The organism is Sorangium sp. So ce367, assembly GCF_051520455.1.
Lineage (GTDB): Bacteria > Myxococcota_A > Polyangia > Polyangiales > Polyangiaceae > Sorangium > Sorangium cellulosum_B.
The window spans coordinates 9,689,274-9,745,729 of record NZ_CP150334.1; the positions used below are offsets into that span (position 1 = coordinate 9,689,274).

Annotated in this window: 51 protein-coding genes (2 of these 51 cut by a window edge); 33 read left to right on the plus strand and 18 right to left on the minus strand. The window is 72.3% G+C overall.

The features are described from left to right. From WME97_RS36695 to WME97_RS36715, 5 genes are all read right to left on the minus strand, one after another. Positions 1-735 carry the 5' portion of a serine/threonine protein kinase gene (locus WME97_RS36695; RefSeq protein ID WP_437544703.1) on the minus strand. Its footprint begins 897 nt before the window's first position, so only the first 735 of its 1,632 coding nucleotides appear in the window; its start codon is at positions 733-735; the stop codon falls past the left edge of the window. Between the two features lie 195 nt (positions 736-930). Further along, positions 931-2,532, minus strand: a complete 1,602-nt coding sequence (locus tag WME97_RS36700; RefSeq protein ID WP_437544705.1) for a DUF2254 family protein — start codon at positions 2,530-2,532, stop codon at positions 931-933. Between the two features lie 166 nt (positions 2,533-2,698). Next, positions 2,699-3,805, minus strand: a complete 1,107-nt coding sequence (locus tag WME97_RS36705) for a hypothetical protein (protein ID WP_437544707.1) — start codon at positions 3,803-3,805, stop codon at positions 2,699-2,701. A 223-nt stretch (positions 3,806-4,028) separates the two neighbouring features. Continuing rightward, positions 4,029-4,364 (minus strand): hypothetical protein, encoded by a 336-nt coding sequence (locus tag WME97_RS36710; RefSeq protein WP_437544709.1) that lies wholly within the window; start codon positions 4,362-4,364, stop codon positions 4,029-4,031. Next, entirely contained in the window at positions 4,361-4,849 is a 489-nt protein-coding gene (locus tag WME97_RS36715) for a hypothetical protein (RefSeq protein ID WP_437544711.1), read from the minus strand. The genes WME97_RS36710 and WME97_RS36715 overlap by 4 nt, the downstream gene beginning before the upstream one ends. Positions 4,850-5,256: 407 nt before the next feature. Here WME97_RS36715 and WME97_RS36720 point away from each other — a divergent pair, with 407 nt between their 5' ends. The 3 genes from WME97_RS36720 to WME97_RS36730 all read left to right on the plus strand — a co-directional run bounded on the left by WME97_RS36720 (position 5,257) and on the right by WME97_RS36730 (position 8,481). Then, positions 5,257-5,955, plus strand: coding sequence for a tetratricopeptide repeat protein (locus tag WME97_RS36720; RefSeq protein WP_437544713.1), 699 nt, complete (start codon positions 5,257-5,259; stop codon positions 5,953-5,955). A 64-nt stretch (positions 5,956-6,019) separates the two neighbouring features. After that, a complete protein-coding gene (locus WME97_RS36725; protein WP_437544715.1) occupies positions 6,020-7,435 on the plus strand; it encodes a protein-disulfide reductase DsbD family protein in 1,416 nt (471 codons plus the stop codon). 116 nt (positions 7,436-7,551) lie between these two features. Continuing rightward, on the plus strand, positions 7,552-8,481 hold the full coding sequence (locus WME97_RS36730) for a hypothetical protein (protein WP_437544717.1): 930 nt from the start codon (positions 7,552-7,554) through the stop codon (positions 8,479-8,481). Positions 8,482-8,525: 44 nt separating this feature from the next. Here the strand turns inward: WME97_RS36730 and WME97_RS36735 are convergent, their stop codons facing one another. From WME97_RS36735 to ribF, 3 genes are all read right to left on the minus strand, one after another. Beyond that, on the minus strand, positions 8,526-9,503 hold the full coding sequence (locus WME97_RS36735; protein ID WP_437544719.1) for a hypothetical protein: 978 nt from the start codon (positions 9,501-9,503) through the stop codon (positions 8,526-8,528). Positions 9,504-9,587: 84 nt separating this feature from the next. After that, on the minus strand, positions 9,588-11,690 hold the full coding sequence (locus WME97_RS36740; protein ID WP_437544721.1) for a hypothetical protein: 2,103 nt from the start codon (positions 11,688-11,690) through the stop codon (positions 9,588-9,590). Between the two features lie 31 nt (positions 11,691-11,721). Next, complete coding sequence (gene ribF / locus WME97_RS36745; protein WP_437544723.1) at positions 11,722-12,723, minus strand: riboflavin biosynthesis protein RibF; 1,002 nt, start codon at positions 12,721-12,723, stop codon at positions 11,722-11,724. Between the two features lie 185 nt (positions 12,724-12,908). Between ribF and WME97_RS36750 the strand changes: the two genes are divergently transcribed. From WME97_RS36750 to rplI, 6 genes are all read left to right on the plus strand, one after another. Beyond that, complete coding sequence (locus WME97_RS36750) at positions 12,909-13,853, plus strand: ribose-phosphate pyrophosphokinase (protein WP_437544725.1); 945 nt, start codon at positions 12,909-12,911, stop codon at positions 13,851-13,853. A gap of 214 nt (positions 13,854-14,067) precedes the next feature. Continuing rightward, positions 14,068-14,763, plus strand: a complete 696-nt coding sequence (locus WME97_RS36755; RefSeq protein ID WP_437544727.1) for a 50S ribosomal protein L25/general stress protein Ctc — start codon at positions 14,068-14,070, stop codon at positions 14,761-14,763. A 133-nt stretch (positions 14,764-14,896) separates the two neighbouring features. Beyond that, positions 14,897-15,568 (plus strand): aminoacyl-tRNA hydrolase, encoded by a 672-nt coding sequence (pth, locus tag WME97_RS36760; RefSeq protein WP_012239544.1) that lies wholly within the window; start codon positions 14,897-14,899, stop codon positions 15,566-15,568. A gap of 108 nt (positions 15,569-15,676) precedes the next feature. Then, positions 15,677-16,216, plus strand: a complete 540-nt coding sequence (gene rpsF / locus WME97_RS36765) for a 30S ribosomal protein S6 (RefSeq protein ID WP_437544729.1) — start codon at positions 15,677-15,679, stop codon at positions 16,214-16,216. Between the two features lie 3 nt (positions 16,217-16,219). After that, entirely contained in the window at positions 16,220-16,540 is a 321-nt protein-coding gene (gene rpsR / locus WME97_RS36770; protein ID WP_012239546.1) for a 30S ribosomal protein S18, read from the plus strand. A gap of 10 nt (positions 16,541-16,550) precedes the next feature. After that, on the plus strand, positions 16,551-17,003 hold the full coding sequence (gene rplI / locus WME97_RS36775; protein WP_437544731.1) for a 50S ribosomal protein L9: 453 nt from the start codon (positions 16,551-16,553) through the stop codon (positions 17,001-17,003). 133 nt (positions 17,004-17,136) lie between these two features. Here rplI and WME97_RS36780 read toward each other — a convergent pair whose 3' ends face one another. Then, complete coding sequence (locus tag WME97_RS36780; protein ID WP_437544733.1) at positions 17,137-18,063, minus strand: PfkB family carbohydrate kinase; 927 nt, start codon at positions 18,061-18,063, stop codon at positions 17,137-17,139. Positions 18,064-18,571: 508 nt separating this feature from the next. Between WME97_RS36780 and dnaB the strand changes: the two genes are divergently transcribed. The 6 genes from dnaB to WME97_RS36810 all read left to right on the plus strand — a co-directional run bounded on the left by dnaB (position 18,572) and on the right by WME97_RS36810 (position 28,834). Further along, positions 18,572-20,074 carry a replicative DNA helicase gene (gene dnaB / locus WME97_RS36785; RefSeq protein ID WP_437544735.1) on the plus strand — a complete coding sequence of 501 codons (1,503 nt, stop codon included), beginning with the start codon at positions 18,572-18,574 and terminating at the stop codon, positions 20,072-20,074. 15 nt (positions 20,075-20,089) lie between these two features. Then, positions 20,090-20,518 carry a hypothetical protein gene (locus WME97_RS36790; protein WP_437544737.1) on the plus strand — a complete coding sequence of 143 codons (429 nt, stop codon included), beginning with the start codon at positions 20,090-20,092 and terminating at the stop codon, positions 20,516-20,518. Positions 20,519-20,562: 44 nt separating this feature from the next. Further along, positions 20,563-23,361: a CehA/McbA family metallohydrolase gene (locus WME97_RS36795; protein WP_437544739.1), complete on the plus strand. Its 2,799-nt coding sequence runs from the start codon at positions 20,563-20,565 to the stop codon at positions 23,359-23,361. A 623-nt stretch (positions 23,362-23,984) separates the two neighbouring features. Then, positions 23,985-24,974: an L-threonylcarbamoyladenylate synthase gene (locus WME97_RS36800; protein WP_437544741.1), complete on the plus strand. Its 990-nt coding sequence runs from the start codon at positions 23,985-23,987 to the stop codon at positions 24,972-24,974. A 331-nt stretch (positions 24,975-25,305) separates the two neighbouring features. Continuing rightward, complete coding sequence (locus tag WME97_RS36805; protein WP_437544743.1) at positions 25,306-26,502, plus strand: YcbK family protein; 1,197 nt, start codon at positions 25,306-25,308, stop codon at positions 26,500-26,502. A gap of 274 nt (positions 26,503-26,776) precedes the next feature. Further along, the gene (locus WME97_RS36810) at positions 26,777-28,834 is read left to right on the plus strand and encodes a PrkA family serine protein kinase (protein WP_272104360.1); all 2,058 of its coding nucleotides are present in this window, start codon (positions 26,777-26,779) and stop codon (positions 28,832-28,834) included. A 91-nt stretch (positions 28,835-28,925) separates the two neighbouring features. Here the strand turns inward: WME97_RS36810 and WME97_RS36815 are convergent, their stop codons facing one another. Next, positions 28,926-29,243 carry a hypothetical protein gene (locus WME97_RS36815; RefSeq protein ID WP_437544745.1) on the minus strand — a complete coding sequence of 106 codons (318 nt, stop codon included), beginning with the start codon at positions 29,241-29,243 and terminating at the stop codon, positions 28,926-28,928. 33 nt (positions 29,244-29,276) lie between these two features. Next, positions 29,277-30,032 carry a PP2C family protein-serine/threonine phosphatase gene (locus WME97_RS36820; RefSeq protein WP_272104357.1) on the minus strand — a complete coding sequence of 252 codons (756 nt, stop codon included), beginning with the start codon at positions 30,030-30,032 and terminating at the stop codon, positions 29,277-29,279. Between the two features lie 133 nt (positions 30,033-30,165). Here WME97_RS36820 and WME97_RS36825 point away from each other — a divergent pair, with 133 nt between their 5' ends. After that, positions 30,166-31,347 carry an FIST signal transduction protein gene (locus WME97_RS36825; RefSeq protein ID WP_437544747.1) on the plus strand — a complete coding sequence of 394 codons (1,182 nt, stop codon included), beginning with the start codon at positions 30,166-30,168 and terminating at the stop codon, positions 31,345-31,347. Positions 31,348-31,405: 58 nt separating this feature from the next. On the opposite strand, the gene WME97_RS36830 is transcribed toward WME97_RS36825, so the two are convergent. Further along, entirely contained in the window at positions 31,406-33,805 is a 2,400-nt protein-coding gene (locus WME97_RS36830; protein WP_437544749.1) for a protein kinase domain-containing protein, read from the minus strand. 115 nt (positions 33,806-33,920) lie between these two features. Between WME97_RS36830 and WME97_RS36835 the strand changes: the two genes are divergently transcribed. From WME97_RS36835 to WME97_RS36860, 6 genes are all read left to right on the plus strand, one after another. Next, entirely contained in the window at positions 33,921-34,964 is a 1,044-nt protein-coding gene (locus WME97_RS36835) for an ABC transporter ATP-binding protein (RefSeq protein ID WP_437544752.1), read from the plus strand. Next, on the plus strand, positions 34,961-35,767 hold the full coding sequence (locus WME97_RS36840) for an ABC transporter permease (protein ID WP_437544753.1): 807 nt from the start codon (positions 34,961-34,963) through the stop codon (positions 35,765-35,767). The genes WME97_RS36835 and WME97_RS36840 overlap by 4 nt, the downstream gene beginning before the upstream one ends. A gap of 5 nt (positions 35,768-35,772) precedes the next feature. Continuing rightward, positions 35,773-36,558 (plus strand): ABC transporter permease, encoded by a 786-nt coding sequence (locus tag WME97_RS36845; protein ID WP_437544755.1) that lies wholly within the window; start codon positions 35,773-35,775, stop codon positions 36,556-36,558. Between the two features lie 115 nt (positions 36,559-36,673). Further along, positions 36,674-38,581 carry a PAS domain-containing protein gene (locus tag WME97_RS36850; RefSeq protein ID WP_437544757.1) on the plus strand — a complete coding sequence of 636 codons (1,908 nt, stop codon included), beginning with the start codon at positions 36,674-36,676 and terminating at the stop codon, positions 38,579-38,581. 68 nt (positions 38,582-38,649) lie between these two features. Beyond that, entirely contained in the window at positions 38,650-39,819 is a 1,170-nt protein-coding gene (locus WME97_RS36855) for a prohibitin family protein (protein WP_437544759.1), read from the plus strand. A 152-nt stretch (positions 39,820-39,971) separates the two neighbouring features. Continuing rightward, positions 39,972-40,562 carry a Uma2 family endonuclease gene (locus tag WME97_RS36860; RefSeq protein WP_437544761.1) on the plus strand — a complete coding sequence of 197 codons (591 nt, stop codon included), beginning with the start codon at positions 39,972-39,974 and terminating at the stop codon, positions 40,560-40,562. A gap of 51 nt (positions 40,563-40,613) precedes the next feature. Here the strand turns inward: WME97_RS36860 and WME97_RS36865 are convergent, their stop codons facing one another. Together WME97_RS36865 and WME97_RS36870 are read right to left on the minus strand one after the other, a co-directional pair. Continuing rightward, positions 40,614-41,444, minus strand: coding sequence for an EI24 domain-containing protein (locus WME97_RS36865; RefSeq protein WP_437544763.1), 831 nt, complete (start codon positions 41,442-41,444; stop codon positions 40,614-40,616). 137 nt (positions 41,445-41,581) lie between these two features. Next, complete coding sequence (locus tag WME97_RS36870; protein ID WP_437544764.1) at positions 41,582-42,547, minus strand: hydrogen peroxide-inducible genes activator; 966 nt, start codon at positions 42,545-42,547, stop codon at positions 41,582-41,584. 133 nt (positions 42,548-42,680) lie between these two features. On the opposite strand from WME97_RS36870, the gene ahpC reads away from it, so the two are divergent. Then, the gene (ahpC, locus tag WME97_RS36875; protein WP_012239567.1) at positions 42,681-43,244 is read left to right on the plus strand and encodes an alkyl hydroperoxide reductase subunit C; all 564 of its coding nucleotides are present in this window, start codon (positions 42,681-42,683) and stop codon (positions 43,242-43,244) included. Positions 43,245-43,327: 83 nt separating this feature from the next. Beyond that, positions 43,328-44,890, plus strand: a complete 1,563-nt coding sequence (gene ahpF, locus WME97_RS36880) for an alkyl hydroperoxide reductase subunit F (RefSeq protein ID WP_437544765.1) — start codon at positions 43,328-43,330, stop codon at positions 44,888-44,890. A gap of 41 nt (positions 44,891-44,931) precedes the next feature. Here ahpF and WME97_RS36885 read toward each other — a convergent pair whose 3' ends face one another. After that, a complete protein-coding gene (locus WME97_RS36885; RefSeq protein ID WP_437544766.1) occupies positions 44,932-45,834 on the minus strand; it encodes a LysR family transcriptional regulator in 903 nt (300 codons plus the stop codon). A gap of 147 nt (positions 45,835-45,981) precedes the next feature. Here WME97_RS36885 and WME97_RS36890 point away from each other — a divergent pair, with 147 nt between their 5' ends. From WME97_RS36890 to WME97_RS36910, 5 genes are all read left to right on the plus strand, one after another. Beyond that, positions 45,982-46,605, plus strand: a complete 624-nt coding sequence (locus WME97_RS36890) for a glutathione S-transferase family protein (protein ID WP_437544767.1) — start codon at positions 45,982-45,984, stop codon at positions 46,603-46,605. Then, on the plus strand, positions 46,602-47,603 hold the full coding sequence (locus WME97_RS36895) for a flavin-nucleotide-binding protein (protein WP_437544768.1): 1,002 nt from the start codon (positions 46,602-46,604) through the stop codon (positions 47,601-47,603). The genes WME97_RS36890 and WME97_RS36895 overlap by 4 nt, the downstream gene beginning before the upstream one ends. A 131-nt stretch (positions 47,604-47,734) precedes the next feature. Beyond that, positions 47,735-49,210: an ATP-binding protein gene (locus tag WME97_RS36900; protein ID WP_437544769.1), complete on the plus strand. Its 1,476-nt coding sequence runs from the start codon at positions 47,735-47,737 to the stop codon at positions 49,208-49,210. Continuing rightward, entirely contained in the window at positions 49,207-49,338 is a 132-nt protein-coding gene (locus WME97_RS36905; protein ID WP_437544770.1) for a hypothetical protein, read from the plus strand. The genes WME97_RS36900 and WME97_RS36905 overlap by 4 nt, the downstream gene beginning before the upstream one ends. A gap of 2 nt (positions 49,339-49,340) precedes the next feature. Continuing rightward, positions 49,341-50,723: a sigma-54-dependent transcriptional regulator gene (locus tag WME97_RS36910; protein ID WP_437544771.1), complete on the plus strand. Its 1,383-nt coding sequence runs from the start codon at positions 49,341-49,343 to the stop codon at positions 50,721-50,723. Between the two features lie 209 nt (positions 50,724-50,932). On the opposite strand, the gene WME97_RS36915 is transcribed toward WME97_RS36910, so the two are convergent. Next, a complete protein-coding gene (locus WME97_RS36915; RefSeq protein WP_437544772.1) occupies positions 50,933-51,205 on the minus strand; it encodes a DUF1720 domain-containing protein in 273 nt (90 codons plus the stop codon). Positions 51,206-51,231: 26 nt separating this feature from the next. Between WME97_RS36915 and WME97_RS36920 the strand changes: the two genes are divergently transcribed. Continuing rightward, the gene (locus WME97_RS36920) at positions 51,232-51,702 is read left to right on the plus strand and encodes a response regulator (protein WP_437544773.1); all 471 of its coding nucleotides are present in this window, start codon (positions 51,232-51,234) and stop codon (positions 51,700-51,702) included. Between the two features lie 186 nt (positions 51,703-51,888). Here WME97_RS36920 and WME97_RS36925 read toward each other — a convergent pair whose 3' ends face one another. Beyond that, positions 51,889-52,914, minus strand: a complete 1,026-nt coding sequence (locus WME97_RS36925) for a Rieske 2Fe-2S domain-containing protein (RefSeq protein WP_437544774.1) — start codon at positions 52,912-52,914, stop codon at positions 51,889-51,891. 77 nt (positions 52,915-52,991) lie between these two features. On the opposite strand from WME97_RS36925, the gene WME97_RS36930 reads away from it, so the two are divergent. After that, positions 52,992-54,035 (plus strand): AraC family transcriptional regulator, encoded by a 1,044-nt coding sequence (locus tag WME97_RS36930; protein ID WP_437544775.1) that lies wholly within the window; start codon positions 52,992-52,994, stop codon positions 54,033-54,035. A 78-nt stretch (positions 54,036-54,113) separates the two neighbouring features. Here the strand turns inward: WME97_RS36930 and WME97_RS36935 are convergent, their stop codons facing one another. Continuing rightward, positions 54,114-55,304, minus strand: coding sequence for a hypothetical protein (locus WME97_RS36935; RefSeq protein ID WP_437544776.1), 1,191 nt, complete (start codon positions 55,302-55,304; stop codon positions 54,114-54,116). A gap of 437 nt (positions 55,305-55,741) precedes the next feature. Between WME97_RS36935 and WME97_RS36940 the strand changes: the two genes are divergently transcribed. Beyond that, positions 55,742-56,299 (plus strand): CAP domain-containing protein, encoded by a 558-nt coding sequence (locus tag WME97_RS36940; protein ID WP_437555565.1) that lies wholly within the window; start codon positions 55,742-55,744, stop codon positions 56,297-56,299. Positions 56,300-56,381: 82 nt separating this feature from the next. Next, positions 56,382-56,456 carry the 5' portion of an acyl-CoA dehydrogenase family protein gene (locus tag WME97_RS36945; protein WP_437544777.1) on the plus strand. The gene runs 1,065 nt beyond the window's last position, so 75 of the gene's 1,140 nt are visible here — the first part of the coding sequence; the start codon lies at positions 56,382-56,384; its stop codon lies beyond the right edge, outside the window.

Genomic DNA, 56,456 nt, shown 5'->3' on the forward strand with positions numbered 1-56,456 from the left:
GCCCATGATCAGCTGCCTCTGCGTCTCGGCCTTGCGCACCCGGCTGCCGAGCAGCGCCTCCAGGAGCGTGATTCCCAGGGAGAACACGTCCGCGCGCCCGTCGAACGGCTCCCCGCGCGCCTGCTCCGGAGGCATGTACGGGAGCTTCCCCTTGAACACGCTGCTCTCGGACTGCTCGTCCGCGAGGCCCGGTATCCGCGCGACGCCGAAGTCGGTCAGGCAGACGCGGCCGTCCCGCCCGATCAGGATGTTGGACGGCGAGACGTCGCGGTGGACGACCGCGTAGCTCTGCCCTTCGTCCTCGCACAGGCCGTGCACCGCCTCGAGCGCCCTCGCCATCTCCCGGCCGATGTAGGCCACGGCGCGCGGCGAGAACGCGCCCACCTTCCTGAGCACGCGATCGAGGGCAGGGCCGTCGATGTAGTCGAGCGCGAGGTACACCGAGCCCTCGAACTCCCCGAACTCGACGAGCCGGACGACGTTCGGGTGATCGAGCCGCGCGATCACCAGGGCCTCGGCGAAGAACGACTCCCTCGCGCTCTCGCCGAGCCCTGGCCTCGGGACCAGCCGCTTCAGCGCGACGTGGCGCCGGAGGTCGGGAGGCCCCTCCTCGGCGAGCCACACCTCCCCCATCCCGCCCTTGCCCAGCATCCGGATGAGCCGGTACTTGCCGGCGAACAGCTCCGGCGGCGGATCGGACTCGGCGTTCTTGCGACGCGGGCGGGAGGCGGGCATCTCGTTGTGTGCAGCGCTCGATCTCGACTCCGTCGAGGCTAGCCCTCCTGCTCGGGGTGGAGAGGGTGCACGCAAGGCATGCCCGATCCTACCGCCGCCCGCGCGCCGCAGGAATCACCGCGTCGATGCCCGGCGCAGATACAGCCTGCGTGGACTGGGTCCCGCCTCACCGAGAGGGCGCCGCTCACGCCTCGCTCACTCCTGCGTGTGCTCCTCGCGGATCGGCTCCCGCATGGTCGTCGCCGGGAACCACTCGAAGAAGCGGTGGATGAGCTGGCGCCGCTCGGGCTCGATGTACTCGAACACGGCGCCCCGGTCGTTGATCTCCCAGAACTCGTTGCTCGTCACGGCCAGGAGCTCGGCGCGGATGGAGCGCAGCCTGTCGGGCCGCTCGTCGCGCATGTCGCGGTAGATCTTCCGCGCGAGCGCCTCCTCACCCTTCTGCAGGTAGTACGTGGCGAGCTTGACCTGCGCCTTGCGGACGCCGCGGAGCGACGGCTCCTGCTGATCGAGCTCCGCTTCCTTGTCCACCTCGAGGAAGAGCTGGAGCAGCTCGTCCCGGGCAGGTGCGTGCAGGTCGTACGCGCGCTCGTTGACCACGCAGAGATCGAACGCGACGGTCTCGGTGAGGAACGCGAGCCCCATCGCGTGCGCCGTCTGCGCGTAGTACTTGAAATGACGCGCGATCTCGAGGACCTGATCCCCCCACCCCGCCTTGAGCAGCTCCTCCGCGAGGTAGCGGTACTGGTTCAGGTTGTTGTAGGCCGCGGCGATGTCCTTCGCGTTGAGCGACCTGCGCATGTAGGTGTTGAAGAACTTCACGACGACCGCGACGGCCGCCCGGTCTCCAGCGGCGATGGCGGTCTGCCCGATGTAGCGCGTGTCGATGGCGATGCGCGTGATGAGGTCGGGCATCGCCGTGAGCGCCTCGCGATAGACCATCAAGAACTGGCGGAGCGCCTTGTACTCGAGCCAGGTCCGCGCGGTCGACAGCTTGCCGAGCGCCTCGGCGTTCATGCTCACGAAGTCGGTGTCCTTCGCGAGGCGATCGCGGATCTGGAACCAGCGCGGATCGAGCGTCGCCTTGTGGGGCAGGTACGCGACGACGAGCTCCGAGAGCGAGTCGATCGTCTTCGACGCGATCCCCTTGTCCTTCTGGTCGATCGCGTTGAGCGCCACGTCGGCGAGCTGCTCCAGCGACGAGAGCGCCGTCACCCGCCGCTCGTCGACCTCGGCCTCGTCCTCTCCGCCCGCGGGGCGCAGCGCCTGCTCGACGCCGCTCGTCTTGATCCGCCGGACCACGTTGTCGGGCTCGACGAAGTCGAACACGTACCCGAAGTAGGGCGCCATCATGAGCAGGCTCGCGGTGAGCAGCCCCATCGTGACGACGACGCCGTACGTGGGGACGAAGGCGTCCTCGGTCGAGCCGCCCCCGCCGACGCGGATCGAGAAGTTGACCCACAGCGAGAACACCGCGCTGACGACGAAGAAGCCCATCACGAGCATGTTCGTCCGGTCGCGGAAGAACATCTCGGTGATCCGCGGCGTGTAACGGTTCGCGGCGAGCTGCACGATGATGGACGCGACCGTGATGACGATGCCGAGGATGGCGGCGATGACCTCGCCGATGCCGCCCATGATGTGCTCGGCGTCGCTCGGCGACATGCGCGCGAACACCTCCCAGAGCGAGAGGTGCGCGTTCTCGTGTCGCGCGACGTCGAGCAGGTGGACGACGGCGAGGGTCGCGACGCTGACGCCCAGGAGATAGGACATCGGCCGCAGCCAGATGCGGGCCACGGTCGCGCCCCTGCGACGCTGTCGTTCGGCGTCGTCTGCGGTCCGATCGGGTCTCATCAGGTGACCGCCGCTCGGTCGACCTGCTTGCCGATCCGCCTGCCCACCCGCTCCACGCTGCCCCCCACGCACCTGCTCCACGCGTCCGCCACGCCAGGCGGCGGCCCGGCTATTTCTTCTCCGGGGGGCTGTCGAGATCTTCCGCGAGGTAGCTGAGGATCACCTCGTCGAGCGACTTCTCGCTGATCAGGTCCTCACCGAAGATCGAGGCGCCCTCCGCCGGCCGGTTCGTCGCGAAGATGCTGGCCGGGCGCGAGGCCGCGTAGCGGCCGGAGCCAGGGCCGCCCGAGAAATGCTCGACCGCGACCTGGGGCGCGGGCGGCGCGACGGGCTGCTCGGGGTGGACATTGCTGTAGACCCCGGCGCCGGAGGCCGCGGACTCCGCCCGCCGCCCGATCACCGACGCAGGCGGCGGCGGGAGGTCCTGGATCTGCTGAAAGAACGGCGTCTGTGCCTCGGCTGCGGCGCGCTCCAGCGCGTCGAGATCGAGATCGATGGACGGTTGTTCGGGCTTGATCTCGGCGGGCGACGCCGGGCGTACAGCCCTGCCGGCGAGCGGGCTGGCCGCGCGCCCGCCGCCGAGCGCCTGGAGCGCGACGGGATCGAGCTCGAGCCGGGGGCGCCCGCTGCCCGAAGCGGGCGCCGGCTCGGCCGCCGGGGCGCGCGGCGCCGTGGCGAGGGGCGCGGCCGCTGGCCTTGCGGGCTGCGCGGCGGGCCTGGGCGCCGGCGTCGGCGCGGGTGCCGGCTTCGGGCGCGGCGACGCCTCGGGCACGACGGGCGGCGTGAGGGGCCGGGACGGCGGGGGCGGCTTCGGCGCGCCCGTCACCTCGGGCGACGACGGCGACGACGCCCGCGCGGGCTTGCTCGCCTCCGGATGCGACGGGGCGGGGGCGGGGCCTGCGGACACGGCGCCTGCGGACACGGGCGGGGCGGCGGTGTCGTCGAAGAGGTAGTCGAAGTGGCCGTCGCGCAGGGCGATGAACATCGCCTTGTGCTGCTCCTTCATGAGGCCGCGAACCGTCTCCGCGAGCGAGGCCTGACCGACGTGCTCCGCGTACGAGGTCTTCGTGGTCTTGAGGATGCGCCCGCCGTCGGCGAAGAGGTGCGTGATGATGTGAGGATGGCGAATGCCCGAGTCCTCAGTCTGTATGTGGAACAACCGCCCCTTGTGCCGGACGTTGTTGTTGAAGCCGAGCAAGGGCGACGGGGCTTTCACGACAGGCAATCCGAGGGTGGGGAGGTGAGGAGATCGCGCCAGCGGGGAGCGCTCGCCACGGCCGAGACTATCACAGCGCGGCGCGCCCGGAACGATTCGCAGCGCGCCGGCGTCCCTTCACGTTCCTCCGCCGCTCTTCCGCCTTCCTCCGCCGCTCCTTCACCGTCTCCGCGGTAGGGGAGCATGTCGGGGCTGGTCCTCCGCGGACCGCGCGCGGGTCGCGTCAGGGCAGACAGCGCTCCAGGTCGTCCGCAGTTCCCGCCTGGAGGGCGCACGCCACCTCCGCCTGCGTGAGGTCGGCCTCGCAGCGGACGAAGCCGCGCTCCCCGGCGGCCGCGCGCGCCATCGCGGTCCTCTCGGCCACCTGGGACGCAGCGGGCTCGGGGTTGGCCGCGCGCAGGACGAGCTCGACGTACCGATCGAGGAGCGTGGCGCACGCCTCGGCGGACGGGCGTGGAGCAACGCGGCGGAGCGCGGCGCGCCCCACAAGGATACCGAGCACCAGCAGGACGATCGCCAGGGTTGCCAGGACGTCGGCGCGGGTCGCGGGGCGCGTCACTCCAGACACGTATCGACCTGCTCCGGGGTCGTTGCTTGCCGGACGCACACCATCGCAGCGTCGGTGATGCGGCGCCCGACGCACCTGTCGATGAGCTCCTTGCCGCGGGCGTCCCGCACCGCCGCCGTGCGCTCCTCGACGAGCTTCGGGTCGATGACGTTCTGCGCCCGGAGCTCGATCTCGGCGCTCCTCCGGAAGATGGCCTCGCACTCGTCGCGGCTGGCCGGGTGCCCGCACCCGGCCAGGAGCGGCAGGCCGGCGAGCAAGGCCAAGCATGGCGCGAGCCTGAGGACCCGACCCAGGTTGAGGACCCGACCCAGGTTGAGGATCCGACCCAGGTTGAGGATCCGACCCAGGTTGAGGACCCGACCCAGGTTGAGGTTGAGGACCCGACCCAGGTTGAGGATCCGACCCAGGTTGCCGGAGACCGTGGAGACGGAATACCGCCTCGTTTGAAGGGAAGTTGAGCCAGGACGGCGACGCATGGCCGCGACGATGGCGCCACGCTCGATGGGGCGCAACAAGGTCCAGCCGAAGCCGACAGCCCGTACTGGCGCACGGCCAACCCCAGCCGGCACCCCGCCGTCGTCCACGACCGGCCACCTGCCAGCCATGTGGCCCGAGTCAAGATGGAATCGTCGCGTATTGCTGGAACGCGTGTGCAGGTCTGTTAGGATTGCTTTCTGTGCGCAAGGCGAGCGAGCACGGTGACAGCGTGGGCGGCGCTCGATCCGTCCGTACGGGCCCCGGGGGTACGCGGCGACGCACGAAAGCGACGGCGCAGTCCGTTGCGGGCAGTGGGAATGACGCTGGCCCCAATCCTCCACGAGAGAAACGGCCGAGCAAGGCGCCGCGACGGCGCGCGCCCGCGGCGGCGCTGACCGCGGAGGAGATGTTGCGGCGCGCGCTGGGCGCGGCGACCCCGCGGTCGCGCGCCCTCTGGGCGCGGCGGGGCCTGTCGCTCCGGGGGCCGCTCGACAGGACGACGCAGGCCATGCTGCTGCGGCAGCTCTACCTCGCGTATTTCGAGACACGCCGCTTCGAGCGGGCAGCCGAGGTGGCGGAGCAGATCCTGGCGCTCGACGTGCTGAGCGATGTCGCCCACCAGGACGCGGCGCGCGCGAAGCAGGCCCTCGGGGACATCGAGGGGGCCGTCGGGCACCTCCGGCTGGCGGCGCGCACGGGGCCGGCGAGCCGGAGGGCGTTCCACTGGTGGACGCTGGGCAGCGTGTATCACCTGGCACGCCGGTACGACGAGGCCATCGGCGCGCTCACGCGCGCGGCGCGCTGGGGCACGCGGGACAAGCCGCTCTACCAGGGGCACCTCGCCGTCGTGCAGTGCGAGAGCGGCCAGCCGGTGGAGGGGCTCGGCGCGCTGATCGATCGGCTCTCGGAGGTGCCGGCGGGCCAGGGTTATGGCCGGTTCGTGCTCGGGCAGATGGCCTACTTCGACCAGCGCTGGGACGAGGCCAAGAAATACCTGGAAGCCTTCGTCCAGCGGAGCACCTCGGGGAGGGCCGCGGTCGCGATCGCGCTCGGCGCGGAGATCGAGGCGGCGCGCCGGACGCTCGCGTCCCTCGCGGAACGCTGATGCCGGCCTGAACGGACGGCGGCCTGCCGCACGACCCCGATCGCTTTGCTATAGAACCTTCGTGATGACCGCTTCGACTCGTTTCAAGGCAAGCGCCGGCGCCGCGCCGGCGGGTGTCCGACGCGGCGCGCGCGGCGCGCTCGGACGCGCGCTCCCGGCGCTGGCCGCGCTCTCCGCGCTCGCGTCCCCGGCGATCGCGCTGGCCGGCGATGAGCGCGATCTCTTCACCCGCGGTCTGGAGGCCGGCCCGCTCTTCGCCGCGCTCGCCGCGCTCGGGGGCGGGCTGCTCACGTGCCTGACCCCCTGCGTGTACCCGATGATCGCCATCACGGTGAGCATCTTCGGGGCGCGGGAGGCGAAGTCCCGGCGCGAGGCGATGCTGCTCTCGACGAGCTTCGTGCTCGGGATCGTCGTGCTCTTCACGACGATGCTCGTGGCCGCGGCGCTCACGGGCAGCCTGTTCGGCGGCGTGCTCTCGAACAGGTGGGTCATCGTCGGCATCGCGGCGGTGTTCATCGCGCTCTCGCTGTCCATGTTCGGCGCGTTCGAGATGACGCTGCCGGACACCCTGATGCAGCGGCTCTCGCAGGTCGGGGGCATCGGCTACGGCGGCGCCTTCCTGCTCGGTCTCGTGAGCGGCCTCGTCGCCGCGCCGTGCACCGGGCCCGTCCTCACGGGCATCATCCTCTGGATCGGGAAGACCCAGAACGTCGGCCTCGGCGCGCTGGTCGGCGCCACCTTCTCCCTCGGGCTCGGCCTGCCGTTCTGGCTCGTCGGCGCGTTCGCGTTCGCGCTGCCGAAGGGCGGCAAGTGGATGCTGGGGGTGAAGTCGTTCTTCGGGATCGTGATGATGGTCGTCGCGCTCTATTTCCTGAAGACCACCTTCCCGGCGCTGTCGTCGCTCGCGCAGCCCACGCCGCAGTTCATGGCCGTCATGGCGGGCCTCGTCGCGGTCGGCCTCGCGCTCGGCGCGGTGCACCTCTCCTGGGACGACGGCGGCGCCGGCGTGAAGGCCCGCAAGGGGGTCGGGATCGCGCTCACGGTGGCCAGCAGCTTCCTGCTCGTCGCGAGCCTGGATCTGCCGAAGCTCGCCTCGCCCGTCCCGTCGGCGGTGGCCGGCGAGGCCGTGTCGCCGCAGCTCACGTGGCTGCACGAAGAGCCGGTGGCCGTCTCCAAGGCGAAGGCGGAAGGGCGCCCGCTGCTCGTGGACTTCACCGCGGAGTGGTGCGGCGCCTGCAAGCAGCTCGCGAAGGAGACCTTCTCGGATCCCCGCGTCATGGCCAAGGCGGCGCACTTCGTCGCCGTGAAGGTCGACGCGACGGACGACGAGGATCCGCAGATCGACGCGGTGAAGGGCAAGTACAAGGTCGTCGGCCTGCCCACGGTGGTGCTGTACGACTCCACCGGGGCCGAGCGGAAGCGCTTCAACGACTTCGTCGGCCCGGACGTGTTCCTGGCCGCGCTCGAAGGCATCCAGTAGCGCGCTGCGCCTGGCAGCAGCGCGCCGCACACGCCGCCGGCATGGCTCAGGAGGACCGAACGCCGCGAGGAGGGAGCGACGGGCGCCACGCCCATCGCGGCCAGGCCGCCACGAACATGCGCTCCTTCCTGCTCGCCGCCCTCGCGCTCTGCGCCCTGCTCGTCGCAGGCTGCGGCGCTGCGGGGCCCACCACCGGCACCGTGGTGTTCGGGGTGACGAGCGAGCTCCGCGCGGGCGCCGACGTCGACCTGCTGCGCGTCGTCCTGCGGGCCGGCGGAGACGTGGTCCACGAGGACGCGCTGGCGCAGAAGAACGGGCAGCTGTTCTTCCCGCGGGAGTTCTTCTTCAGCGATCTCGAGGATGGCACGGCCGTGGAGATCTCCCTGGAGGCGTTCGGAGCGGAGGACGCCGAGAGGCCGCTGCTCACCCGCACCGCGTCGACCCGGGTGATCGGCGGCCGCACGCTGCTGCTCCGGGTGCGCCTCGAGCGGGAGTGCGTCGTCGCGCCCGGGGCGGCCACTTGCCCGGCGCCGCAGACCTGCGTGGCCGGCGGCTGCAGCGCCCCCGACGTGGATCCCCGGCAGCTCGAGCCCTACAGCACCTCGTGGAACGCGGGCGCGGAGCCGGACGTCTGCAAGCCGGCCGCCGGGGGCGAGCCGGTCGTCATCGTCGGGGAGGGGCAGGCCGACTACTTCCCGCTCGATGACCTCGACGAGGTCCAGGTGGAGGCTGGACCTCAAGGCGGCTACCACATCTTCGTCGCCATCCGGCTCAAGAACCTGCGCCGATCCGGCTCGCTCACCGTGGTGAACGGCATCGTGCCCGAGCTCGGCTATGCGATCGAGCCGCTCGAGGTCATCTTCACCCTGGATCCCGACGAAGGCGGCTTCTGCACGCTCGCCGGGCTGCGGTTCCGGCTGGATGGCGAGCGGAAGATCGAGGAGCTGCTCGGGAAGGTCGTGGAGGTCGAGGTGACGGTGACCGATCCCGACGGAGACGCCGGCACCGGCAGGCGCGCGGTGACGCTCTCGCAGACCATCCTGTAACCCTGCAGCGCGCGGGCGCCCTGCGCAGGCGGAGGCGCGCGGGCTCACTCGCGCGCAGCGCGCCACCGCGTCATCCAGCCGCCGGTGAGCAGGTCGAGGGACGCCTCCGCTTCGAGCGCCGCGAGCGTCGCGGCGCGGTGCTCCTCGGGGCTCTGGCCCGGATCGGCCGCGAGCGCGACGGCGCGCTGCCATGCGAAGAGCAGCTCGAGGACGCGCGCCGTGAGCTTCGTTTGCAGCTCGGCGCGCTCGCGGCGGAGGCGCTCCAGCGCGATCTCCTCGTCGGCGAAGACGATCCGGTCGAGTCGCCACGTCGCGCGGGCCTCGAGCCACAGGCTCGTGCCGCCGGACGCCGTCCTTCGCGCCGGATCGTACTCCGTGGGGGCCAGGCTCTCCGCTTCATCGACGAGCCGAGAGACGCGGAGCCGGAGCTCCGGGAAGAGCGACGACGTCCGCGCGCGCGACGCGATCGCGTCGATGCGCGCCTCGGGATCGAGGAGGCGGGATCGCCGCAGCGCCGCCTCGACGATCGCGCGGGCCATCGCCGGCGTGACCCGCACCGGCAGCGGGAGCGGCGGCTCGGCCTCGGCTGGCTGCGCGGATGGAGGCGGCTCCGGGAGCTCGATCTCGGGCGTCGCGCGCGGCGGGCTCGGGGTCGCCGGGGCAGGCTTCAGCCGAGGCGCCGCGGGTTCGGCGACGGCGGACGGTGGAGACGGCGCGCCAGGGCGGGCGGATAGCCGCTCGAGGGGGATGCTTGCGAGCAGCATGCCGGTGAGGGAGCGCTCGCCCCCTTCGAGCCGAGCGATCCCGAGCTCCACCGCGAGCCAGAGCGGCTGAGCGCTGCCCGGGGACGCGGCCCAGAGCTCGTGGGGCGCGGTGTCGAGGCGGTCCACGCGCGGGTCGAGCGCCGTGGGCTCGTCGTCGAAGGGGAGCTCGGCGCGCGCCTGCCGGGTGAACAGGGCGCAGGCGAGCGCGCCGAGGAGGAAGAGAGCGGAGCTTGCGATGGATCGGTGGTTCGGGTGCACGCGAGGTGGGTCGACCGCCGCACGTCGCGAGTTGCGTGCGCCGGGTCGACGCGCGAGTTGCGTGCGCCGGGTCGACCAGGTCGCTCAGCGGCCCCGGGAAGGCGGGCGCGCCCGGGTGGCGAAGCTCCGCCAGAGCTCCGCTCCACCGCCCAGGGATCGGCCCCGATCGGCGCCAAAGCGCGGCCCGCCGCCCGGGGAGAGACCCCGCTCCGCGCTCGTGCGCCGGAGCGCCTCGCTGGCGTGCGGTCCCGCGCTCCTACCTCCGCCCCGGAGCAGCTCGCTCGAACCGCCGCGGGTCGCCGCGACCGCCTGCGCGATCGCCTCCGGCGTCGGCGTCGTTCCTGACGGGAAGCGGGCTGGCCCCTCGCTCGCCGCGCCGCGGGTCGCCGCGACCGCCTGCGCGATCGCCGCCGGCGTCGGCGCCGTTCCCGAGGAGAAGCGCGCCGGCGCCTGGTCGGGCAACGCGAGCGTCGGCTCCGCGACGAGCGTCGCGCTGCGCCCAGCCGCGACCGCCTCGAGGCCGTGAGGTGCGGCCGCTCGGACAGCCTCGGCGACCACGTCGCCGATCGCGGCCGGCGCAGCAGGCGCCATGTCGCTGCCCGTGACGACCGCCGCCGCAGCCGCCTCGACCTCCGCGTCACCGCTGGTGACCGGCGCGCTCGACGCCGGAAGCGCCGTGCTCACCGAGCCTCCGCTCGCGCCGACCACGACGACAGGCTCGCCGTGCTCTCCGCTGGCCCCGGGAATCGACAGTGACGCCGTCCCCGCTGCGATCAGCGCCGGGGATGCGGCATCACTGACGCCGCCCTCGAGGTGCCGCTCCGCGACGTTCATCGCCGCAGTGGGGCTGCCCGGCGGGATCTCGCTCGTCAGTTCCGGCGCAAAGGCCGGTGGCTCCTCCGAGGTCTCGCCCGTCAGCGCTGGCGCAGAGGCTGGAGGCTCCTCCGAGGTCTCACCCGTCAGCGCTGGCGCAGAAGCCGGTGGCTCCTCCGCGGACGATCTGGGCGAAGCCGGCAACGCGCGTGGAACAGCGACCTCGAGGCCCACCGCGAAAGGCTCGAACACCTCGCCGGCGAGCCAGCCCGTGCACATACGGAGGTTCGCGCCGGATGGGATGTCACGCACGAACATGTCCCCGAAGAGCGCGTCGATGGCGAGATCCCGCTGCTCGACCACGGGCCGCTCCCAGCTCGGGAGCACCGCGACGACGCGGATCGCGAGCTGCCCTTCCGGGCGACGCGCCCGCGCTCGCGCGAGCGTCCTGGGACGCACTTCCCAGTAGAGGTAGATCGTCTCGTGATCGACCGCGATGCCGACGATCTCGTCGACGTCATACCGCGCCGGGAGCTCCGCCCGCTCGTCGCGCAAGGCCGCCGCAAGACCCAGCACCACCCCAGCGGCGACGGGCGACGCCGTCGCTCCGGCACCTGCTGGTGAAGGATCTCGCGGAGGCTGCACCGGAAGGCCGCCAGGCGCTCCGGCAACGGGTCCGGGCTCCCCCTGGTGCTCGCTCGCGATGGCGGCCCCGCGTGGCTCGGTTGCGCCATCGTCTCGCGCGAACGGAGCAGGGGAAGCCTCTGCGGCGGCGCTCTCCGCATCCTCCGCGTCCGCGTCCGCGTCCGCATCCTCCGCGTCCGCATCCTCCGCGTCCGCATCCTCCGCGTCCGCATCCTCCGCGTCCGCATCCTCCGCGTCCGCGTCCCGCGCTTCCACGCCTGCCCCCTGCCCGCGTGGCGCGCTCTCGATCAGCCTCTCCCGGAGCCGCCGCGCGTCCTCGTCCTCCGGCGCTCGCGCGAGGATCTCGTCGAGCATCGCGATGGCGCGGTCCGTGTGCCCCTGGGACGCATAGATCTCGGCGAGCGTCGTGGTGGACCGCGGCGGCGGCGGAGGCGGGGGCGGCGGCCACTGCTCCGGCGGCGCCTCGCCGCGCAGCGCGCGCGCGGTCTCCGGCATGTGCAGGCCCCGCTCGACCACGCGCGAGAGCAGATCGCGCGCCCGCCCGAGGAAGCCGCGGAGGCGTGCCCGCTCCGGCTCGCTCTGCGCGGTGCGCGCCACGATCTCGTCGATGAGCTCGGCCTTCGTGAGCAGGCGCGGCCGGGGCACCCCGAGCCCCTCGGCGCGCGCTATCAGCTCCTCCCGCGTCAGCCCGTCGAGCTCCCGGCGCTCCATCGCCGCCGACGCTACCACATCCGACGCTCGCTCACCCTCGCCGGACCGCTCAGCGAAACGCCCCCTCCGCCGCCGGATCCGCGCTGATCGACGCGAGCCGCGCGCGCGCCGCCTCGGCGTCTCGCGCGATCTGCGCCTTGAGCTCCGGCAGCCCGGAGAACCGCCGCTCCTCGCGCAGCCGGGCGATCAGGTGCACCCGCAGCGCCGCGCCGTAGAGATCCTCGTCGACGTCGAAGAGGTGCACCTCGAGGTTCGGGCGCGCCTGCCTCGACGCCTCGACCGTCGGGCGGACCCCGAGGTTGGCCACGCCGCGCGCGAGCGCGATCGCGCGGCCCGACGAGGTCACCCGATCGACGAGCGTCGCGTACACGCCGAACGGCGGGAGCGCCTCGTCGATCTCGTCGATGTTGCAGGTGGGGAAGCCGATCGTCCTGCCCCGCCTCGCCCCCTGCGCGACGACGCCGGACAGCATGTGCGGGCGCGACAGCATCCGCTCGGCCGACTCGAGATCCCCGCGCGCGAGGGCCGCTCGGACGCGGGTGCTCGACCACGCCCCCTCGGCGTCGCCGACGAGCGGGTGTGATCGCGTCTCGAAGCCGAGATCCTCGCCGAGGCGCCCGAGCGTCGTGAAGTCGCCGGCGCGCCCGCGGCCGAACCGGAAGTTCGCGCCGACCAGGACGACGCGCGCCGCGAGCCGATCGAGCAGCACGCGCCGCACGAACTCCTCCGGCGTCTGGGCCGCGAACGCGCGGTCGAACGTCACCGCGTCGACCCGGATCGCCGGCTGCACGCGCTGGATGAGCTCGATCTTGCGCGGCAGCGCCGTCAGCGTCGCCGGCGGGGTCCGGCCGAGGACGCTCGCGGGGTGCGGCGCGAACGTGAGCGCCACCGGCTCGAGCCCCCGCCGCTCCGCGTCCAGCGCCGCGTCGGCGAGCAGCGCCTGGTGCCCCAGATGAACGCCGTCGAAATTGCCGATGATCACCAGGCTGCCCCGCGGCCCGGCCGCGGCGCGCCCGCCCTGCCCGGAAGCGGCGGCAGCAAAATACTCCACGGCCGCTACCTAACCCGAAGCAGCGCCGAACGAAATGCGGGTGGACGCAGGCGAGAACGCAGGTGAGCGCAGCGCCGCTCGTCACGATACGCACGTACAGCCAAGCGATCGCTGTACAGAGTCGCTTGACGTGCCCATGTCCGACTGATAGAGCCGCGCTCCCCTAAATGGGCTGGAGGCGCGCCGTGTTCAAGAGAGTCAGTATCTTCTCCGGCAACGCCAATTTCCCGCTTACCCAGGAAATCTGTCAGGTCCTGGAGCAACCGATGGGGAAGTCGCGCGTGTCGCGCTTCTCGGACGGCGAGACGTTCTGCGTCATCCAGGAGAACGTCCGAGGCGTCGACACCTACGTCGTGCAGCCCACCTGCTCGCCGGTCAACGACAGCGTGATGGAGCTCCTGATCATGGTCGACGCGCTCCGCCGCGCCTCGGCCGGCTCCATCACGGCGGTCATCCCCTACTACGGTTATGCCAGGCAGGACCGGAAGGTCGCGCCGCGGACGCCGATCACCTCGAAGCTCGTCGCCGACCTCATCGTCGCCGCCGGGGTGAACCGGATCGTCGCGCTCGACCTGCACGCCGGGCAGATCCAGGGGTTCTTCAACATCCCGTTCGACCACCTGTTCGCGATGCCCGCGCTGCTGGAGCACCACCTCCGCGAGCACTACGGCAAGGACGTTGTCATCGTCTCCCCGGACGCGGGCGGCGTGGAGCGGGCCCGCGCCTACTCGAAGCGCCTCCAGGGCACGCTCGCGATCATCGACAAGCGCCGCGAGCGGGCGAACGAGAGCGAGGTCATGAACATCATCGGCGAGGTGGCCGGCAAGCACTGCCTCATCCTCGACGACCTCATCGACACCGCCGGCACCCTGGTGAACGCGGCCAACGCCCTGATGAAGCAGGGCGCCAAGAGCGTCGCCGCCTGCGCCACGCACCCGGTCCTGTCCGGGCCGGCGGTCGAGCGCATCAAGGACTCGCCCCTCACCGAGGTCGTTGTGACGAACTCGATCCCGCTCTCGGACGAGGCGAGGGCCTCCGGTAAATTCAAGGTCGTCTCGGTGGCGCGGCTGCTCGCCGAGGCGATCCGCCGCATCCATCACTCGGACTCGGTGAGCTCGCTCTTCGTCTGACCGGCCGCGCGCGTTCGGCGGCGGGACGCACCGGCGACGCAGGTCGCCCGCGCCCCCTCGCCAGGACACACCAGAGAACTCACAAAAGACACAAAACGCGCCCTCCGTCGACGAAGGCTCGACTTCCTCTTCTCCGTTCTGCTATAGCGCCGCACCCTACGCCGGGGTCGAACCGCGCACCGCGGACCCCCGGATCACTTCTGGAGCCGTCGTCATGGACATCATCAAGCTCAACGCCACGAGGCGCGAGGATAGCGGCAAGAGCGCGTCGAGCCGCCTGCGCCGCGCCGGACAGATTCCCGCCATCGCCTACGGGCGCGAGCTCGCGCCGCAGTCGGTCGCCATCTCGCCGAAGGCGCTCCTTCAGGTGCTCGGCTCCGATCACGGCAAGAACTCCGTGGTCGAGCTGGCCATCGAGAACGGCCAGACGCTCACCGTCATGGTGCGCGACTACGACTACCACCCCATCTCGCGGGAGCTCGTCCACGCCGACTTCATCCAGGTGAAGCTCGACCAGCCCGTCGACGTGCAGATCCCCTTCCGCTGCGTGGGCAAGCCGAAGGGCGTGGTCACCGGCGGCGTGCTCCAGCAGATCTTCCGCACGATCCCCGTGCGCTGCCTGCCGGAGAAGATCCCGTCGTTCCTCGAGATCGACGTGACCGAGCTCGACCTGGGCGACTCGTACAAGGCCAGCGGGCTGAAGCTGCCGGAGGGCGTGAAGACGCTCCTCGCGGACGACCAGACGATCGCCGTCGTCAACGCGCCCGAGAAGGCTGGCCCCGAGGAAGAGGCGAAGCCCGCCGCTGGCGCGCCTGCCGCTGGCGCGGCCGCTGCGCCTGCCGCTGGCGCGGCCGCTCCCGCGAAGGGCGCGGCGGCCCCCGCGGGCGGCGACAAGAAGGACAAGAAGTAATCCGGGAGCGGGCCGCCTCGCGCCTCCGCACTGCGAGGCGCGCGCGGCCCGCCCTGCCCCGCTCCTCGCCTGCCTCACCTGCCTCGCCTACCTCACCTGCCCCATTCCAGGGACTCAGCAGAACCAGCTCGTCATGCTGCTCGTGGTCGGCCTGGGGAACCCCGGCAAGGAATACGCTGCTCACCGGCACAACGTCGGCTTCATGGCCATCGACGCGCTGGCCGACGAGGTCCGGGCCGATCCGTTCCGCGAGAAGTTCTCGGGCGTCCACGCGCGGGCAGAGATCGCCGGGCAGCAGGCGATCCTGCTCAAGCCGATGACCTACATGAACGAGTCGGGGCGCAGCGTGCAGCCGGCGATGGCCTTCTTCAAGGTCGCGCCCTCCGAGCTGATCGTGCTCCACGACGAGCTCGACCTGCCGTTCGGCACGGTTCGCCTCAAGGTCGGCGGCGGGCACGCGGGGCACAACGGGCTTCGCTCGATCATCTCGCACGGCGGGACGGGCAACTTCGGGCGCGTCCGCCTCGGGGTAGGACGGCCGCCGGCGGGTTTCCGGGGCGAGGTCGCGGATTACGTCCTGTCGGGGTTCGACGCCGTCGAGCGCGCGAGCCTGCCCGACTGCTTGAAGCAAGCTGTCCAAAGTGTGCTAGAAGTCGCCGCCCGCGGCTTCGAGGCCGCGATGAACGTCCGAAACACCCGGCCCAAGCCGGGCAAGAGGCAGAAGGGCGAGGGGGATGGGTCGACGGATCCAGCCCCCGCCGCGAAGGAAGGGAAGGGTCCCCTCCCCCCGACGCAGAAGCCCTGATCCTCTACGGGACAGCCTGCCGAGCTCGCCGGTGCGTCGCTCGACAGGCTGTTCCTTTCCTCGCTCCGGGGCGCCGCCCCGGGGCCATTGGCCGAGAGGGAAGACTGAATGAGCCGACAGGTAACGGCGCCCGGGCGCGCCAGAGAGTACGAAACGATCTACATCCTGCGACCTGACATCGACGCCGACGGCGCCGAGCGGATCGGGTCGCGCCTCGCCGAGGTCGTCGGCCGCGAGTCGGGCCGGCTGACCAAGGTCGAGACCTGGGGGCGCCGCCGCCTCGCGTACGACATCGCCAAGCACCGCCGCGGCGTTTACGTGTACCTGAAGTACCTCGGGGGCGGGAAGGTCGTCTCCGAGATCGAGCGCAACCTGCGCCTCTCCGACGGCGTGCTGAAGTACCAGACGGTGCTCGTGCGCAACGACGTCGAGGTCGAGGGCGTCACGATCGCCGACGAGGACGTGAAGTTCGAGCGCCTCGAGCTCACGCCGCTGGAGGACGACCGCGACGATTCGCGCGAGCGCCAGCTCGGCCTGATCGAGCCGGAGCGCCGCATCGACCGGAGCTCCGAGCAGGCCCCGGCGGGCGATCTCGACGATGCCGAAGAGGCTGAGGCGGAAGGCGCCGCCGACGAGGAGGAGAGCTGAGCTATGAACGGCCGCAACAACGACATGGGCCGCAACGGCGGCGCTGACTACGACGATCGCGACTTCGGGCGCACGCCCGACCTGAACGCCGACGCCCCTGGGCGCCGCCGCACGGGCCGGAAGCGCGTCTGCCGCTACTGCGCGGACAAGGCGCTGGTCATCGACTACAAGGACCCGCAGGCGCTCAAGTACTTCATCTCGGAGCGCGGCAAGGTCGTCCCGCGCCGCATCAGCGGCAACTGCGCGCGCCACCAGCGCAAGGTGACCCTCTCGATCAAGCGCGCGCGCAACATCGCGCTCTTGCCGTTCACCGTCACGGCGTAGGAGGTCGATCATGGCAACCCACATCCATGTGGTCCTCACGGAGGACCTCCACAACGTCGGCAAGAGCGGCGAGCTCGTGAAGGTTCGCCCTGGCTTCGCGCGCAACTACCTCATCCCGCGCGGCCTCGCGGTGGGCGCCACCGCCGAGAACGTGTCCCGCATCGAGCACGAGAAGCGGGTCGCCGAGTCGCGCGCCGCCAAGACGCGCTCCGAGGCGGAGCAGCTCGCGTCCAAGCTCAACCAGGTCAAGCTCACGATCAACCGCCCGGTCGGCGAGGGCGACAAGCTGTACGGCTCGGTCACGGCGCGCGACATCGAAGAGGCGCTCGCCGCGCAGGGCTTCAGCGTCGACCGGCGCCGCATCGAGACCGACGCGATCAAGTCGCTCGGCGCCCACCCCGTCGTGATCCGCCTCGCCCCGTCCATCACGGCGTCGGTCGAGGTCACGGTCGCCGCCAAGTAGCGCAGCGCCAGGGAGCGCGGCTCGACCCGCGCTCCCGCGCTTCCCCTCCCCTCTCCAGCCGCACCCGCGCGCCCCCTTGGGCCGCGCCCCCGCGGCCCCCTTCAGCCGCACTCGCGCGCCCCCGCGGCCCCCTTCAGCCGCGCTTCCGCCTCACCCACGCCCGCGCGACGTCGTGCCCCCGCGCCACCGCGCGCAGCATGAGCGCCGCGTCGCCCCACTGCGCTCGCTCCTCCCAGACGAGGCTCGCCAGCATCCCGGCGCAGAAGGCGTCGCCCGCGCCCGTCGGATCGTGCGGACGCACCGGGCGCGGCGCGACGGCGCGCTCGCCCCCGGGGCCGAGCAGGAGCGTCTCCCGCGTGCCATCGGTGACGACCAGCGTCGCCTCGGGGCGGAGGAGCTCGCGGAGCGCGCGCGCCGTCGTCCCCAGCACGTCGAGATCGCCGGCGCTGCACTTCACGAGGTCCGCCTGCCCGAACAGCCGGAAGCAGCCGCGCACGCCTGCGCCGGCGTCGGAAACCGGCGCGGCGCCGGCCTCCGCGCCGGGAACGGACGCGGCGCGCTCGGCGCGCGGCCACATCCGCGGGCGCGCGTTGACGTCGACCGAGACGGCGCACCCTTCGCGGCGAGCGCCCGCGGCTGCCCGCGCGAGCGCGCCGCTCGCCCCGCGCACCGGCGCGATCCCGGTGAAGTGCACGACCCGGGTCTGCCATCGTTCCGGCAGCGCTGCAGCGAGCGCCTGCGCCTCGCTCTCGCCCTGCCTGTACCCGGCGAAGCGCGCCTCGCCGCGCTCGATCGCCACGAGCATGAGGCCTGTGCGCGCCGCGCTCAGCGAGAGCCGTCCCACGTCGATGCCGGCCGCCGCGACCTCATCCCTCAGCCCGCGCCCCATCGCGTCATCGCCCAGCGCGGCGCACAGCCCCGAGCCTATCCCGAGCCGGACGAGCGCCGTCGCGGTGTTCACCGCCCCGCCCCCCGGCACACGGCGCAGCAATTTCGCTTGCTCGAGCGGAATGCCTTCGGGCGCATAGAGATCCCACAGCGCTTCACCGACGCAGACCACCTCGGCGGGCTCAATCCTTGTATGGCGTGTTTTGTGATCCACAATGGCGGCTCCCCGCGATGGCTCACGCCGAGGCGCGAAGCGTCATCGCAGCTGAGTCAAGCGCGAAAAGAAATGCCGATGAGACCGGGGTTGCTCAATTTCCATACCGCGCCGCCAGCGGCAGCGCCTCGCCGCGAGGCCCCTCGGCAGCGACCGCCGAGGAGGCCTCCGCGAAAGCGTCCGAGCAAGCCGCCGAGCCTGCCTCCGGCGATGCCTCCGACGATGCCTCCGACGATGGAAAAGCGCCCCCTCGACGTGGAACCTGCATTGGGATGCCGACCGCACGAACGCTCACTGCAATGCAAACAGAAACCCTTCTCAGGGCTGCCCATGTTCTGGTAGACGGAAATCGACCCTGCACCCGACGCCCCGGAGGAACGTTTCCTCTCCGGGGCGTCGCCCATTTCGGCACCTGTGGAAAAGCTCGGGGCGGGATGGGGGGAATCGGTGGGGAGGAGAAGCACGGATGATGAGAATGATGGAGCGCCGGGGCCAGCGGCCTCAGAGGATCGAGCCTCCCATCGTCGCCGGACGCGTGCCGCCGCACGACCTCGACGCCGAAGCGGCGGTGCTCTCCGCCATCCTGCTGCACCGCGACGCGCTCGATCGGGTGCTCGAGATCCTGAAAGCGGACCACTTCTACAGCGAGGCGAACAGCCGCGTTTATGAGGCCGCGCAGGAGCTCGCGGCCGCCGGCACGCCCATCGACATCGTCTCGGTCGCGTCGTGGCTGCGCGACCGGGAGCGCCTTGCCCAGGTGGGCGGCGCGGCGTACCTCGCCCAGCTCGCGGACGCGACGCCCGCGGTCGCCCACGTCGCGGCGCACGCGCGGGTCGTCTACGAGAAATGGCGCGTGCGGCAGCTCATCGCCACGTGCCAGCGCGTCGCGGCCGAGGGGTACGGCGACGTCGGGGTGGTGCAGGAGTTCATCGACGGCGCCGAGCAGGCGGTCTACCAGCTCGCGCGCACGCCCCAGGGGACGGCGACCCAGCCGATCGCCCAGGTGCTCAAGGCCGCGTTCGAGCAGATCACCGCCGCCGCCGAGCGCGGCGACCGGATCACCGGCATCTCGACCGGGTACGAGAAGCTCGACGCCAAGACGGCCGGCCTGCACGACGGCGACCTCTCGATCATCGCCGCCCGCCCCGGCATGGGCAAGACGTCCTTCGTCCTCAACCTCGCCGTGAACGTGGCGTCGCCGCGCACCGTGAGCTCCCCAGGGCCCGACCAGTCGGGGCACGGCGTCGAGCGGCACGACCCCGGCTTCGGCGCCGCCGTCTTCTCGCTCGAGATGCCCCGCGAGCAGCTCGCGACACGTATGGTCTGCAGCGAGGGCCGCGTCGACGTCGGCAAGCTCCGCCAGGGCTTCCTGCAGCCCGACGACTGGCGCCGCCTGACGGAGGCCGCCTCGTTCCTGTCCACCCTGCCCATCTGGATCGACGACACGCCGGCCATCTCCCTGCTCGAGCTACGCGCCAAGGTGCGGCGCATCCAGGCCGAGTACGACCGGCCGCCCAGCGACGGCAGCTCGGGGCGGCGCATCGGGCTCATCGTCATCGACTACCTGCAGCTCATGAAGGGGCGGGACGGCGTGAGCAGCCGCGAGCAGGAGATCAGCGAGATCTCCCGCGGGCTCAAGCAGCTCGCGAAGGAGCTCAAGGTGGCGGTCATCGCGCTCTCCCAGCTGAACCGCGCCGTCGAGACCCGGACCACCAAGGACAAGCGCCCTCAGCTGTCGGATCTCCGCGAGTCGGGCGCGATCGAGCAGGACGCCGACAACATCATCTTCATTTACCGCGACGAGTACTACAACCCGGAGACGACCAACCACAAAGGCATCGCCGAGCTCATCGTCGCCAAGCAGCGCAACGGGCCGACGGGCAAGGTGCTCACGCGGTTCACCTCCTCGTGCACCCGGTTCGATAACCTCGCGCCCGGCGACTACCCGGAGATGGCCGACGACGAGTAGGCTGCGGCGCACGACATGTCCGCCTGGTACGTCCCTGCCCTCCTCGCCGCGCTCTGCATGGCCGGTCACTACCTGATGCTGCGCGCGGCGGCAGGTCGGATCGGAGACGTCCTTGGCGCGCTGTGCCTCGAGGGCACCGCGGCCGTCGGGATCCTCATCTTCTTCCTCATCCGCCCGGGCGCGGAGACGCCTCCGTCGGCCCAGGGGGTGCTCTGGGCCTGCGCCGCCGGCCTGTGCATCAGCGGCGTCGCGACGCTCACCTTCATGGCGCTCCGCATCGGCGGTCCGGTGACCGCGACGGGGCCGATCGTGTTCGCCGGCGGCATCACGATCGCCGCGCTCTTCGCGCCGCTGCTCTTCGGCGAGGTGTTCACCGCACGCCGGGCGCTCGGCGTCGGCCTGGGGCTCGCCGCTCTCTTCGTCCTCGCCACCGAGCGCTCCTGACCCAAGGCGCGCCGCGGCCGCGCATCGGAGTCGGAAGAGGATCGATGACCCGCTCGCCCGAGTGCCCCCGCACCCCCGGAAGCCCCGCGGAGCGCGCGGCGCACCACGCCCTCCGTTCGGCGCGCCTCTTCGCGCTCGCGCTCGCTTCCGCGACCTGCGCGCCGCCCGTGCAGGGCGGCAGCGTCGTCGTGTCCTCCGGCGCTGTCGAGCGCCTCGGCATGCTCTGCCGGTGGGGCCGCGGCGGCGCGGAGCAGGGCGATCTCTGCCCGAGGGACGGCGGCGCCGCGCAGCCGGCGCGCGTCCGGCGGATCGCGGGGCCCGCGGACGCGCTCTCCGGTCCGCTCGCGGCGGGGCGGCCCGGCGACTACGTGCTCGAGAACGACGAGATCACCGTGGTCGTCGATCAGCCCGGCCCCGGGGCTGGCCTCGCCGAGAGCGGCGGCAACCTCATCGACGCGGCGGACGCGCGGGCGCGCCGCGACGAGCTCGGGCAGATCGTCACGCGGCTCGGCGCGCCGCCGCGGCAGGTGATCTACCGCGACATCACGACGGGCAGCGGCGAGGACGGCGCCGCCTGGATCGAGGCGCGCGGTGAGGTGCGCGGCCGCGATCTCGCCGTCGGCGCGCTCTCCGTCACCACCCGCTACACGCTCCGGCCGCGTGACCGGGCGGTCATGATCACGACGTCGCTCCGGAACGACGGCGACCGCCCGCTCGAGGCGCTCGATCTCGGCGACGTCGTCCACTGGGGCGCGGCGGAGCACGTTGCGCCCGGCGTGGCGCCGGGGCTCCGCGGCGAGCACGAGGCGCCGTACCTGGCCGGCGTCGGGACCGGCGTCGCGTACGCGCTCGCCCCGGTGGACGGCGCGGCGGTCCGCGCGCGGAGCGGCGAAGGCTTCAGCGACGTGACGTTCGCTCGGCAGGCCGCGCTGCCGCCCGGCGGGCGCGCCGCGTACCAGCGGATCCTCGCGATCGCGCCGCGCGGCGACTCGCTCGCCGTCGCGACGGAGCTCTTCTTTCTCGGCGGCGGCGCGCCCGGCGGCGTCGCGCTCGAGCTCGTGGACGGCCGCGGCGCGCCGCTCCCGCCCCTCGCCGGCAAGGCGACGCTGACGCCGATCGCCGAGGACGGCGCCGCGCCGCCCGCCGCCGCGCTCGATCTGTGGTTGCGAACCGGCGACAGCGCGCCGCTCGCCGCCGAGGCCCCGCCCGGCCTTTACCTCGTCGGCTTCGAAGGGAGCGGCCGCCGCGCGCTGGGGAGCGCGCGGATCCGGATCCGCGCCGGCGAGATCGCCCCCGCGCGGCTCACGCTCTCCGGCGCCGGCCGGCTCTACCTCGGGGTGCACGAGAGCGGCGCCTCCGCGCCCGCCGCGGCCCCCGAGCCCCTCGGTCCGATCGCGCCGACGAAGGTCAGCCTCTTCGACGCCGCGACCGGCGAGGCCCTCTCGCCGCCCCGGCTCGCGCTCCTGGGCGAGCTCGATGTCGCCCTTCCCCCTGGGCGAGTCCGGGTCGTCGCCTCGCGCGGCCCCGAGTACGCGCTTGCCGAGGCGACGGTCGACATCGCGGACGGCGGAACGTCGCGGCTCGATCTCACGCTGGAGCGGGTGGTCGACACGTCGGGCTACATCGCCTGCGACCTCCGGCAGCACACGGCGCGGAGCGCCGACGCGGGCGTCTCCTCGGCCGCGCGGCTCGTCTGGAACGCGGCAGAAGGCGTGGAATGCGCGGTGGCGAGCGAACACAACCTCGCCTCGGATCTCCAGCGGGACGTCGTCGCCCTGCGGCTCGATTCGCGGCTGCGCATGCTCCCGGGCGTGGAGCTCACGAGCGGCCCGAGCGGCGCCGGGCTCGGGAGCCTCGGCGTGTTCCCGCTCGGCAGGGAGGCGGCCGCGCCCCGCGAGGGCGCGCTGCGGTGGGTCGACGAGACGGCGAGCGAGATCCTGCGCGAGGTGCGCGCGCTGCCCGGCGAGCGCGTCGTCCAGGTGAGCCGACAGCACGGCGGCGGCTCACCGCTGCACGGATCCGGGGCGCTGCAGGTCGCGCCGGATCAGGGCCCGAGCCAGCTCGCGCAGATCGTCGGGGCCGGCGCCGATGCCGTCGAGGTCTGGACCGGGCGCGACGCGGCCGCGCGGGACCGCGCGCTCGAGGAGCTCTGGGCGTTGCTCCGCGCGTCCCACCCGGTCACGCCGACGGCGACCAGCGACAGCCACGGGCTGCGCGGCGCGGAGGCGGGTTATCCGCGCACCTACGTCGCCGTGGCCGACGATGATCCGGGCCGGCTCGACGTGGCCGATCTCGTCGCGGGCCTGCGGCGCCGTCGCGACGTCGTGCTCACGAACGGCCCGTTCGTGACGATGCGCCTCGGCGACACCCGCCAGGGCGGCGTCACCTCGCCGCGGCGCGGGTCCCGAGGCGGGGCGCTGTCGCTCTCGATCCGCGTCGAGCGCGCCCCGTGGGTCGACGCGCGCGAGCTCCACGTGCTCGTCGGCGGCGTCGCGAGCGGCGCTCCGATCCCGCTGGAAGGCGCGCGTACGACGCCCGCGGGCGCGCTCCTCGACGAGATCGCGATCCCCATCGTCCTCGGGGCGGGCGGCGGGCGACGAACGCCACAGCCCGACGCCCGCGCCGGCGCAGCGCGCGGCGACCGCGGGCCCGGGCAGAGCGCGCACGGCGCGATCTCCGTCGCCGAGGACACCTTCGTCGTCGCGATCGTCCGGGGGCGACGGCCGCTCGAGCCGGTGCTCGCGGGAGACCCGGGCGAGATCCTCCCGTTCGCGATGACGGCGCCGCTCTGGATCGACGCCGACGGCGACGGCCGCTCCCTGGGCCGCGCCGCAGCGCCGTGAGCGCGGCGAGCTCCGTGGCGCGCCGGGCACGGCAGCGCAGCCCCGCATGAAGAGGGCAGCACGTGTTGCCGCAAGCTGGCCGGCGCCTGACCCGGCTGTGCGGCATTACGTGTAGCCGTCGAGCTTTGCTTTTAAATCGTCCTTGGCGCGCGAAAGAAGCGAGCGAAGAGGATTTCAACGCAAAGACGCAAAGGCGCAAAGACGCAAGGATGTATGAAGTTTGTTCTTTTTTGCGTCTTTGCGTCTTTGCGCCTTTGCGTTAAATCTCTCGCTGGATCCCTCGCCAGACTCCTGTTGGGTGGAACCAGTACGACCAGAGGACCGGTGGCTGGAGCTCCAAGACGACGCGAGCTGCCCACCCTTCCGATACGAGCGCACCGACGGTGCCAATGGATCTCTACGATTGATACGGCGCCCCTGGTGCGTGCACGTCGAGAAAAGACCTGTACCCAAGGTCACGACCAGCACCGCGAGCAGCCTCCGCGCCAGATCGCGGCCTCGCCGTCGGCTCGCGAGCAGCCTCCGCGCCAGATCGCGGCCTCGCGGGGGCATCCAAACGAGCGGCCGGAGGGGATCGCTTTTCGTTTGCCTCCCGCGCGCCCGGGCAACATGGACCGCGGCGCATGCGAACCGAGCGGCTCGCCGCTGACGCGGCATCCATCGCACGGGCCGCCGAGATCCTCCGCCGCGGAGGGCTCGTCGCCTTCCCCACGGAGACCGTGTACGGCCTCGGCGCGCGCGCCGACGACGCGCGCGCGGCGCGGGGCATCTTCGAGGCGAAGGGGAGGCCGCCCGGCAACCCGCTGATCGTCCACGTCCCCGATGTCGCGTCTGCCCGCGCCCTCGCGGACGGCTGGCCGCCGGACGCGGAGCGGCTCGCGCAGGCCATGTGGCCAGGGCCCCTCACCCTGATCGTCGCGCGCCGGCCCGACCGCGTCGCCGACGTGGTCGCCGCCGGCGGGCCGACGGTCGCGATTCGCATCCCCGTCCACCCGGTCGCGCGCGCCCTGCTCGACGCGGTCGGGCTGCCGATCGCCGCGCCGAGCGCCAACCGCTCCACCGAGATCTCGCCGACCACGGCCGAGCACGTCGAGAAGAGCCTCGGCGGGCGCATCGACGCGATCCTCGACGGCGGGCCGACCGCCGTCGGCATCGAGTCGACCATCGTCGACGTCACGCGCGCGCCGGCGCGGGTGCTCCGCCCGGGGCACGTCACGGCCGAGGCGATCGCCGCGCTCGTGCCGCTCCAGACGGCCGCCGGGCTGATCACCGCCCCGGCCGAGCGCGCCCCGTCCCCGGGGACCCACGCGCGCCATTACGCCCCCCGCGCGCAGGTCGCGCTGGTCCCCGCCCAGGCCGTCCGCGGCGAGCTCGATCGCGCCGCGCAGGCCGGGTCGCGCGCCGGCGCCGTCGAGCACGGCAGCCGCACCGCGACCGGGCCGCACGCCGAGCTCCTTCCAGAAGATCCCGCCGGCTACGCCGCGGCGCTCTACGCCGCATTGCACCGGCTCGAGGACGCCGGCTGCGACGTGATCGTCATCGCCGCCGTCCCCGAGGATCCCGCGTGGGACGCCGTGCGGGACAGGCTGACGCGCGCCTCCGCGGCCCCCTGAGCAAGCACCGCCACGCTCAGCCCGCCCATCGGGTCACCAACGTGAACGTTTACGTGGTCGTGAACGTGGTCGTGAACGTTTACGTGGTCGTGAACGTGGTCGTGGTCGTTCACGGCCTACCGTTGACGACCACGACCACGACCACGACCACGTAAACGTAAACGTAAACGTTCGGATGTAGGAGAACGCGGCGCGAAGCTTGGTTGACGCCCAAGGTTCCCCCCTGCGGGTGGGTTTTCATCCCCCGAGCTGGCGGTTTGTGGCAAATCAGGGTCGCCCGCCCGCTGGGTGAGCTACCTTCCTCGCTCGACTCGCGCCCCTCGTCGATCCCATGCCGGCAACGTCCCGCGCCGCCGTCCATACCCTCGCGACCGCCCTCGGCCTCGCTGCGTCGCTCGTCGCCGCCCCCCAGCGCGCCGGCGCCAGCCTGCTCGACGAGCCGCCGAAGCGCGCGAGCTTCAACCTGAACGAGACGGTCGCGCCGGAGCTGCCGCTCCTCCGCGCCTTCCACAACGCCGCCGTCGAGCGCCCCGGACCGTTCCGCCTCTACCTGAGCAGCGCCTACGGGAAATGGCGGCAGCAGCCGTGGTGGCAGCTCGCCTGGGGCGGCGCGCGGCCGGACGCCGCGGACGCGCTCGGCGAGCACGCGCTCGCCTCCCCCGCCCTCGGCTCCACGGCGTTCGCGAGCGCCTGGTCCCCCTTCACCCCGTTCGAGCCGCCCGGCACCCTCCACCTCGAGCCGGCCGCGCCGGCGTGGTTCCGCCAGCTCGATCCGATCCTCAGCCCGCCGGTGCTCGCGACCACGGGGCCGAGCCTCTCCTCGAACGGCTTCGATCTGCTCTGGGATCCGCCGAAGAAGCAGCCGCTCGACTGGCGTTGCCGCAGGAGCCCGGTCCAGTTCGCCCGGTACGGCGGCCAGCACGACGCCTTCGAGCTCGTGCGCTGCGACGGCTCCGTCGCGCCCGGCGCGCTGGATCGCCTGTCGATCATGGCCCGTCCGCCCGACGCGCCCGACCCGGGCGCAGAGCTCCCCGACGAGCCCGACGCCGACACCTGGCAGCGGGCGCTCGAGTGGGTGCCCCAGGTCCGCCTCGTCCACCCGCGCCTGCTCTGGCTGCTCCAGCAGATCGCCGACGCCTTCCCGCGCCGCGGGATCCACATCTTCAGCGGGTACCGGCCGCGGCCGGCGGGCGACGCGCCGGCCACGCGCAGGCCGACCTCCGGCACCCACCACAGCCAGCACGCCGAGGGGCGCGCCATGGACATCCTCGTGATGGGCGTCCCGAACACCGCGCTGTTTCAGTTCTGCCGCACGCTCGACGACGTGGGCTGCGGGTTCTACCCGAACAGCAAGTTCGTCCATGTCGACGTGCGCCGCCCGGGCGCCGGGCGCGTCTTCTGGATCGACATCTCCGGCCCCGGCGAGCCGTCGGAATACGTCGACTCCTGGCCCGGCGTCGTCGAGAGCGGCGGGCTCTCCTGGGGAAGCGCGCAGGGAGCGCGCCCCGGCGGGGCCACGCCTCGCTGACGTCGCCTCGCTGACGTCGCCTCCCCGCGGTCGCCCTCGCACCTCGCACCTCCACCCGCGCGACCGGCTGCTCCGCCGCGCGCTCCCGTTCCGGATGATGGAGCGCGCCTCGGGGCGCGGTGACTTGCCTCCCCGAGATCGGTGTTAAGCTTGGCGTCTTCCCCCTGGGCGCGCGACGCGAGACGGGGGCGGAGCTCGGCGAGCCGAGATCTGTCCCCCGCACCTCCGGCGGCCAAGGCCGCCCCGCGGTCGCCCTGGAGAAAAAGGGTGCGAAATGGGCGAGTTGCGGACAGGGATGGTTGAGAAGATCGCGGCGATGCAGGACTTCGCGCTCTACCGCGATCTCGCGTGGGAGGGCACGTTCGAAGAGTACCTCCAGATCGTGCGCCAGAACCCGCAGGTGACGCGCAACGCGTTCCAGCGGGCGTACGACATGATCATCCGCTACGGCATCGAGGAGTACACGGACAACAAGAAGAAGCTCATCCGGTACAACTTCTTCAAGGACGAGATGCACGGCGGCGCCGACGCCGTGTACGGGCTCGACATCCCGCTGATGCGGCTCGTCCACGTGCTCCGGGCGGCCTCCGAGGGCTACGGCCCGGAGAAGCGCGTCATCCTGCTGCACGGCCCGGTCGGCTCGTCGAAGTCGACGATCGCCCGGCTCCTCAAGAAGGGCATCGAGCACTACTCGACGACCCCCGACGGCGCGCTCTACACGTTCGACTGGGTGAACCTCGACGACGTCGGCATGGCCGGGACGGAGAGCGCCCGCTTCAAGTGCCCGATGCACGAGGAGCCGCTGCGCCTCGTCCCGCCGGCGTGGCGCGACCGCGCGTTCCGCGAGCTCGGCCTGTCGAGCGCGCAGCACCACGTCCGCACCGAGGGCGACCTCGACCCCGCGTGCCGCTTCATCTTCAACCGCCTGATGGACAAGTACGGCGGCGACTGGTCGAAGGTGATGCAGCACGTGCGCGTGCGCCGCCTCGTGCTCAGCGAGAAGGACCGCGTCGGCATCGGCACCTTCCAGCCGAAGGACGAGAAGAACCAGGACTCGACCGAGCTCACCGGCGACATCAACTACCGCAAGATCGCCGAGTACGGCTCGGACTCGGACCCGCGCGCCTTCAACTTCGACGGCGAGTTCAACATCGCGAACCGCGGCATCGTCGAGTTCATCGAGGTGCTGAAGCTCGACGTCGCGTTCCTCTACGACCTGCTCGGCGCGTCGCAGGAGCACAAGATCAAGCCGAAGAAGTTCGCCCAGACGGACGTCGACGAGGTCATCATCGGCCACACCAACGAGGCCGAGTACAAGAAGCTCCTGAACAACGAGTTCATGGAGGCCCTCCGCGACCGCACGATCAAGATCGATATCCCGTACATCACGAAGGTGTCGGAGGAGATCCGGATCTACGAGAAGGACTTCAACAAGGAGAAGATCCGCGGCAAGCACATCGCCCCGCACACGCTCGAGGTCGCCGCGATGTGGGCCGCGCTCACCCGGCTCGAGGACCCGAAGAAGCACAACCTCTCGCTCGTCCAGAAGATGAAGCTCTACGACGGCAAGGTCCTGCCCGGCTACACGCAGGACACCGTGAAGGAGCTCCGCAAGGAGGCGTCGCGCGAGGGCATGGAAGGCATCAGCCCCCGCTACGTGCAGGACAAGATCTCGAACGCGCTCGTCAACGACCTCGGCGAGGGGACGATCAACCCCTTCATGGTCATGAGCGAGCTCGAGAAGGGCCTCCGGCACCACTCGCTCATCACGAACGACGAGCAGCGCAAGCGCTTCACCGAGTGCATCGGCATGGTCAAGCGCGAGTACGAGGAGATCGTCAAGAACGAGGTGCAGCGGGCGATCAGCGCCGACGAGGACGCGATCCAGAAGCTCGCGGCGAACTACATCGACTCGATCAAGGCCTACACACTGAAGGAGAAGGTGAAGGACCGCTTCACCCGCGAGGACGTCGAGCCCGACGAGCGGCTGATGCGCTCGATCGAGGAGAAGATCGACATCCCCGAGAACCGCAAGGACGACTTCCGCCGCGAGATCATGAACTACATCGGCGCGCTCGCGGTCGACGGCAAGAAGTTCGAGTGGCACACGAACGACCGGCTGCGCCGCGCCCTCGAGCTCAAGCTGTTCGAGGATCAGAAGGACGCGATCAAGCTCCAGACCCTCGTGTCGAGCGTCATCGACAAGGAGACGCAGGAGAAGATCGACATCATCAAGACCCGGATGATCAAGTACTTCGGGTACAACGAGGTCTCGGCGCGCGACGTGCTCGACTACGTCGCCAGCATCTACGCGCGCGGCGACACGAAGTGATCCGTCGCGGGGGCGCGGCGGCGCTGCTGGCAGCGCGCCGCGCCGCTCGCCGCCAACTACTCGCCCCGTCCGATCCTACCCGCCCTGAGGCTCAGCCCTCGCGCCTGACCTTCGCGAGCTCGCGCTCCCCGTCCCGCCGGAGCTTCGCGAGCTCGCGCTCGAGCGTCGCGACCTCGCGCTCCAGCGAGGCCACCGTGCGCTTGAGGTCGCGGACCTCCTCGACAGACGCCAGGCCCATCGCCTTGGCGAACGTCTCCTTCTGCTCCGCGGTGAACGAGGAGACCCGGCCGGGCACGCTCATCGCCGTCATGAACAGCCGCATGAACCGCTCGTCCTGCATCAGCTTCGCCACGTTCGGGTTCGCGGCGAGCTTCATGCCCTCGGTGACCAGTCTGTCCTTCAGCGCCATGCGCGCAGCGTAGCCGACTTTCGCGCGGGCGCGTCAGCCCACCTCGACCAGCACCGCCGTGATGTTGTCCCGCCCCCCGCGCCGATTCGCGAGGTCGATGAAGAGATCGACCGCCACGTCGCCGCCCTTCGAGGCGATGCTCGCGACCTCCTCCTCGGCGTGGAGATACCCGTGCAGCCCGTCGGAGCAGAGCAGGTATCGATCGCCCTCCTCCACGGCGACGATCGAGGTGTCGACCTCGACGTAGTCCCGGTTGCCGACCGCGCGCGTGATGACGTTGCGGTGGGGCGAGCTCTTGGCCTCGTCCACGGAGATGAGGCCGTTCTTGATCTGCCACGCGATCAGCGTGTGATCCTCGGTCATCTGCACCGCGGTCCCGTTGCGGACCTGGTAGATGCGGCTGTCGCCGACCTGGCCGGTCACGAGCGCGCCGCCGACGATGAGCGCCGCGCTGATCGTCGTGCCCATGCCGCTCTTGTCGCGATCGAGCTCGGCGATCGCGAAGACCATGTACGTCGCCGCCTGGATCGCGCCCTCGAGGATGCGCAGCACGGCGCGCGCCTTGGGCTGCGTCAGCGGCTCGTTCGGATCGCCGATGGCGGGCAGGCCCCGCTTCACCATGCCGTAGATCGTCTCGACCGCCTCGGCGCTCGCGACCTCGCCGGCCGCGTGCCCGCCCATGCCGTCCGCGACGATGTAGAGCCGGAGCTCGTCGTCCCGGAAGAACGCATCCTCATTGGCGCGCCGGTGGCGCCCGACATCGGTGCGGCCAAATGATTGGATCCTCATCGAGCTTGCCCGGTCCTTCGCTCGCCGTCCCGTGAGGAAATCCCCGAGGCGCCGGCGCGACTGTCGCACGATAAACTTCTTAAGCGGGGCCTGTCGAGTGGTCGGAGGCTCGATTAGGATGGGCGAGCCAGCCATGGCACGAAGCTTCTCCGCGACCTGTGGGCCGGATGGCCTTCTCCAGCACCTGGCGGACCTGCGCAGCGCGGTCCCGTCGCCGTCGGGCGGGGTCGTCTTCGTCTCCGGACAGCTCGCCCAGCGCGCCTCGGGCGTCGCCGAGCTCGTCCGTGGCGCCTGGCGCGGCGTCCCCACCTGCGTCGTGCCGGCCGCGGGCGTGCTCAGCGAGCGCGGCGAGATCGAGGGGGACACCGGCGCGAGCGGGGTGCTGTGGTCCGGCGGGCAGGTCACCCCCTTCGCGCTGCCCGAGCGCGCCGAGGAGCCGAGCCGCCTCCTGCGCGAGGCGCTCGCCCGCACCGTCGGCCAGCGCCCCGCGACGGCCATCCTCTTCGCCCGGCCCGGGGCGTTCGCCCCCGAGCGGCTCGAGGCGCTCTCCTTGTCCGCGCCGAACACGTGCCTCTTCGGCGCCGGGACGGCTTCCGGCTCCGCCATCGGCGTGACGTCGCAGGGCGAGCTCCTCGAGGGCTCGGCGACGGGCCTCGCCATCACCGGGTTCGCCCCGCCGCTCGTCGACGCCTCGCCCGCCGCCAGGCTGCTCTCCGGCTTCCACCGCATCGACGAGGCGAGCGGCGGCGTCGTGCTCCGCGCCGGCGGGCGTCCGGCGCTCGACCTGCTCTCCGCCGCGACCGCCACGCTCGGCGAGCCGCCCAGCGCGCAGCAGCTCATCCTCGCCGCGCTGGCCGACCCACCGCTCGATCCGCCGGCCGCGCCGGGCGCCGGCCGCGGCGACGCCGAGGCGGAGGCGCTCGATTCCGTGCGTTACGTGCTGCGGCCGGTCCGCGGCATCGATCCGTCGCGGCGGGGGCTCCTGCTCGGCGACGAAGCGAGGCCCGGCGCGCGCCTCGCCTTCGCGGTGCGCGACGCCGCCATCGGCCGCGCCGGGCTCGAGGGGATCGCCCGGCAGGTGTCCCGGAGCGCGCTCGGGTCGGCCCCCCGCTTCGCGCTCTACCTGACCTGCGCTGGGCGCGGCCAGGGCCTGTACGGGACGCCCGACGTCGAGGCGCGCATCCTGCGCCAGCGCTTCGCCGACCTCCCGATCGCCGGCATGCACTCGAGCTTCGAGATCGCCCCCTGGGCCCGGGGCCAGGCCAGGCTCTCCCTCTACACCGGCGTGCTCGCGCTCTTTCGCGCGCCGAGCTGAGCGCTTTTCCGCGCGCCGAGCTGGGCGCTTTTCCGCGCGTCGAGCCGAGCGCCGCGCCTCAGCGCTCGCGGTAGACCGCGACCACCGCGGAGGCCCGCCGCTGCACCGCCGCGTGGACGGCCGCATACCGCGGCTCGTCGCGCAGGGGCGCGAGGACCGGACAGCGCTCGAGCCAGATCAGGTCGAACAGGCCGTCGTCCAGCGAGAGCTCGAGCGCGGCCAGCGCGAGCTCTCGCTGGCCGAGGAAGGCCGCGAACTCCGCCTGGAGCTGCCGGATGAACGACGTGCGCCGCAGCGCCGTGACAGCCGGGCGCTCCCCCTCGACCTGCACGGGCCGGACGTCCGAGAGCCGCCCCTCGAAGAGGTCCGAGATCACCTGCGCGAACGGCGTGGGGAGGTCCGGGAAGGCCTCGCTCACGCGCCGCTGAGAGAGCTTCTCGACCACCACCGGGTCGCGCTGCCAGAGCGCGCGGCGCATCCGCAGGACGGTGTAGCCCGATCCGCTCCCCACCATCGGATGCGCCCGGATCATGTCGTCGGCGTCCGACCACCTGTCCAGCAGCGTGTACGCGCGCGCCAGCGCCTGCGCCGCCAGCACCACCTCGGGATCGCGCGCCAGCGCGGACCGGGCGCGCCGCGCGCCCTCCTCGAAGGCGCCGCACTCGAGCAGGATGTGGCCGATGAGGCCCTCCGCCTCGGCGTTGCCCGAGCGGGTCGCGAGCGCCGCCTTGAGCTCCCGCATCGCGCCGACCACGTCGAGGCGCTGGAACCGCACCGACGCCATCGCGAGCCGCGCGTCCGGCAGCCCGGGCGCCGCGGCGACGGCGCGCGACGCCGCCTCCGTGGCCAGGTCCCCGCCGCGGTCCGTGAAGAACCAGAAGCGGGAGCGCGCGAGCGCGTAGGCCGACAGGATCATCGGATCCTCGGGCGCGCGCGAGAGCGCCTGCTCGAACAGCGCGATCGCCCGCTCCTGGTGCTCCGGCCAGAACCTGCGGTACTCGTGGCGCCCGCGCAGGAACAGGTCGAGCGCGACGGGATCGCTCGGCGCCGTGCGGTTCGGCGCGGCCCCGTCGAGCGTCAGCGCCTCCGCGACCGCCTCGGCCACCTCGTCGTTGATCCGCAGCACCTCCGCCTCGGGGCGATCGAAGCGCTTGGCCCACAGCTGGAACCCGTCGGCGACGCTGATGAGCCGCGCGTTGATCCGCACCGTCCCGTCGCGCCGCCGCACCGAGCCCCCGACGACCACCTGCACCCCGAGCTCGCGCCCGACCTCGCGCGGATCGAGCTCGGAGGACGAGCGCCGCCCGAGCGCCCCGCGCGGCCTCACCCGGAGGCCCGGCGTCATGGAGAGCGTGTCGACGAGATCGTCCGTCAGCTCCTCGGCCAGGTACGCGTCCGACGCAGGTCCCTGGTTCGCGAACGGCAGGACCACGACGCTCTTGCCGCCGTGCTCGGCCACCCCGGAGCTCGCCCCCGGGGTCACCCCGGAGACCGCCGTCCGCCCCTGCGGCGGCGTGAACGCCGGCGGCGTCACCGTGGCCGGGCGGGTGAGCGAGGCGAGGTCGTGCACGACGCTCTCGACGGACGGATACCGGTCGCCGCGCTCGCGCGCCATGCAGCGCAGCACCACGCGCGCGAGCGCGTCGGGCAGGTCGGGGCGCCGGAGCCGCGGATCCGGCGGATCGGCGAAGAGCCGCGCCGCGGCGACGGCGAGCGGCGCGTCGCCCTGCCACGCGCGCTCGCCCGTGAGCATCTCGAAGAGCATCGCCCCGAGGGCGTAGATGTCGGCGCGCGCGTCGACGTCGTCGGCGCCCTGCACCTGCTCGGGCGCCATGTACGCCGGCGTCCCCATGACCGAGCCCAGCGTCTTGCCCGCCTCGCCGCTCGCGACCGCGCGCGCGATCCCGAAGTCGGTCAGGACGACGCGCCCGTCGCGCCCGAGCAGCACGTTGTCCGGCTTGAGGTCACGGTGGATGACGCCGGCCCGGTGCGCGGCGTGGAGGCCCGCGCAGACGCCCTCCACGACGTCCAGCGCGCGGCTCACGCCGAGCCGCCGCTCGCGCGCGAGCAGCGCGGCGAGCGGCTCGCCGTCGACGAACTCCATCGTCAGGAACCGGTCGCCCTCGTGCTCGCCGATGTCGAAGACCCGCGCCACGTTCGGGTGCGTCACCTTGCGCGAGAGCCGCACCTCGCGCCGGAACCGATCGGTCACCTCCGGCGCGACGCTGAGCTCCCGGCGCAGCACCTTGACCGCGACGAGCTCCTCGAGCTCCAGGTCGCGGGCGCGGTACACGCTGCCCATCCCGCCGATGCCGACCAGCCCGAGGAGCTCGTACCGGCCTGCGAGGACCTGCCGCGGGCCGGTCGCGACGGCGTCCGCGGAGTCGGCCGCTTGCCGCGCGCCGCTCGCCGCGAGCGGGAGGTCGTGGATCGTGTCGTCCTTGAAGCTCTGCGGCATAGGGGAATTCCGGCGGCCGTTGCCCCCCGCGTCACGAGATTAGCCCACGGGATCGGCCGGTCGAGCGCCGACCGTCGCGGGAGCTCCAGCACGGAGGTGCTAGTCTCCGCCGCCCATGGCAGAGGCGTCGAGCTCCATCGTGGTGGAGTCGCTCTCCAAGACGTACCAGGTCCACGAGCGCGCCGCCGGCTTCTCGGCTTCCGTGCGCTCGCTCTTCCGGCGCCGCACCAAGGTCGTCCACGCCGTCGAGGACCTCTCGTTCTCGATCGCGCCCGGCGAGCGCGTCGGCTTCCTCGGCCCGAACGGCGCCGGGAAGACGACGACGCTGAAGGTGCTCTCCGGGCTCCTCCACCCGTCGGGCGGCAAGGTCGAGGTCGCCGGCTTCGTCCCGCGGCACCGTGAGCCCGATTTCCTCAAGCGGATCACCCTCGTGATGGGGCAAAAGCAACAGCTGCTCTGGGACCTCCCGCCCGCCGAGACCTTCGCGGTGAACCGAGCGATCTATGGGATCGGCGACGCGGATTTCAAGGAGACCCTCGGTGAGCTGGAAGACCTCCTCGGAATCGCCGAGATCGCGACGAAGCCGACGCGGCAGCTCTCGCTCGGCGAGCGCATGAAGTGCGAGCTGGCCGCGGCCCTGCTGCACCGGCCGGAGATCCTGTTCCTCGACGAGCCGACGATCGGGCTCGACGTGGCGATGCAGCTCGGCGTCCGCGAGTTCATCCGCCGCTACAACGAGCGGCGGCGGGCGACGATCGTGCTCACGTCCCATTACATGGACGACGTGGCGGCGCTCTGTCCGCGGGTCATCGTCATCGACAAGGGCAGGCTGCGCTACGACGGCGACCTCGCGGCGCTCGTCCGCAGCATGCGGCCCCACAAGCGGATCGCGCTGCACTTCAAGACCCCGGTCGACCAGGCGCTCCTCGAGCGGGTGGGCGCCGTCCTCTCGCTCGATCCTGGCCGCGCGGTGCTGCAGGTGCCGCAGGCGGAGCTGCGCGAGGCCATGTCCTGGCTGCTCGGCCACACCGACATCTCGGATCTCACGGTCGAGGATCCTCCCCTGGAGGAGGTGATGCGCGAGCTCTTTTCGGGCGTGGAGCCCTCGGCGGAGCCGGAGGGCGAGGCCGCGGGCTCGACGGGCGGGGCCGCGTCATGAGCGGGCTCGCTCGGGCCGCCCGGGCGTTCCCGACGCTGCTCCGCGTCGGGGTCGCGGCCGCGCTCGCGTACCGGGCCGAGATGCTGATCTGGATGCTCACGACGACGATGCCGCTCGTGAGCCTCGCGCTCTGGTCGGCGGTGGCCGCGAGCGCGCCGGTCGGCCGCTTCGAGGCGCGCGACTTCTCCGCGTACTTCCTGGCCATCCTCATCGTCCGGCAGCTGACCGGCTCGTGGCTCGTCTGGGAGATGAACATGGACATCAAGAGCGGCGCCCTCTCGCAGCGCCTGCTCCGGCCGATCCACCCGCTCTTCTCGTACGCCGCCGAGAACCTCGCCGCGCTGCCGCTCCGGGCGGCGCTCTGCCTCCCCATCGCGGTCATCGCGCTCATCGCGACGTCGGGCGAGCGGTTCCAGCCGACGGCGCTCGAGCTCGGGCTCTGGGTCGTCTCCCTCGCCGGCGCCTGGGCGATCAACTTCTTCACCATGGCGCTGATCGGCTCGCTGGCGTTCGTGATCGACAGCTCGACCGCGGTGTTCGACGTCTACCTCGCGGCCTTCATGGTCTTCGCCGGCTACCTCGTCCCGATCGAGCTGTTCCCCTCGTGGCTCGCGGATCTCGCGCGGGTCCTGCCGTTCCGTTACAGCCTCGCGTTCCCTGTCGAGCTCATCACCGGCCTGCTCGACCCGGGCCGCGCGCTCACCGAGCTCGCGGTGCAGTGGGCCTTCGCCGCCGCGTCCGCCGCCGCCGCGCTCGTCGCGTGGCGCGCGGGGATCCGGCGGTTCTCGGCGTTCGGCGGGTGAGCGGCGTGCGTTACCTTCGGTTGCTCGCGACGCAGCTGCGCGTGTCGATCGCGCTCGGGATGCAGTACCGGTGGGATTTCCTGCTCGGCGCGGTGATGACCGTCGTGTGGACGGTGGTCGGGCTGGTCCCGCTCCACATCGCGCTCGTGGCCCGGCCGCCGGTGCAGGGCTGGACGTACGAGCGGGCGCTCGTCGTCGTCGGGTGGTTCACGCTGCTCAAGGGCATCCTCGAGGGGGCCGTGAACCCGTCGCTCATCAGCGTGGTCGACCAGATCCGGAAGGGCACGCTCGACTTCACGCTGCTCAAGCCGGCCGACGCGCAGTTCCTCGTCTCCACGGCCCGGTTCGAGATCCGCAAGGTCGTGGACGCCGCGGCCGCGGTGGCGATCTTCGTCTACGCGTTCGCCCAGATGGGGCGCGCCCCCGCGCCTGCCCACGTCGCGCTCGCGCTCTGCCTGCTCGTGACGGCGACGCTGGTGCTCTACTCCATGTGCATCCTGGTCATCTCCGCCGCGTTCTGGGTCGTGCGCCTCGACAACCTGGCCTACCTCTTCAACTCCATCTTCGATTTCGCGCGCTGGCCGGTCACGATCTTCAGCGGCTTCTGGCGTATCGTCTTCACCGTGATCGTCCCGCTCGGGCTGATGACCACGTACCCGGCGGAGGCGATGCTCGGCACCATCGCACCGCGCACGGCCGCCGCCGCGGCGCTCGGCGCGCTCACCTTCGGCGCCGTCGCGCGCGGCGTGTGGAAGCGGGCGATAGGCCGGTATACATCGGCGTCGAGCTGAGCCTCGCGAGGGCTTCCGGCGAGCGGCGCGGTGCGTTAACGTCACACGATTGCCCTCCGGGCGCGAGGAGGGCTAACGGACACCGGGGGGAGAGCGGGATCGGGAAGGAGACGCGGTGAAGGACGGAGGGCTGACGCTCGAGGAGTTGGGTCGGAGCATCGTCGATCTCGCGATGACCGAGGACGTGATACGCCGCCAGGTGATCGCCCTCCTCCCGGTCGGGCGCCGCGCGGAGCGGGAGCTCGATGTCCTCGGCAGGCCGTCGCGGCTCACGGTGGACTTCGAGGTCGGCGAACCGGCGGCGACGCGGAGCATGAGCGGCGCGTTCGACGTCGCGATCCCGCACGCGGTGACGGTGCGGGTCGACGCGGAGGGAGAAGCGAAGGAGCACCGGCTCGACGCGACCCTCGCGCTGCGCATCACGCCGAGGCCCTGCGCGCCGCTCGGGATCTTCCTGGACGTCGCGGAGCTGCCGGCGGAGTCGGTGAGGTTCGCCGAGTCGCGGGCCTCCGCGAAGGACTACCTGCGCGGCCGGATCGAGGAGGAGGTGCGGAAGGAGCTGCTCCGCCTCGTGCGCGCGCGGGTCGCGGAGAGCCGCGCGGAGCGCACGCTCGACCTGGAAGAGCCGCTCCTCCGCGCGCTCGGGGGCGCCTCCTGGGCGGGGCAGGAGGACGTGGAGGAGCCGGACGGGCGGGACGCGCCGCCGCCGAGCCGGGTGCGCGGGGCCGGCGGCCCGGCGAGCGGGGCCGGGCTGCTGGACGCGCCGCTCAGCGACCTGGACGCGCAGCTCCGGTTCTTCGGGAACGCCATGCCCCTCCAGGTGTGGACCGCGCGCCCGGACGGCCAGCTGAACTTCGTGAACCGGGCGGTCCTCGACTATTTCGACCGCACGGAGGAGCAGATGATCGGCGAGGGCTGGCTCGCGGTGCTGCACCCGGACGACGTCCCGAAGACGGTGGCGGCGTGGACGCGGAGCCTCACGGCGGGCGAGCCGTACAACACGGAGTTCCGCCTGAAGCGGGCGAGCGATCAGACGTACCGGGAGCACGTGGTCAGCGCGCTGCCGCAACGCGACGCCGCGGGGAACATCTTCCGGTGGATCGGCGGCACCACCGACGTGGCCGAGCTGCGCCGCGCCGAGGCCGCCCTCCGGAGGAGCGAGGCGCGCTACCGGCTCTTCGCGGAGGCGTCGAACGAGGGCGTCTGGTTCTGGAACCTCCGCGAGGACACGGTGGAGTGGAGCGATCGCATGCTCCAGATGATCGGCGTCCGCCGCGAGGCGTGGGGCGGGACGTTCGCGAGCTTCTTCGAGCGCGTGCACCCCGACGACCAGGGGGCGGTGCAGGCCGCGCTGAGGGCTCACCTCGAGGAGCGGCGGCCGTTCGAGGTGGAGTACCGGCTGCGGCGCGAGGACGGCGAGTACCGCGACGTGTTCGTCCGCGGCATGGCCGAGTGGGACGACAAGGGCGTGCCGTTCCAGATGGCGGGCGGCGCGACGGACATCACCGAGAAGAAGCGCCAGCAGGCCGTGCTGAACGAGCGGCTCGCGATCATCGAGCAGCAGCAGGAGGCGATCCGGGCGCTGTCGACGCCGATCATCGAGGTCTGGAGGGGGGTGCTGACGATGCCGGTGCTCGGCGTCCTCGACGAGGAGCGCGCCCAGCAGATGATGGAGGTGCTGCTCGAGGCCGTGGCGCGGACCCGCTGCCGCCACGCGATCATCGATCTGACCGGGGTGAGCGCCGTGGACGCGGCCACGGCCGATCACGTGCTGAGGCTCATCGACGCCGTGGCGCTGCTCGGGGCGCAGGGCATCGTCGTCGGCATCCGGCCCGAGGTGGCGCAGACGGTGGTGTCGCTGGGGCTCGATCTGTCGAACATCAAGACGCTCTCGAACCTCCGGGAGGCGCTGCTCTTCGCGATGCAGTCGAGCGGGGTGTCGGTCAAGCGGCGGCGCAAGCGCAGGGCGGGGCGCGAGCGCGCGGACGACGCGGAGGGGACGCGCGCCTCGCGCGACGGGTGAGAGGCGCCGGCGTCGCGAGCGCCCTCGACCTCCTCGTAAGGCGCAGGGGTTGAGGTAGAACCTCGCCCATGGCGAAGATCCCCTCGATCAAGTTCGGCCGCTCGAGCGGCGGCGGCGTCGCCGGCGCGGTCCGCGGCGTCGCGCTCGGCCTCGTGCTCCTCGTGGCGATGCTGTTCGTCGCGTGCACCACGGTGACGCGGATCGACGCCGCGCACGTGGGCATCCGGGTCAAGCTCGCCGGCTCGAACCGCGGCGTGAGCGACATCCCGGTCGTGACCGGCTGGGTGTTCTACAACCCGCTCACGGAGCAGATCGTGCAGTTTCCGACGAGCGTGCAGAACGTGGTGTGGACGGCGTCGGCGCACGAGGGCCGAATGGTCGACGAGTCGATCACGTTCTCGTCCTCCGAGGGCGTCAACGTCGGCGCGGACATCGGGATGTCGTTCCACATCGACCCGGAGAAAGCGCCCCACCTGTACCTGCGCTTCCGGGAGAACGACCTGATGAGGCTCGCCGATCGCTACGTGCGCAACGCGGTGCGCGAGGCGTTCAACTCGGTCGCGTCGAAGATGCCCGTCCAGGAGATCTACGGGTCGGGCAAGACGAGGCTCATCCACGACGTGACAAAGGAGCTCGAGCTGGTGCTCGAGAAGGACGGCATCCGGATCGATCAGCTCACGATCAACGGCGCGCTGAGGCTTCCCGAGAACGTGGCCGCGGCGATCAACCAGGCGATGGAGGCGACGCAGAAGGCGATCCAGGCCGAGAACCGGGTGCGTCAGGTGAGGGCGGAGGCCGACCAGGCGATCGCGACGGCCCGCGGCGCGGCCGAGTCGGCGCGGGAGCGGGCCCGCGGCGAGGCGGACGCGCTGCTCATCCGCGCGCGCTCCGAGGCCAAGGCGAACACGATCATCCGGCTGTCGACGACGCCGGCGGTGCTGCAATACCGCGCGCTCGAGCGATGGAACGGGCGCCTGCCAGCGATGAACCAGGGCCCGCTGCCGATGCTGACGTTCGACATGAAGAGCGCGCTCGACAAGGACGCCGAGCAGAAGCTGGCCGAGCTGCTCGAGGAGACCCCGCCAGGGGGAGATGCGACGCCGGCTGCTGGAGCGGCGCCCTCGGCCGGGGCGGCGACGGGCGGCGGGGCGACGCCCGGCGCGGGCGGCGACGAAGGCGACAAGGGCGTGAAGCCCGCGGGGAAGCCGTCAGGACAGGCGCCGGCCGGCGCGCCCTGAGCAGCGCCGGGCGGGCGGGGCGACGACGCCAGCTCGGGACAGCCAAGACGGCGCCGGAGGGGTCCGCGCCGAGGAGCGCGGGACCGGCACGCCGACCTGGCCCTGCTCCTCGCTGCCTTGCCCCACCGCCCACCCCCGTGCAGGCTTCGCCCATGGGCCAGCCCGCCGCGAAGCAGCGCCGTGCCACGTACGCCGACCTCGCGGCCGTCCCGCCCAGCAAAGTAGCGGAGCTCATCAGCGGTGTGCTCCACGTCCTGCCCCGCCCGGCGCCGCGCCACACCAACGCGAGCTCGGTCCTGGGGATCAAGATCGGCGGCCCCTTCGGCCTCGGCGATGGTGGGCCAGGCGGCTGGTGGATCCTGGACGAGCCGGAGCTGCACTTCCCCGACCCGGACGCGCCGGGCGAGATCGACGCGCTCGTGCCCGACCTCGCCGGCTGGCGCCGCGAGCGCATGCCCGAGCTGCCCCAGACGGCCTACTTCGGGCTCGCTCCGGACTGGATCTGCGAGGTGCTGCGCCCGTCGACGGCGTCTGTCGACCGTGACGAGAAGATGCCGATCTACGCCCGCGAGGGCGTGCGTCACGCCTGGCTTGTCGACCCGATCGCACGGACGTTGGAGGTTTTCTCGCTCGTCTCGGGCCGGGGCTGGGGGCCCGCCGCCGTCCACCGCGACGCTGCGCGCGTGCGCGCCGAGCCCTTCGAGGCCGTCGAGCTCGATCTTTCGGTGCTCTGGGCGACGTAGCAGACCGCCGTGCCGTCCAGTTCCCGGCGCCGCGGCCCGGGCAGCATCGGCTCAGCGCGGCGCTCGCGTCGTGGCCTCCCACCGCTCCAGCGTGACGACGAGCCGCGCCGCCCCGAGGACGCCGGCCGGGAGCACGATGAGCAGCGCGCACGGCAAGAACGAGAGCAGCGCGAGGCCGAAGCCGAAGCCCATCACCGCGGCGAGGTTACGGCGCACGAAATCGATCCGCTCTGCCACGGGCACGCCGCGGATCGACAGCGGGCAGTCGCAGAGGTCCCAGGCCCCCCCGAGCGCCGTCACCGCGAGCTGGAGCGGGACGACGACGACGCTCGCGGGCGCGAAGAGGAGACCCACCAGGCCGAGGACGATGAGGATCGGGAGCGTGAAGGAGAGCGCCACGAGCGACGACTGAAGCGCGCGCCACATGTCCGCGAAGAAGCCGACCTCGGGCCACGGGGGCGCCCCGAGATCGGCCTCGGCCCTGCGCACCATCCGCTCCAGCGCGGTCCCCGAGAGCGGCTTCGCGAGCCCGAACGAGAGGACGAGGGCGGCCACGAGCACCACCGCGAGCGAGAGGATCTGCAGCACGGCCATGAGCACCGTCCAGGGCCACCCCGTCCCCGGCTCCCTCACGATCAGCTCGACGAGCGAAGGCGCGAGCTTCACGCCGACGATGGAGAGCACGACCATGAGCACCAGCGCGATGCCCGTGGGGACGAGCGCGAGCGGCCAGAGGTCCGGCGTGCGAAAGAGGTAACCGTAACCGCCCAGCAGGGCCTTGAGGCCCGCGCCGAAGCCGGGGCGTTCGAGCGGCACGAGCCCCGCGGTCGGGCGCTGCGCGGCCGCTGTGAGAGAGCCGCGGGGAGCATCGGGGGGGATCATTCAACCATGAACGTCCCAGCGGTCGTGCGTCCGGTCAACACCTTCCGCGCGCTGGCATCCGCCACTGGACGAGCTCCCGACGGCTGTGCGGTGAACGCGGCCCCTTCGATGCGCCGATGACCTCCGAGCCTGCCTCGTCAGCCCTCGGGGGGCAGCGGATCGAGCACGCTCCCGCCCGGGGGCGAGGGCCCGAGCGCGCGGCCGAGGTGCTCGCGGATCGCGGCCGCGAGCGACTCGGTGACGCGCCTGCGCAGCTGAGTCCGCGACGTGACGAGCCCGATCTCCCGGAGCGGGATCGGCCGGGCGAGGGGCCGCACGCGGGCGCGGCGCTTCTCGGCCGGCAGCCCCTGCGCCACCAGCGCGGGCAGCACCGTCGCTCCGAGCCCGGTGTCGACAAGGCCGATCAACGTCTCGAAGCTGCCGCTCTCGAGCTGAACGCCGCGCGGAGGCCTCGCCTGACCGCTCCTGCAATACGAGAGCACCTGGCTCCGGAAGCAGTGCCCCTCCGGGAGCACCCACAGCTCGCGATCGCTGAGGTTCGCCTGCGTGACCGTCTTGCGGTCGAGCAGCGGGTCGCCCTCGGGGAGATAGGCGACCATCGCCTCGTGTCCGAGGGGCGTCTCGCTCAGCCCCGGGGCGTGGAGCGGCGTCGCGGCGAGCCCCGCATCGAGGGTGTCGGCGGCGAGCCGCTCGATGATCTCCTCGGTCTTCAGCTCCTCGATGAACAGCTCGACGCGCGGGTGTGCCTTCACGAAGGGATCGAGGAACAGGGGCAGCACGGTGGGAGCGAGGGTCGGGATGATCCCTAGCCGGTAGCGCCCCGCCGGAGCGTCGTCGCCGGCGACGATCTGACCGAGCCGCTCCGTCTCCCGGAGGATCTCGCGCATCTGAGCGATGGCCCGCGCCCCCTCCTCGGTCACGAGGACGGGCTTCTTGCTGCGGTCGAACAGCACGGTGCCCAGGAGCTCCTCGAGCTTCTGGACCTGCATGCTGAGCCCGGACTGCGAGACGTGGCAGCGCTCGGCCGCGGTGCGGAAGCTGCGGGTCTGCTCCACCGCCACGGCGTAGCGGAGCTGCGTGAGCGTCACCTGCTCGAGGTCCATGGCCGGAGGAGTATCATAAAAAGTGAACGATTCATAAAATCGTTCGATTGGCACCGCGGGCGCAGAACGACCACGTTGCCTCTCGCTGGCGCGGAGGCACGAGACGCCCCCGCCCCGAAACGAGGAAAAGAGAATGTCGCTCATCAACACCCGCATCAAACCGTTCAAGGCCACCGCGTTCCACCAGGGGAAGTTCGTGGACGTCTCGCACGAGTCGGTCCTCGGCAAGTGGTCGCTCTTCGTGTTCTACCCGGCGGACTTCACCTTCGTGTGCCCGACCGAGCTCGAGGACCTCGCGGACCTCCACGGCGAGTTCCAGAAGCTGGGCGTCGAGATCTACGGCGTCTCCACGGACACGCACTTCGCGCACAAGGCGTGGCACGACACGTCCGCGGCGATCAAGAAGGTCAAGTACCCGCTCGTCGGCGATCCGACCGCCACCCTCTCGCGCAACTTCGGCGTGCTCATCGAGGAGGAGGGGCTCGCGCTCCGCGGCTCGTTCCTCGTGAACCCCGACGGCGTCATCAAGGTCTACGAGATCCACGACCTCGGCATCGGCCGCAGCGCGGCGGAGATGCTCCGCAAGGTCAAGGCGGCCCAGTACGTCGCCACGCACCCGGGCGAGGTCTGCCCGGCGAAGTGGGACGAGGGCGCGAAGACCCTCAAGCCGTCGCTCGATCTCGTCGGCAAGATCTGAGGTGCTCGGGCGTCGCCGCGCGTGCCGCGGCGACGCCCGTCAGCGCTCGTGACCCGCTCGTATTCGCCGGAAGGAACGCAGCCATGCTCGAAGACTCCATCAAGACCCAGCTCCGCGACGTCCTCGGACGGCTGACCCGTCCCGTCGCGGTCACCGCCTTCGTCGACGACTCGCAGGGGTCGGAGGAGATGCGCGCGCTCCTGCGCGACGTCGCGAGCGCCTCGTCCCTCATCGAGCTCCACGAGCGGCGCGAGGGCGCCCAGCGCACGCCGTCGTTCGGCATCCACTCCCCTGGCGAGGAGCCGCGCGTCATCTTCGCGGGGCTCCCGCTCGGTCACGAGCTCACCTCGCTGATCCTCGCGCTCCTGCACGTCGGCGGCCATCCGCCGCGGGTGAGCGCGGAGGCGCTCGAGCAGATCGCGCGGATCGACGGCGAGCTCCGGTTCGAGACCTACTTCTCTCAATCGTGCCAGAACTGCCCCGACGTCGTGCAGGCGCTGAACCTGATGGCGGCCAGGAACCCGAGGGTTCGCCACGTCGCCGTCGATGGCGCCCTCTTCCAGGGCGAGGTCGAGCAGCGGAAGATCATGGCCGTGCCGACCGTCTTTCTGAACGGCGAGCCCTTCGGCCAGGGTCGGATGGAGATCGAGCAGATCCTCGCCAAGCTCGACGACGGCTCCGCCGTGAAGAAGCGCGCCGAGGCGCTCGACCAGCGCAAGCCGTTCGACATGCTCATCGTCGGCGGCGGGCCCGCTGGCGCTTCGGCGGCCATCTACGCGGCGCGCAAGGGCCTCGACACCGGCATCGTCGCCGAGCGCTTCGGCGGGCAGGTGATGGACACCCTCGCCATCGAGAACCTCATCTCGGTCGTGGAGACCGACGGGCCCAAGCTCGCGGCGGCGCTCGAGCAACACGTGCGCGCGTACCCCGTGGAGCTCCTCAAGCACGAGCGCGTCACGTCGATCACCCCCGGCTCACCGTTCGAGCTGCGCCTGGCGAGCGGCGCCACGCTCCGCGCGAAGAGCGTCGTCCTGGCGACGGGCGCCCGGTGGCGCGACATGAACGTCCCCGGCGAGGCCGAGTACCGGACCAAGGGCGTGACGTACTGCCCGCACTGCGACGGACCGCTGTTCAAGGGCAAGCGGGTGGCCGTCATCGGCGGCGGCAACTCCGGCGTCGAGGCGGCGATCGATCTCGCGGGCGTGGTCGGCCACGTCACCCTGCTCGAGCTCGCCCCCGCCCTCCGCGCCGACGCGGTCCTCGTTCGCAAGCTCAAGAGCATGCCCAACGTCGAGATCATCACGCGCGCGCGCACGACCGAGGTGGTGGGCGACGGGCAGAAGGTCGTCGGGCTCCGCTGGGAGCACACCGAGACGAAGGAGCAGCACCAGATCGAGATCGCGGGCGTGTTCGTGCAGATCGGCCTGCTCCCCAACACCGGGTTCATCAAGGGGACGGTGGAGCTCAACGGCGTCGGCGAGGTCGTCGTCAACGACCGCGGGCAGACGTCGGTGCCCGGCCTCTTCGCCGCCGGCGACATGACGACAACGCCGTTCAAGCAGATCGTCGTCGCCCTCGGCGACGGCGCGAAGGCCGCCCTCGGGGCCTTCGAGCACCTCATCCGCGCCACCGCGCCGGCGGACTGAGCGCCCTCCGGCCGAGGTTCGACGCGCGAACCCGCCTGCGATCACGAGCTCAGCCACGCCTCGGACCGGAGCCGATCGACAAGGAAATCCACGAACGCGCGCACCCTGACCGCCGCCCGCCGGCCCTCCGGGTGGACGACATGGATGGGGACCGGCGGGGGCTCGTGCGCCGCGAGCACGATCGAGAGGCGCCCGGCGCGCAGCTCCGGGTCGATCTGATACGAGAGCACCCGCGCGAGCCCTCGCCCGGCCACGGCCGCTGCAATGGCGACGTCGGCCGTATTGGCGAGGAGCTGCGATGACGGAGAGACCCTCTCGACCCGCGAGCCCGACCCGAACGACCATTCCACCGGGGAGCCTGTCGAAGAGAAAGCAATGGTGTCGTGACGCGCCAGATCGGCCGGCGCCTTGGGCTCGCCCCGCGCGGCGAGGTACTCCGCCGAAGCGCAGACCACCCACCGCACCGAGCCGACACGGATCGCGCTGAGCGACGAGTCCGGCAGATGGGCAATCCGGACGGCGACGTCGAGCCCCTCGTCGACCATGTCGACAATGCGGTCGACGAGCAGCGTCCACGCCGACACGCGCGGATGGAGAGCCAGGAAATCGAAGAGGGCGGGCGCGACGAACATCCGCCCGAACAGGACCGGCGCCGTGACGCCGATCTGCCCCCGGAGCGCGGCGTGGGACCCGGCCGCCGACGCCTCGGCCTCCTCGATCTCACCGAGGATCCGCTTGCAGTCCGCGAGGTACCGGGCGCCCGCCTCGGTCAGGCGGACGACGCGCGTTGTGCGGTGCAGGAGCCGCGTGCCGATGCGCTCCTCGAGCGCAGAGATGGCCCGGGTCACCGCCGGCGGCGACATGGACAGCCGCCGCGCGGCCGGCGCGAAGCCCTCCTCCTCGGCGACGGCGACGAACACGCGCATGGAGTCGAGACGGTCCATCGGATTATTCCAGTTTCCGGAATGGTCCCTTGTCAAGGACGAGCATTACCCTTGGCCACGGGAATGGGCATCCTGGATCGGCGAGCGCGGGAGCCCCACGCGGCTGTGCCGCTCCCCGCTGACATCCACAGCCGAAAGGACACCTCGATGACCCTCCCTGCCAGCCCCATCCGCCTCTACCGCCATCCGCTCTCTGGCCACGCGCACCGCGTGGAGCTGTTCCTGTCGCTGCTGAGGCTGCCGTTCGAGAGGATCGACGTCGACCTGAAGGGCGGCGCTCAGAAGACGCCCGAGTTCCTGAGCAAGAACGCGTTCGGTCAGGTGCCAGTGATCGAGGACGGCGACGTGACGCTGGCCGACAGCAACGCGATCCTCGTGTACCTGGCCGCGCGGTACGACCCGTCGGGGCGCTGGCTCCCGCGCGATCCGGTGGCGGCGGCGCACGTGCAGCGGTGGCTCTCCGTGGCCGCCGGGCAGCTCGCGGCGGGGCCCGCGGCGGCGCGCATCGCGAGCGTGTTCGGCCGCAAGCTGGATGTCGAGCAGGCCAGGGGGATCGCCGCCCAGCTCTTCGCGGTGATCGACCAGCACCTCGCGGACCAGCGGTTCCTGGCCGGCGACGAGCCGACCCTCGCGGACGTCGCGATCTACACCTACACGGCGCACGCGCCGGAGGGCGGCGTGTCCCTCGAACCGTACGCGAACCTGCGCGCGTGGCTCGCCCGTGTGGAGGGGCTGCCCGGCTTCGTGCCGATGAAGAAGGCGCTGTCGTGACCTCCCTGCCCGGGTGGACCAGGGAGGGCTCGCCCTATCACCCGGGCGAGATGGCCGTGCAGGCGCGGGCCGGGGCGCGCGAGCGCGCCGAGAAGGCCGGGCGCCGGATCATCCGGGATTTCATGCCCGACCAGCACCGCGAGCTGTTCGCGCGGCTCCCGTTCCTGCTCGTCGGGGCCCTCGACGCAGAGCGCCGGCCGTGGGCCTCGATCGTCGTGGGGCCGCCGGGGTTCATCTCGTCCCCGGATCCGCGGACGCTCGCGGTGAACGCTCGCCCGGGGGCCGGCGACGCGCTCGGCCCGCACCTCGTGGCCGGCGCGCCCGTCGGCCTCCTCGGCATCCAGCTGGAGACCCGCCGCCGAAACCGGATGAACGGGACGATCACGGCGGCCGACGAGCGAGGCTTCGTGGTCGAGGTCGGGCAGAGCTTCGGCAACTGCCCGCAGTACATCCAGGCGCGAGCGCCGGAGTTCGTGAGGGCGCCGGAGGCGGCCGCCGCGCCCCCGGCGCGGGCGGAAGGGCCGGCGCTGTCCGCCGGCGCGGCGGCGCTGATCCGCCGCGCGGACACGTTCTTCATCGCGACCGCGGCGCCGGCCGCGCGGGGAGGCGACGCGATCGAGGGCGCCGACGTGTCCCATCGGGGCGGCAAGCCGGGCTTCGTGCGCGTGACCGAGGAGGACGGCCACACCGTCCTGACCTCGCCGGATTTCACGGGCAATTTCGCGTTCAACACGCTCGGCAACCTGGCGCTCTGCCCGCGCGCCGGGGTGCTCTTCGTCGACTTCGCCTCCGGCGGGGTGCTGTCGCTGACCGGCGAGGCCGAGGTGCTCTGGGACGGGCCGGAGCTCTCGGCCTTCGCCGGCGCCCAGCGGCTCCTGCGGCTCCACGTGGCCGAGGGCGCCTGGCGAGAGGACGCGCTGCCGCTGCGCTGGTCGGCGCCGGTGCCCGCGCCGCAGCTCGCGGCGACCGGCTCGTGGGAGGACGTGGCGCGCAGGTGACGCCGCGGCCCGCGGGGCCCGTCCAGGGGAGTTTTGCCCCATCGGGGCGATCCGGGGCGGGCCCGGGCGGGCCAGCGTGCGGACGGGCACCTTGAGAACGCGTACGCGTCCTGCATCCTACCGGCGACCTCATGCGACTCGCCAGCAAGCTCACCCTCGCCCTCGTCCTCGTCATGTGCGCGGCGCTCAGCCTGTACGGCTACCTCTCCGTCCGGCGCGAGCGGGCGCTCTTCGAGGCGGACATGCGGCGCGACGAGCACCTCATCGGCATCGCGCTCCGCGCGGCGGTGGTCGAGACGTGGCGCCGGGACGGGATGGGGAAGGCGCTCCAGCTGCTCGACGAGATGAGCGAGCGCGAGGACGGCGTGCGCTTCCGCTGGGTGTGGCTCGACGCGCCGGCCGGGGATCGCTTCGCGCCCGCGCTGCCCGCCGCCGAGATCGAGGAGCTCTCGCGGGGCGCCGAGGTGTTCCGGATCGAGCGCAAGGGCGACAGGAGCGGGCGCTTCTACACGTACGCGCCCGTCGGGGTGGAGCCCGAGCGCGTCGGCGCCATCGAGATCTCCGAGTCGCTCGAGGAGGAAGAAGCGTACGTCCAGGCGAGCGTTGTCAACACCGTGGCCACCATCATCGCCCTCGCGGCGCTGAGCGGGCTCCTGGCGATGACCTTCGGGCAGGTCCTCGTCGGGCGCCCGACGCGGCGGCTCGTCGACAAGGCGCGGCGGATCGGAGAGGGCGACCTCGGCGGGCCGCTGCTCCTGCCGCAGCGCGACGAGCTCGGGCGGATCGCCCACGAGATCAACGCGATGTGCGAGCACCTGGCCGAGGCGCGCGAGCGCGCGGGCCGCGAGACGACCGCGCGCATCGCGGCGCTGGAGCAGCTCCGGCACGCGGATCGGCTCACCACCGTGGGCAAGCTGGCGTCGGGGCTCGCGCACGAGCTCGGCACGCCGCTCAACGTGGTGGGCGGCCGCGCCAAGATGATCGCGCGCGGCCTGCCGCAGGAGGAGGCGGCGGAGAGCGCGCGCATCATCGCCGAGCAGGCGGACCGGATGACGAAGATCATCCGGCAGCTGCTGGACTTCGCGCGCCGCCGGGTCGCGCAGAAGGCGCCGGCCGATCTCGCGCACATCGCGCGCCAGACGCTGGCGCTGCTCGAGCCCCTCGCCCGGAAGCGGAGCGTGACGCTCCGCCTCGACGAGGCGAGCGGCGGGGCGGCGCGCGCCGAGGTGGACGCGGGGCAGATGCAGCAGGTGCTCACGAACCTCATCATGAACGGCATGCAGTCGATGAAGCGGGGCGGCGAGCTCACCGTGCGGGTGGAGCGCGCCCGCGCGCGCCCGCCGGCCGACCACGGCGGCGCCGAGGGCGAGCACGTCGCCGTCCGGGTGACCGACGGCGGGGAGGGGGTCGCGCCCGAGAACATCCTCCGCATCTTCGAGCCGTTCTTCACCACGAAGGACGTCGGCGAGGGCACGGGCCTCGGGCTGAGCGTGTCCTACGGGATCGTGCGCGAGCACGGGGGCTGGATCGACGTGGAGAGCGAGCTCGGCAAGGGTTCGACGTTCACGGTGTACCTCCCCCCGAGCGGCCAGGATGACGCAGGATGACGCGAGCCCGGCGGCCGCGGGCCGAGGGCGCGCTCGGCGGGGCGGCCGCAGCGCCGCGGCTGGCCGCGGGCGGGGCGCTGTACTACGCGAGTTATCGAGGAGAGATGGCGGGCGAGCCATCGAGGTGACGATGGGCAGACGAGCGCTGATCATCGACGACGACGAGGCGATGTGCGCGTGGCTCTCGGCGGACCTGCAGTCGCGCGGCGTCGAGGCGACGACCCGGACCTCACCGGCGGAGGCGCTCGCGCTGCTCGAGGCGGACGAGGGCTTCGACGTCATCCTGACCGATCTGAACATGCGCGGGATGGACGGGATCGCGGTCTGCGGACGGGCCGCCGAGATCCGGCCGGACGTGCCGGTCGTGGTGATCACCGCGTTCGGCAGCATCGAGACCGCGGTGCAGGCGATCCGCGCGGGCGCGTACGACTACGTGACCAAGCCGGTCGACATCGAGGCGCTGGCGCTGGCGCTGGAGCGGGCGATCGCGCACCACGCGCTCAAGGCCGAGGTGCGGCGGCTGCGCCGCGCCGTGGCAGGGCCCGGCGGGTTCCCGGACCTCATCGGCCGGAGCGCCGCGATGCGGGGCGTGCAGGACCTGATCGAGCGCATCGCCGACGCGGACGCGACGGTGCTCATCACCGGCGAGAGCGGGACGGGCAAGGAGGTCGTCGCGAAGGCGATGCACGCGCGGAGCCGCCGCAAGGAGGGGCCGTTCGTGGCGATCAACTGCGCGGCGGTGCCGGAGTCGCTGATCGAGAGCGAGCTCTTCGGGCACGTGAAGGGGGCGTTCACCGACGCGCGCGCGGCGCGCTCCGGGCTATTCGTCGAGGCGAACGGCGGGACGCTGCTGCTCGACGAGATCGGGGAGCTGCCGCTCGCGGTGCAGCCGAAGCTGCTCCGCGCCCTCCAGGAGCGCCGGGTGCGCCCGGTGGGCGGGAGCGCGGAGGTGCCGTTCGACGCGCGCATCGTGGCCGCGACGAACCGCGACCTGGACGAGGCCGTCGAGGCGCGCCGCTTCCGGGAGGACCTGTACTACCGGATCAACGTGCTCCACGTGGAGCTGCCGCCCGTGCGGGCGCGGGGCAGCGACGTGCTGCTGCTCGCGCAGCGCTTCATCGAGGACTTCGCGACGCGCTGGGGCAAGGAGGTGGTCGGCCTGTCACCGGCGGCCGCCGAGCGGCTGCTCGCGTACACGTGGCCGGGCAACGTGCGGGAGATCCAGAACTGCATGGAGCGGGCGGTGGCGCTCACGGGGTACCCGGAGATCACGGTGGAGGACCTGCCGGCGAAGATCCGGGAGCACCGGCCGTCGCACGTGCTCGTGGCGGGGGACGACCCGTCCGAGCTGGTGCCGCTCGAGGAGGTGGAGCGGCGGTACATCCTGCGGGTGCTCGAGGCGGCGGGCGGGAACAAGACGCTGGCGGCGAGGATCCTGGGGCTGGACCGGAAGACGCTGCACCGGAAGCTGGAGCGGTGGGAGCCGGGCGCCGGGGGGACGAAGGGGAGCTGAGAGGGCGGGCGGGGTGTGGGGTCGGGCGACCTGGAGCTCGAAGCCCACGCCGAGGCGCGGAGGAATACCCCGGGCGGGGAACGACGCCCCACCCCGGATGGCCCACGGGGGTCGCCGCCAGTCCCGCTGCAACCCGCCAGTCCCGCTGCAACCCGCCAGTCCCGCTGCAACCCGCCCGTCCGCCGCAACCTGGGTCGACGCCTGCGGCCTCAACCCCGGTCGGTTCCGGCTAACCCAACCCCGGTCGCCTGCGGCCTCAACCTCGGTCGGTTCCGGCCAGCCACCCCAACCCCGGTCGGTTCCGGCCCAACCCCGGTCGGTTCCGGCCCAACCCCGGTCGCCTGCGGCCTCAACCTCGGTCGGTTCCGGCCAACCACCCCAACCCCGGTCGGTTCCGGCCACCCCAACCCCGGTCGGTTCCGGCCACCCCAACCTCGGTCGTTCGAGACGGCCGCCGGCGGGCGGCACGCGGCCTGCAACACAGGGCCCTCACCAAGGAGAGAGCCCGATGCCCCCCGACTCGATGCGCGGTCTTGCCTCGATCCTGAATACGCCCCCTGAGCCGGTGCCGCGCGTCCACCACGGCCCGATCCCCATCCGCGTGCTGCTCGCCGAAGACGACAGGGAGTTGCGGCTGCTCCTCGCCACCGCCCTCCGCCGCGACGGCTACGAGGTCCTGGAGGCGCATGACGCCAAGCACCTCCTCGAGCTGATGGGCGAAGCGCTCGTCTCCGGGAACGGCGCCCCGGTCGATGTCGTGGTGAGCGACATCCGGATGCCAGGCGCGAGCGGGCTCGATCTGCTGGCCGGGCTGCGCCGCGACGACTGGACGACGCCGGTGGTCCTCATCACCGCGTTCGGCGACCCGGAGACGCACGCGGAGGCCTACCGCCTGGGCGCCGACGCGGTGCTCGACAAGCCGCTCGACGTCGACGATCTGCGGCTCGTGGTCCAGACCCTCGTCTCGATGCGCGGCTGACGCACCACGCCGCTGGGGAGCATCTCGCGATCACGGACATCACGAGATGGCGCGTAGGTAGGAGCCTATCGACGAGCAGCTGACCTACACACGACCCTTGTCAGGAGCGCGCCAGTTGACCGTTGGATAGGCTTTCAACCTCGTCGTGGAGCAGATCCGTGCGATCGTGAGTCGCCCGGCGCCGCCTCACCCCGCCTCGATAGGCAGCCGGCGCGGTTCCCCCGCGCGCTGCGCCTTCAGCCGCGCCCGCCGCATCTTGTGCCACGCCAGGATCCCCGCGTCCGCGCGCACGAAGCGGCACGCGTCGAGATCCGCGTCGCGCGGCTCCGAGGACGCGAGCATCCGCTCGTCGCCCGGCTGGATCAGCCAGAACTCCGCCCGCAACCCGAGCCACGCGAGCAGCCGCCCGATCACCGGGATCGGCATGTAGTACCGCCCCACGATCGCCGTCCGCTCCGCGTCGATCGGCGCGCACCCCGCCACGCCCACCACGCGCTTCCCGAACGAGAGGCGCAGCACGCCCGGGAAGCGCACCTCCATCTCGAACCTCCACCCCCGACGGCCGTCCCAGGGCTCCCCGTCGTCGTGGCGCAGCACCGCCTCGGCGTGGATGACGTCGCCCTCCACGCGGACCTCGCAAGGGTCGAGCATCGCGCCCACGCCGGGGAACCAGGGGCGGTGCGCGAACGGCAGGTGGTGGAAGTCGAGCATGCCCTCCATCGCGCGCGCGAACGGCACGTCCCAGTCCATCGACGCCGTGTGGGCGTGCCGCTCGTCCGGCGGCAGGCCATCGAACCAGGGCACCGGCGGCAGCTCGGCCGGCCGCTCGCCCCAGAAGAGCCACACGAAGCCCCGGTGCTCCCGCGCCTCGTACCGCGTCAGCGCGAGCGCATCCCCCGCGCCGCGCGCGCTCGCGCCGCGCCCCTCGCACGGGATCGCGATACAGCGCCCGTCCGAAGCGAACCGGAAGCCATGGTACGGGCACTCGATCGCCCCGTCCACGACCCGCCCCAGGCCGAGGTCCGCGCCGCGGTGCGGGCAGCGCGCCCGCGCCGCGACCAGGGCGCCGCGCTCGTCCCTGAACAGCACGAGCCGCGTCCCGAAGCGCTCGACGGCGACCGGCCGCTTGCCCACGCAGGCCGCGTCCGCGATGATGTACCAGGCGCCCTCGACGAACGCGCCGCGCCCTTCCTCGATGCCGTGCTTTCGCATGATGCTCCTCCGATCGCCCGGAAGCCTGGGGCCGGCCCGGCCGGGGAGCAGTGACATCGCGCGCCACAAGGGCTGACATGCGGCGCCAGGCCCCGCGGGCGCCCGCCCCGACGATCTGGGCCCGCACCGCCGCGCAGCTCGCGGACCACGCCGCGGAGCGCGGGGCGGATCGGCGGGCGCTGCTCGAGGCCGCGGGGCTCGCCGGCGCCGCACTCGCCGATCCGGACGCCCGCGTGCCGCTTGCGGCGTTCTATGCGCTCATCGAGGCGGCCGTGGCGGCGACCGCCGATCCGCACCTCGGCCTCGACTTCGCGGCGCGCTTCGAGCCGGAGCACTTCGATGCGCTCGGCTTCCTGGCCATGAGCAGCCCGACGCTCGGAGAGTCGTTCCGCCGGATGCTCCGCTACCAGCAGATCTGGAACGAGGGCGAGCGCTACACGCTGGAGATCCGCGGGGGCCGCGCGCACCTCGGGTTCGTGCCCTTCGGGCCCGACCGGCCGGCCCACGGCCAGCTCGCGGAGATGTTCGCGTTCGACGCGCTCGTGAACGCCGGGCGCATGTGCGGCGCGCCGATCCAGGCGCTCGCGGTGCGCTTTCGCCACGCGCCGGAGGGTGATCCGGAGCAGAAGGCGAGGCGGCTCGGCTCGCCGGTGCTGTTCGGAGCGCCGGCGACCGAGCTGGTCCTGCCGGTCGAAGAGTTCGCTCGGCCGCTACCGCACGCGAACGAGGCGCTCGCCGCGTTCCTCGAGCGCCACATGAGCGCCGCCGCGGCGCGCCTGCCGGGCGCGGCGCCGCCCGCGCTGTCCGACCGCGTGCGCGCGCTCCTCGGCGAGCGGCTGCGCGAGGGGGCCGACCTGGGCGTGCTCGCGGCGCGCCTGCGGATGAGCCCGCGCACGCTCCAGCGCCGCCTCGGCGACGAGGGGACGTCGGTCCACGCCCTGCTCGACGAGGTCCGGCGCGGCCGCGCTGCGGCGCTCCTCGACGCGGACATGGCGATCGGGGAGGTGGCGTATCTGCTCGGCTATTCCGAGCCGAGCGCGTTCCACCGGGCGTTCCGGCGCTGGACCGGCGTGACGCCGGAGGCGTTCCGCGCCCGGACCCGGGGCGCAGCGCCGCGGTGAGCGGCCTGCGCCACCGGCTGGCCTGACGGTTCCTTCACGCGCGCCCGGCCGCGGCCTGCGCCGCTGCCGGAGCTGCGCTCACGGGCCGGGGGGGGCGATCTCCAGCTTCGCCATCACGCTGCCGCTGCCCGTGATGCCCGCCTGGATGTTCTCGACCGCCTGCGTGATCGCGTTGGTGGCCGGGATGAGGCACGCCCCCGCCTTCACGCTGCCGGTGGCCGCGCCCTCGAGGTTGCCGCCCGCCTGGACCACCGCCTCGGCGCTGGCGAGGAGCAGCTCGCCGCGCGCGTGCGCGACGACGAGCAGCCGCGGCAGGTTCGCCTTGAGCGTCGCGATCGCCGCCTCGACGTCGGCCCCACCCTCGATGTTGACCGCGGGCTCCTTGCAGCTGGCCTTCGCGCTCGCGCTCGCCTCGCAGGAGCCGCTGCACTCCGCGGACCCCTGGCAGTCGGCGCTCGGCGGCTTGAGCTCGGCCCTGCACTTCGGCGCCTTGAACTGGACGTCGCACGAGCCCGAGCAATCGGCGTTGCACTGCACCTCTGCCTCGGCCGCGAACGAGCACGAGCCACGGCACTCGCCCGTGCAGGTGCCCTGGCACTCGCCGCGGCAGTCGCCGCCGGCGGTCGTCGCGGAGCAATCGCCGTCGCACGTGCCCTCGCACGTCCCCTGGCACGTCCCCTCGCAGTGGACCGCCAGGTTGGCCGAGCCCTCGCACGAGCCGGTGCACTTCCCCTCGCACCGCCCCGAGAGCTGACCGGGATCGCAGCGCGCGACGATCTCCGCCGGGGTCAGCTGGCACTCGACGTTGGCGCTGCACCTCGCCTCGCAGTTCGCCTGCACGCTCGCGTCGACCGTGCAGCTCGGCGGCTGAAAGGTGATCGACAGGTCGGCCGTCGCGTCCCCGAGCGCGTCGACGGCGAGCTCACACCATTGCTCCGCCCGTTCGTTCGGCTTCGTCGCCGTGATCGTCGCCACGTCCGCGCCGAGGTCGAGCGCGATCGCCTGACAGGCGCTCGTCACGTCCGCCACGATGGCGCCCGCGGCGCCCGTGAAGTCCGACACGGACTGCATGAAGGCACCATAATTGAGCTCTGCTTCGCCCTCGAGACCCCATTTCACCGTGGCGAGATCGGCGCCCGGCGTGAAGTCGCGACAGCAGACGTCATTCTGCAGCTCCGAGACCTTGTCACACCCCATCGCCGGGATGACGGAGAGCCCCGCCAGCGCCAGCGGGAATGCCGCGATTCGCCACGTCACACGGATATTCATCGGGAAACTCCTTCGTTCTTTGTCGGGCGTGCCGCTGGTGCGGGACTGCCACGGAGAGCGGTGAAACCCCATGAGGGAGCACGCTCGCCTCCGAGCTCGGCCTGCAGCCGCCTCCGAAGCAGGGCGACAATAGCTCATAGATCGACCCACATGACAAGGCCCATGAGGCGGAATTGTTGCTCGTCTCGACGTCACCCTAGGGCGAAGCCCGTCAGCACGGGAGCCATCCACGACGAGATCTGTTGATGTTCATGTCGACGGCAGACGTTGGAAGAACGCCCGATCGCGGCCGTCCAGGGAGGGCTGAGGGGAGGGCTGAGGGGAGGGCTGAGGGGAGGGTTGAGGGCGCGCCATGACACCGCACGTCGTGGGTTCAACCAGCCTTCATCGAATCGCCGTTGCAGAGCTCGGCCGAGCCGTAGGACAATGGCCCCGTGATGACGCTCGGCCCACGGCTCCCCCGGTTCGTGCAGTTCTCTCTCCTTCTCGCCCTGACGGCCGGCTGCGGCGCCTCGTCCGACGACGAGGGCCCGACGAGCGGCCAGGGCGCCGACGAGCCGCCCAGGATGACGGGGATGACGGCGGCCCACAATGCCGCGCGCGCCGCCGTCGACCCGCCCGCCGATCAGCCGGTGCCCCCTCTCGAGTGGTCGCCCGAGATCGCCGCGATGGCTCAGGCTTATGCCGCCCAGTGCATGTTCGGCCATAGCGCGAGCGATTATGGAGAGAACATCTTCGCGTCGGCCGGCTCGTCACCCACACCGGAGGATGTTGTCGCCTCGTGGGTCGACGAGGCGGCCAACTACGATCTTGCGAGCAATGCCTGCAGCTCCACCTGCGGCCATTACACTCAGGTGGTATGGGCCGACTCCCTGCGGCTCGGCTGCGGGGTCGCCGATTGCACGACCGGCTCGCCGTTCGGCGGTGGCACCTGGCAGATCTGGGTGTGCAACTACGATCCTCCCGGCAATTTCGCCGGAGAGCGCCCCTACTGAGCCCGCGCGCGCGGGCCGACGACGCGCGCGCGCCGTCCTCGTCTCCTCCCCGCCCCTCGACGGCTCTGGTATCGCAGCGGTGATGGACTTCGGGTGGACCCCTTCCCAGCGCGCCGTCCACGACCGCATGCGCGCCCTCGGCGCCGAGGCCGACGCC

What these genes read in the sequence shown, in the direction of transcription:
- WME97_RS36860 (WP_437544761.1), top strand. Translation starts at nt 39,972, where the DNA reads ATGGGCCAGCCCGCCGCGAAGCAGCGCCGTGCCACGTACGCCGACCTC.
- WME97_RS36855 (WP_437544759.1), top strand. Translation starts at nt 38,650, where the DNA reads ATGGCGAAGATCCCCTCGATCAAGTTCGGCCGCTCGAGCGGCGGCGGC.
- WME97_RS36835 (WP_437544752.1), top strand. Translation starts at nt 33,921, where the DNA reads ATGGCAGAGGCGTCGAGCTCCATCGTGGTGGAGTCGCTCTCCAAGACG.
- WME97_RS36840 (WP_437544753.1), top strand. Translation starts at nt 34,961, where the DNA reads ATGAGCGGGCTCGCTCGGGCCGCCCGGGCGTTCCCGACGCTGCTCCGC.
- rplI (WP_437544731.1), top strand. Translation starts at nt 16,551, where the DNA reads ATGGCAACCCACATCCATGTGGTCCTCACGGAGGACCTCCACAACGTC.
- WME97_RS36720 (WP_437544713.1), top strand. Translation starts at nt 5,257, where the DNA reads ATGTTGCGGCGCGCGCTGGGCGCGGCGACCCCGCGGTCGCGCGCCCTC.
- WME97_RS36805 (WP_437544743.1), top strand. Translation starts at nt 25,306, where the DNA reads ATGCCGGCAACGTCCCGCGCCGCCGTCCATACCCTCGCGACCGCCCTC.
- WME97_RS36730 (WP_437544717.1), top strand. Translation starts at nt 7,552, where the DNA reads ATGCGCTCCTTCCTGCTCGCCGCCCTCGCGCTCTGCGCCCTGCTCGTC.
- WME97_RS36890 (WP_437544767.1), top strand. Translation starts at nt 45,982, where the DNA reads ATGACCCTCCCTGCCAGCCCCATCCGCCTCTACCGCCATCCGCTCTCT.
- WME97_RS36935 (WP_437544776.1), bottom strand. Translation starts at nt 55,304, where the DNA reads ATGAATATCCGTGTGACGTGGCGAATCGCGGCATTCCCGCTGGCGCTG.
- WME97_RS36940 (WP_437555565.1), top strand. Translation starts at nt 55,742, where the DNA reads ATGACGCTCGGCCCACGGCTCCCCCGGTTCGTGCAGTTCTCTCTCCTT.
- WME97_RS36715 (WP_437544711.1), bottom strand. Translation starts at nt 4,849, where the DNA reads ATGCGTCGCCGTCCTGGCTCAACTTCCCTTCAAACGAGGCGGTATTCC.
- WME97_RS36725 (WP_437544715.1), top strand. Translation starts at nt 6,020, where the DNA reads ATGACCGCTTCGACTCGTTTCAAGGCAAGCGCCGGCGCCGCGCCGGCG.
- WME97_RS36910 (WP_437544771.1), top strand. Translation starts at nt 49,341, where the DNA reads ATGGGCAGACGAGCGCTGATCATCGACGACGACGAGGCGATGTGCGCG.
- pth (WP_012239544.1), top strand. Translation starts at nt 14,897, where the DNA reads ATGCTGCTCGTGGTCGGCCTGGGGAACCCCGGCAAGGAATACGCTGCT.
- ahpC (WP_012239567.1), top strand. Translation starts at nt 42,681, where the DNA reads ATGTCGCTCATCAACACCCGCATCAAACCGTTCAAGGCCACCGCGTTC.
- WME97_RS36885 (WP_437544766.1), bottom strand. Translation starts at nt 45,834, where the DNA reads ATGGACCGTCTCGACTCCATGCGCGTGTTCGTCGCCGTCGCCGAGGAG.
- WME97_RS36930 (WP_437544775.1), top strand. Translation starts at nt 52,992, where the DNA reads ATGCGGCGCCAGGCCCCGCGGGCGCCCGCCCCGACGATCTGGGCCCGC.
- rpsR (WP_012239546.1), top strand. Translation starts at nt 16,220, where the DNA reads ATGAACGGCCGCAACAACGACATGGGCCGCAACGGCGGCGCTGACTAC.
- WME97_RS36815 (WP_437544745.1), bottom strand. Translation starts at nt 29,243, where the DNA reads ATGGCGCTGAAGGACAGACTGGTCACCGAGGGCATGAAGCTCGCCGCG.
- WME97_RS36870 (WP_437544764.1), bottom strand. Translation starts at nt 42,547, where the DNA reads ATGGACCTCGAGCAGGTGACGCTCACGCAGCTCCGCTACGCCGTGGCG.
- WME97_RS36800 (WP_437544741.1), top strand. Translation starts at nt 23,985, where the DNA reads ATGCGAACCGAGCGGCTCGCCGCTGACGCGGCATCCATCGCACGGGCC.
- WME97_RS36865 (WP_437544763.1), bottom strand. Translation starts at nt 41,444, where the DNA reads ATGATCCCCCCCGATGCTCCCCGCGGCTCTCTCACAGCGGCCGCGCAG.
- WME97_RS36795 (WP_437544739.1), top strand. Translation starts at nt 20,563, where the DNA reads ATGACCCGCTCGCCCGAGTGCCCCCGCACCCCCGGAAGCCCCGCGGAG.
- WME97_RS36825 (WP_437544747.1), top strand. Translation starts at nt 30,166, where the DNA reads ATGGCACGAAGCTTCTCCGCGACCTGTGGGCCGGATGGCCTTCTCCAG.
- ahpF (WP_437544765.1), top strand. Translation starts at nt 43,328, where the DNA reads ATGCTCGAAGACTCCATCAAGACCCAGCTCCGCGACGTCCTCGGACGG.
- WME97_RS36905 (WP_437544770.1), top strand. Translation starts at nt 49,207, where the DNA reads ATGACGCGAGCCCGGCGGCCGCGGGCCGAGGGCGCGCTCGGCGGGGCG.
- WME97_RS36790 (WP_437544737.1), top strand. Translation starts at nt 20,090, where the DNA reads ATGTCCGCCTGGTACGTCCCTGCCCTCCTCGCCGCGCTCTGCATGGCC.
- dnaB (WP_437544735.1), top strand. Translation starts at nt 18,572, where the DNA reads ATGATGAGAATGATGGAGCGCCGGGGCCAGCGGCCTCAGAGGATCGAG.
- WME97_RS36920 (WP_437544773.1), top strand. Translation starts at nt 51,232, where the DNA reads ATGCCCCCCGACTCGATGCGCGGTCTTGCCTCGATCCTGAATACGCCC.
- WME97_RS36925 (WP_437544774.1), bottom strand. Translation starts at nt 52,914, where the DNA reads ATGCGAAAGCACGGCATCGAGGAAGGGCGCGGCGCGTTCGTCGAGGGC.
- WME97_RS36810 (WP_272104360.1), top strand. Translation starts at nt 26,777, where the DNA reads ATGGGCGAGTTGCGGACAGGGATGGTTGAGAAGATCGCGGCGATGCAG.
- WME97_RS36900 (WP_437544769.1), top strand. Translation starts at nt 47,735, where the DNA reads ATGCGACTCGCCAGCAAGCTCACCCTCGCCCTCGTCCTCGTCATGTGC.
- WME97_RS36820 (WP_272104357.1), bottom strand. Translation starts at nt 30,032, where the DNA reads ATGAGGATCCAATCATTTGGCCGCACCGATGTCGGGCGCCACCGGCGC.
- WME97_RS36755 (WP_437544727.1), top strand. Translation starts at nt 14,068, where the DNA reads ATGGACATCATCAAGCTCAACGCCACGAGGCGCGAGGATAGCGGCAAG.
- WME97_RS36830 (WP_437544749.1), bottom strand. Translation starts at nt 33,805, where the DNA reads ATGCCGCAGAGCTTCAAGGACGACACGATCCACGACCTCCCGCTCGCG.
- rpsF (WP_437544729.1), top strand. Translation starts at nt 15,677, where the DNA reads ATGAGCCGACAGGTAACGGCGCCCGGGCGCGCCAGAGAGTACGAAACG.